Origin of the sequence: Butyricimonas muris (assembly GCF_046365375.1) — a bacterium.
Classification (GTDB): domain Bacteria; phylum Bacteroidota; class Bacteroidia; order Bacteroidales; family Marinifilaceae; genus Butyricimonas; species Butyricimonas muris.
Genome location: NZ_JBKEIT010000013.1, coordinates 1 through 57,671, shown reverse-complemented (window position 1 = coordinate 57,671; position 57,671 = coordinate 1). Strand labels below are relative to the sequence as shown.

General features: G+C 43.6%; 41 protein-coding genes (1 of these 41 running past the window's edge). 31 read left to right on the top strand and 10 right to left on the bottom strand.

Annotated elements, in window-relative coordinates; all coding sequences use genetic code 11:
- The 5 genes from ACK8P8_RS19120 to ACK8P8_RS19100 form a co-directional block, all read left to right on the top strand.
- Positions 1 to 855, top strand: partial view of a FecR domain-containing protein gene (locus ACK8P8_RS19120; RefSeq protein WP_186975861.1) — the 3' portion only. 324 nt of this gene lie to the left of the window's left edge; 855 of the gene's 1,179 nt are visible here — the last part of the coding sequence; its start codon lies off the left edge, out of view; it ends in the stop codon at positions 853 to 855.
- Between the two features lie 157 nt (positions 856 to 1,012).
- A complete protein-coding gene (locus tag ACK8P8_RS19115) occupies positions 1,013 to 4,525 on the top strand; it encodes a SusC/RagA family TonB-linked outer membrane protein (RefSeq protein ID WP_255469492.1) in 3,513 nt (1,170 codons plus the stop codon).
- Between the two features lie 34 nt (positions 4,526 to 4,559).
- Positions 4,560 to 5,981 carry a RagB/SusD family nutrient uptake outer membrane protein gene (locus ACK8P8_RS19110; RefSeq protein ID WP_186975860.1) on the top strand — a complete coding sequence of 474 codons (1,422 nt, stop codon included), beginning with the start codon at positions 4,560 to 4,562 and terminating at the stop codon, positions 5,979 to 5,981.
- A gap of 28 nt (positions 5,982 to 6,009) precedes the next feature.
- On the top strand, positions 6,010 to 6,873 hold the full coding sequence (locus tag ACK8P8_RS19105; RefSeq protein WP_186975859.1) for a hypothetical protein: 864 nt from the start codon (positions 6,010 to 6,012) through the stop codon (positions 6,871 to 6,873).
- Positions 6,874 to 6,897: 24 nt separating this feature from the next.
- Positions 6,898 to 9,522: a zinc-dependent metalloprotease gene (locus ACK8P8_RS19100; protein WP_186975858.1), complete on the top strand. Its 2,625-nt coding sequence runs from the start codon at positions 6,898 to 6,900 to the stop codon at positions 9,520 to 9,522.
- Positions 9,523 to 9,583: 61 nt separating this feature from the next.
- Here the strand turns inward: ACK8P8_RS19100 and ACK8P8_RS19095 are convergent, their stop codons facing one another.
- Positions 9,584 to 10,012, bottom strand: coding sequence for an Hsp20/alpha crystallin family protein (locus tag ACK8P8_RS19095; RefSeq protein WP_186975857.1), 429 nt, complete (start codon positions 10,010 to 10,012; stop codon positions 9,584 to 9,586).
- Positions 10,013 to 10,269: 257 nt separating this feature from the next.
- Here ACK8P8_RS19095 and ACK8P8_RS19090 point away from each other — a divergent pair, with 257 nt between their 5' ends.
- From ACK8P8_RS19090 to ACK8P8_RS19055, 8 genes are all read left to right on the top strand, one after another.
- The gene (locus ACK8P8_RS19090; RefSeq protein ID WP_186975856.1) at positions 10,270 to 11,151 is read left to right on the top strand and encodes an energy transducer TonB; all 882 of its coding nucleotides are present in this window, start codon (positions 10,270 to 10,272) and stop codon (positions 11,149 to 11,151) included.
- 125 nt (positions 11,152 to 11,276) lie between these two features.
- Positions 11,277 to 11,852: a sigma-70 family RNA polymerase sigma factor gene (locus ACK8P8_RS19085; protein ID WP_099291781.1), complete on the top strand. Its 576-nt coding sequence runs from the start codon at positions 11,277 to 11,279 to the stop codon at positions 11,850 to 11,852.
- A gap of 100 nt (positions 11,853 to 11,952) precedes the next feature.
- Entirely contained in the window at positions 11,953 to 13,110 is a 1,158-nt protein-coding gene (locus ACK8P8_RS19080) for a FecR family protein (protein WP_099291782.1), read from the top strand.
- 31 nt (positions 13,111 to 13,141) lie between these two features.
- The gene (locus tag ACK8P8_RS19075) at positions 13,142 to 16,789 is read left to right on the top strand and encodes a SusC/RagA family TonB-linked outer membrane protein (protein WP_303179958.1); all 3,648 of its coding nucleotides are present in this window, start codon (positions 13,142 to 13,144) and stop codon (positions 16,787 to 16,789) included.
- 11 nt (positions 16,790 to 16,800) lie between these two features.
- The gene (locus ACK8P8_RS19070) at positions 16,801 to 18,342 is read left to right on the top strand and encodes a RagB/SusD family nutrient uptake outer membrane protein (RefSeq protein ID WP_410026148.1); all 1,542 of its coding nucleotides are present in this window, start codon (positions 16,801 to 16,803) and stop codon (positions 18,340 to 18,342) included.
- Between the two features lie 22 nt (positions 18,343 to 18,364).
- Positions 18,365 to 19,318, top strand: a complete 954-nt coding sequence (locus tag ACK8P8_RS19065; protein ID WP_099291784.1) for a hypothetical protein — start codon at positions 18,365 to 18,367, stop codon at positions 19,316 to 19,318.
- A gap of 179 nt (positions 19,319 to 19,497) precedes the next feature.
- On the top strand, positions 19,498 to 20,412 hold the full coding sequence (locus ACK8P8_RS19060) for a DnaJ C-terminal domain-containing protein (RefSeq protein WP_186975854.1): 915 nt from the start codon (positions 19,498 to 19,500) through the stop codon (positions 20,410 to 20,412).
- A gap of 12 nt (positions 20,413 to 20,424) precedes the next feature.
- Positions 20,425 to 20,739, top strand: coding sequence for a chaperone modulator CbpM (locus ACK8P8_RS19055; protein WP_369860182.1), 315 nt, complete (start codon positions 20,425 to 20,427; stop codon positions 20,737 to 20,739).
- Positions 20,740 to 20,772: 33 nt separating this feature from the next.
- Here ACK8P8_RS19055 and ACK8P8_RS19050 read toward each other — a convergent pair whose 3' ends face one another.
- The 8 genes from ACK8P8_RS19050 to ACK8P8_RS19015 form a co-directional block, all read right to left on the bottom strand.
- A complete protein-coding gene (locus ACK8P8_RS19050; RefSeq protein ID WP_369860181.1) occupies positions 20,773 to 23,070 on the bottom strand; it encodes a Gldg family protein in 2,298 nt (765 codons plus the stop codon).
- A 45-nt stretch (positions 23,071 to 23,115) separates the two neighbouring features.
- Positions 23,116 to 24,036, bottom strand: coding sequence for an ABC transporter ATP-binding protein (locus tag ACK8P8_RS19045; protein WP_369860180.1), 921 nt, complete (start codon positions 24,034 to 24,036; stop codon positions 23,116 to 23,118).
- Positions 24,037 to 24,151: 115 nt separating this feature from the next.
- Positions 24,152 to 25,432 carry a zinc metalloprotease gene (locus ACK8P8_RS19040; RefSeq protein ID WP_369860179.1) on the bottom strand — a complete coding sequence of 427 codons (1,281 nt, stop codon included), beginning with the start codon at positions 25,430 to 25,432 and terminating at the stop codon, positions 24,152 to 24,154.
- 18 nt (positions 25,433 to 25,450) lie between these two features.
- Positions 25,451 to 26,947: a RagB/SusD family nutrient uptake outer membrane protein gene (locus tag ACK8P8_RS19035; protein ID WP_369860178.1), complete on the bottom strand. Its 1,497-nt coding sequence runs from the start codon at positions 26,945 to 26,947 to the stop codon at positions 25,451 to 25,453.
- Positions 26,948 to 26,958: 11 nt separating this feature from the next.
- Positions 26,959 to 30,603 (bottom strand): SusC/RagA family TonB-linked outer membrane protein, encoded by a 3,645-nt coding sequence (locus ACK8P8_RS19030; protein WP_410026147.1) that lies wholly within the window; start codon positions 30,601 to 30,603, stop codon positions 26,959 to 26,961.
- Between the two features lie 28 nt (positions 30,604 to 30,631).
- Positions 30,632 to 31,882, bottom strand: a complete 1,251-nt coding sequence (locus ACK8P8_RS19025) for a hypothetical protein (RefSeq protein ID WP_369860176.1) — start codon at positions 31,880 to 31,882, stop codon at positions 30,632 to 30,634.
- Between the two features lie 85 nt (positions 31,883 to 31,967).
- Positions 31,968 to 33,131 carry a FecR family protein gene (locus tag ACK8P8_RS19020; protein WP_369860175.1) on the bottom strand — a complete coding sequence of 388 codons (1,164 nt, stop codon included), beginning with the start codon at positions 33,129 to 33,131 and terminating at the stop codon, positions 31,968 to 31,970.
- A gap of 80 nt (positions 33,132 to 33,211) precedes the next feature.
- A complete protein-coding gene (locus ACK8P8_RS19015; protein WP_369860174.1) occupies positions 33,212 to 33,784 on the bottom strand; it encodes an RNA polymerase sigma factor in 573 nt (190 codons plus the stop codon).
- Between the two features lie 173 nt (positions 33,785 to 33,957).
- On the opposite strand from ACK8P8_RS19015, the gene ACK8P8_RS19010 reads away from it, so the two are divergent.
- Complete coding sequence (locus ACK8P8_RS19010; protein ID WP_410026146.1) at positions 33,958 to 35,160, top strand: energy transducer TonB; 1,203 nt, start codon at positions 33,958 to 33,960, stop codon at positions 35,158 to 35,160.
- 40 nt (positions 35,161 to 35,200) lie between these two features.
- Positions 35,201 to 36,157: an energy transducer TonB gene (locus ACK8P8_RS19005; RefSeq protein ID WP_410026145.1), complete on the top strand. Its 957-nt coding sequence runs from the start codon at positions 35,201 to 35,203 to the stop codon at positions 36,155 to 36,157.
- Here the strand turns inward: ACK8P8_RS19005 and ACK8P8_RS19000 are convergent.
- Positions 36,112 to 37,041, bottom strand: coding sequence for a DMT family transporter (locus ACK8P8_RS19000; protein ID WP_186975851.1), 930 nt, complete (start codon positions 37,039 to 37,041; stop codon positions 36,112 to 36,114). The genes ACK8P8_RS19005 and ACK8P8_RS19000 overlap by 46 nt on opposite strands.
- A gap of 63 nt (positions 37,042 to 37,104) precedes the next feature.
- Here ACK8P8_RS19000 and ACK8P8_RS18995 point away from each other — a divergent pair, with 63 nt between their 5' ends.
- From ACK8P8_RS18995 to ACK8P8_RS18925, 16 genes are all read left to right on the top strand, one after another.
- A complete protein-coding gene (locus ACK8P8_RS18995) occupies positions 37,105 to 38,319 on the top strand; it encodes a dicarboxylate/amino acid:cation symporter (protein WP_410026144.1) in 1,215 nt (404 codons plus the stop codon).
- A 1,018-nt stretch (positions 38,320 to 39,337) separates the two neighbouring features.
- Complete coding sequence (locus ACK8P8_RS18990; protein ID WP_186975849.1) at positions 39,338 to 40,135, top strand: leucine-rich repeat domain-containing protein; 798 nt, start codon at positions 39,338 to 39,340, stop codon at positions 40,133 to 40,135.
- Positions 40,136 to 40,240: 105 nt separating this feature from the next.
- Positions 40,241 to 40,375, top strand: a complete 135-nt coding sequence (locus ACK8P8_RS22270; RefSeq protein ID WP_494545989.1) for a hypothetical protein — start codon at positions 40,241 to 40,243, stop codon at positions 40,373 to 40,375.
- 56 nt (positions 40,376 to 40,431) lie between these two features.
- Positions 40,432 to 42,354, top strand: coding sequence for an AMP-dependent synthetase/ligase (locus tag ACK8P8_RS18985; RefSeq protein WP_410026143.1), 1,923 nt, complete (start codon positions 40,432 to 40,434; stop codon positions 42,352 to 42,354).
- A 74-nt stretch (positions 42,355 to 42,428) separates the two neighbouring features.
- Entirely contained in the window at positions 42,429 to 44,285 is a 1,857-nt protein-coding gene (ispG, locus tag ACK8P8_RS18980; RefSeq protein WP_186975848.1) for a (E)-4-hydroxy-3-methylbut-2-enyl-diphosphate synthase, read from the top strand.
- On the top strand, positions 44,278 to 45,627 hold the full coding sequence (locus ACK8P8_RS18975) for an MATE family efflux transporter (protein WP_099291793.1): 1,350 nt from the start codon (positions 44,278 to 44,280) through the stop codon (positions 45,625 to 45,627). Before ispG ends, ACK8P8_RS18975 begins: the two co-directional genes overlap by 8 nt.
- 78 nt (positions 45,628 to 45,705) lie before the next feature.
- On the top strand, positions 45,706 to 46,329 hold the full coding sequence (locus ACK8P8_RS18970; protein ID WP_186975847.1) for a cytidylate kinase-like family protein: 624 nt from the start codon (positions 45,706 to 45,708) through the stop codon (positions 46,327 to 46,329).
- A gap of 489 nt (positions 46,330 to 46,818) precedes the next feature.
- On the top strand, positions 46,819 to 47,400 hold the full coding sequence (locus tag ACK8P8_RS18965; RefSeq protein ID WP_186975846.1) for a sigma-70 family RNA polymerase sigma factor: 582 nt from the start codon (positions 46,819 to 46,821) through the stop codon (positions 47,398 to 47,400).
- An 18-nt stretch (positions 47,401 to 47,418) separates the two neighbouring features.
- Positions 47,419 to 48,579, top strand: coding sequence for a FecR family protein (locus tag ACK8P8_RS18960; RefSeq protein WP_186975845.1), 1,161 nt, complete (start codon positions 47,419 to 47,421; stop codon positions 48,577 to 48,579).
- Positions 48,580 to 48,642: 63 nt separating this feature from the next.
- Entirely contained in the window at positions 48,643 to 52,242 is a 3,600-nt protein-coding gene (locus ACK8P8_RS18955) for a SusC/RagA family TonB-linked outer membrane protein (RefSeq protein ID WP_099291797.1), read from the top strand.
- A 6-nt stretch (positions 52,243 to 52,248) separates the two neighbouring features.
- Complete coding sequence (locus ACK8P8_RS18950; RefSeq protein WP_186975844.1) at positions 52,249 to 53,898, top strand: RagB/SusD family nutrient uptake outer membrane protein; 1,650 nt, start codon at positions 52,249 to 52,251, stop codon at positions 53,896 to 53,898.
- Between the two features lie 15 nt (positions 53,899 to 53,913).
- Entirely contained in the window at positions 53,914 to 54,531 is a 618-nt protein-coding gene (locus ACK8P8_RS18945) for a hypothetical protein (protein ID WP_141560937.1), read from the top strand.
- A 7-nt stretch (positions 54,532 to 54,538) separates the two neighbouring features.
- Positions 54,539 to 55,051 (top strand): hypothetical protein, encoded by a 513-nt coding sequence (locus tag ACK8P8_RS18940; protein ID WP_141560938.1) that lies wholly within the window; start codon positions 54,539 to 54,541, stop codon positions 55,049 to 55,051.
- 293 nt (positions 55,052 to 55,344) lie between these two features.
- The gene (locus ACK8P8_RS18935) at positions 55,345 to 55,752 is read left to right on the top strand and encodes a LytR/AlgR family response regulator transcription factor (protein ID WP_186975843.1); all 408 of its coding nucleotides are present in this window, start codon (positions 55,345 to 55,347) and stop codon (positions 55,750 to 55,752) included.
- A gap of 311 nt (positions 55,753 to 56,063) precedes the next feature.
- Positions 56,064 to 56,492, top strand: a complete 429-nt coding sequence (locus tag ACK8P8_RS18930) for a hypothetical protein (protein ID WP_099292896.1) — start codon at positions 56,064 to 56,066, stop codon at positions 56,490 to 56,492.
- Positions 56,489 to 57,325 (top strand): IS3 family transposase, encoded by an 837-nt coding sequence (locus tag ACK8P8_RS18925; RefSeq protein WP_099291958.1) that lies wholly within the window; start codon positions 56,489 to 56,491, stop codon positions 57,323 to 57,325. Before ACK8P8_RS18930 ends, ACK8P8_RS18925 begins: the two co-directional genes overlap by 4 nt.
- Positions 57,326 to 57,671 lie beyond the last annotated feature (346 nt).

Genomic DNA, 57,671 nt, shown 5'->3' with positions numbered 1-57,671 from the left:
ATCAAGGGTGAATCAAATGTTTTCGCGAGTGTTTTACAAGTTGAATCCGGATCGGCTAAAGCGATTTTAGTGACTTCGTCGGGAAAAAGGATCGAGTTAAAGGAAGGTGAAACTCGTCAAGTGGCGGATATTTCCGGTGTAGGTGTGATACAGGATTCAACGGGAGGAGTTCGATTCGAGGATAAAGGGATGCCCGGGGAGGGGATACGAGAGAACAACACGATCGTGGTGCCTCGGAAAGGGGAGTACTTCGTGGAGTTGAGCGATGGTACGAAAGTTTGGATAAATTCGGATTCACGGTTGGAGTTTCCCAATCGCTTTTACGGGGATTCGCGGGAAGTGAGTTTGCAAGGCGAGGCTTACTTCGAGGTGGCGTCAAACCCGGATAAACCGTTTTACGTGCATCTGGGAGAAGTGAAAGTGCGTGTGCTGGGGACGGCATTTAACGTGATGGCTTACGAGAATGACGGTTTGACGGAAGTGGCGCTTTTGCACGGGAAAGTTAGTTTTGACGTGGGAAAGGAGGCTTATGCGCTTGAACCGGGAGAGGTTGCATCTTTAAACAAAGAGAACGGTAAAACTACTATTCGGGAAGGTGATGTTCGGATGATTATTGATTGGAAAACCGGTAAGTTTAATTTTGAGGATATGCCTTTGGAGGTATTGACCGTGAAATTATCTCGTTGGTATGGAGTATCTTTTGTTTTTGTGGATGAGGAGGCAAAGAAATTCCGTTTTTCCGGGGCGGTAACTAAATACAGGAGTTTGGATTACGTGTTGAATATGATATCGAAGACGACAAATGTGAAGTTCGAGGAGGAGGAAGGGAAAGTCGTGATTCGTGCGAAAAGATGAAGCTTATATAAAATGAATTATCCCGAATAGTGGTGACGCACGATCCGGGATAGGGCTTATTAATAATAATAATATACCTATTTGCAAAAGTATGAAAAAAAAGCGAACGAGGTGGTTTTTCATGCGAGGTTTTGAACCACGAAAATTATTGAAAGTAATGAAACTAAGCGTAATTTTATTATTGGCAAGCATGCATCTGGCGGTTGCCGGTGTTAAGGCTCAAGCGAAGATCACGGTTGAGGCGAAGATCGTGACTTATTTGGAGTTATTTAAACAGATCAAAGAACAGACGGGGCTTACCGTGGTGTATAGTAACAACGAGTTGGATAAGTCGCAAACCGTGGAAGCGGGATTCGTGCAGACGGATTTGAAGGTTGTGCTGGATAGAATTTTAGAAGGCACACGTTTGACTTACGAGATGATGGATGAGTTTATTGTTTTGAAACTAGCTCCGGAGGAAAAGAAAAAGTCGTTGAATATCGTGGGGCGAGTGTCAGATAAAGACAAGTTGCCTCTCCCCGGGGTAGCCGTGATGGCGAAAGATTTGAAGTTAGGAACGACGACTGATCATAACGGGTATTATTCTTTGCTTTTGCCGATGACGGATAATGTTTCTCTCGTGTTTTCGTTTATGGGAATGAAGACTGTAGAGGTGAAGTACGTGGGGCAAGATTCGATTAACGTGGTGATGGAGGAAGACATCAAGGCTTTGGACGACGTGGTGATTACCGGCTACGGGAGAACGGCGAAGGGGAATTACACGGGAGCGGCAACCACGGTGAACGTGGCGGATATTATGATGGCGGGAGCTTCTTCTATCGACCAGATGTTGCAGGGGGTGGTTCCGGGAATGCTGGTGCAGTCGGGAACCGGTATGGTGGGCTCTTCACCGAAGATACGCGTAAGGGGTACTTCTTCTTTGCTGGGGAGTCAGGAACCGGTATGGGTGGTTGACGGAGTGGTGCAACGGGATCCCCAACCGTTTAACTCGGAGGATAACACGAAGTTTTCGGTGGACGCGGATGATATTTCCCAGTTAGCGGGTAATGCAATTTCATGGTTGAATCCCAATGATATAGAAACAATCACTGTTTTGAAGGATGCTTCGGCTACCGCTATTTATGGTTCCGAGGCGGCTAATGGTGTCATCGTTATCACGACAAAAAAGGCAAAAGCGGGTAAAGTTTCGGTATCGTATAGCGGGGATTTTTCTATAGGTCAGAGACCTCGTTACGGGTTGTATGACCGGATGAATTCACAGGAGATGATGGAGTTCTCGAGGGAAATGTACGAGGATCGGGTGGTTTACCCTAACACGATTTTGGAGGTCGGGTATGCCGGATTGTTGAAATCTTATTTGGATAAAAAGATTTCGAAGGAAGATTTCGATAAGGAATACAGGAAAATGGCCGAGCGAAACACGGATTGGTTTGATTTGCTGTTCAGTAATTCGTTTAGTCATAAACATAGTTTGAGTTTGAGCGGTGGTTCTGAAAAGATTCAGAACAGGACTTCGTTGGGATACACGGACGAGAGGGGAGAAGCGAAGGGGAATAACGTGGCGTTGTTTACGGCTACCTCTAACACGACGGTGAATTTGTTTGACAATAAATTGATGGTGAATTTGTTGTTGAAGGGTACTTGGCGAAAAGCGGAAGGTTTTGCCTATGACGTGGATCCTTTCAATTATGCGTATAACACGAGCCGTGTGATCCCCATGTATAACGAGGATGGTACTTTGCATTATCATGACAAATGGGCGGAAACCGAAAGTACGGTAATTAATAGTAAATATAATTACTTGTATAATATTCAGAATGAGTTAGATAACACGGGAAGCGAGAACAACACGAAGAGTTGGGGGGCAACCTTGGACTTGAAATGGAATATTTTGCCGGGATTGGAATACCAAGGCTTGGTGTCTTATGCTTCCTCGTCGGCAGACGTGAAAAAGTATGCCACGGAGCGTTCTTTTTACGCTTCTACTCTCCGGGGGTATGATTTTGAGGCTTACGAAAATTCTGCCGAGGAGTTCGGGTATACCCGTTTGCCTTTCGGGGGATTGTTGGAAACCGGGTTGACGGATGTGACTACCATCACGGTGCGGAATGCTTTGGTGTATGATAGAATGTTCAAGGATGTGCACCGGATGACGTTGCAGTTGGGTATCGAAACTAATTCTACTAAAACGAGAGGGTCGACCGGAAAGCGTTACGGGTATTTGAGGGAGCGGGGCGAAACTTTCGTGAAGTTGCCGATGACGTATATATATTTGGGTGATCCGGTAGATAATGATTTGGCACAAGGAGAAGCTACCGTGTTGAATAAGATTGACAATAAACTGAGCGAGTATGTTTCCGCCGTGTATGCTTATGATAATCGCTACGTGTTGAATGTCAGCGCTCGTCTTGATGCATCCAATCGTTTCGGGCAGGATAAAAATAAACGTTTCGAGCCGACATGGTCGGTGGGAGCGAAGTGGAGAGTGGCTTCGGAGAATTTCGCGAGAGATTTGTGGTGGTTGAATAATTTGGATTTGATAGCTTCTTACGGTTATCAAGGTAACGCGGTGGAAACGGTTTCTCCTTATTTGATAGCGGAACAGGGAGGCGTGAATGAATATTATAATGATTACGTGTTGAACGTGAAGTCGTTGCCTTATTCTGATCTTGGATGGGAAAAAACGAAAACCTATAATTTGGGGGTAGATGCCGCATTCTTGGAAGGACGATTGAATTTCACGGTGAATTATTTCAAAAAGGTCAGTGACGTACTTTCTTCCCGTAATATCCCCCGGGAAAATGGAGTGGAGAAAGCTATCGTGGACGGGGGTGAGATGACGAATACCGGTTATGATTTCGTGATTAACGTGATTCCGGTTCGGACGAAAGATTTCACTTGGCAGTTGTCATTGAATACGGCCGTGACCAAGAATAAGGTAAATAAGAATCAACGGATTAATACCTTGAACGATTATCTGGATGGTAGTGCCGTGGTGAACGGGGAGGCTTTTTCCACGTTCTATTCTTTCAAGTATGCAGGTCTGGATGATGAGAATGGTTTCCCGAAATTTGATTACATGGATGTGGAGGACGGGGAGAGTCCGTTGGCCTATTTGGTGAAGTCCGGTAAGTTTACCCCGGATTTTTCGGGAGGTTTGAACATGATGTTCAAGTACCGGAATTGGTCGTTGTATGCTTTGTTCAACGTGCAGTGGGGAGGACATGCCCGTTTGCCGAAGTTGTATGACACGGATAGCAATTACGGGATTCCAACCCCGGAGCAGAATGTATCCCGGGATTTAGCCAAGCGTTGGCGGAAAGCGGGAGATAAAACCAATATTCCTTCTATTCCGACGAGTAAAGCCTATATCAATTTGCCGACGACAGCCACGGTAGCGAGTTCGGAAAGACGGTTGTATGATATGTATAATAATTCCGATTTGCGAGTGGCTAACACGGATTTTATTCGTTGTCGTTCTTTGTCGTTGTCTTATGATTTTGAACAGAAGTGGTTATCTCGAATCGGGGCGCAACGGTTGTTGCTTAAAGCAAGTATGACGAACCCGTTTATGTGGGTTTCCGATAGTAAATGGAACGGGTTGGATCCGGAAACGGGAGATTGGCCGACGAGAAGGGTTACTTCATTGTCTTTACAAGTGATGTTTTAAGAGGTAAGTTGAGTGTTAAATAATAAATAATGATATGATGAAGAAATTACAATTCATGATATGCTTATTGGGATTGCTGGGGCTGGGGGCTTGTTCCGATTATTTGGAGAAAGAGTCCTCGGATGAGGTAATCGTGAAGACTGTTTCCGATTATAGTGAATTGCTTTTGGGGGCAGGCTATCCGTCACCGACAAAGGCGATTTATAATACGCTCTATTTGTTGGATGACGATTTTATGCTGAATGATAATAATTTTAACGACGAAACGGATAATGCTGGTGCAGTGGGTGTTTTCCCGTTTTTTACATGGCAACCGGATATGTGGGAACGACAGGAGGTGGATAAATCTTCGTATGATGAGACTTATTCCCCGACATACGAGCGGATTATGGGAGTGAATGCCGTGCTGGACGGGATTGATGAGGCAACCGGTGATGTGGAAGAGCGTGACCGGGTGAAGGCGGAAGCCTTGGCTTTGAGAGGTTATTATTATTTTATGTTGGTAAATCTTTACGGGGAACCTTATAATTATAATAAAAAGGCATTAGGAGTACCTTTGAAGTTAACGGCTGATATGGAAACGAACGGGAAAGCCCGGAGTACGGTGGAAGAGGTGTATGGACAGATCGTGAAGGATTTGACGGAATCGTCAGCTTTGTTTGAAAAATATACCAAGCGTAGGGGAAGTTTCCGGATAAATTTGCCAACGGTTAATATTCTTTTGTCTCGTGTTTATTTACACATGGAGTTATGGAAAGAAGCTATTGCTGCTGCCACGAAGGCGATAGAACATGGTAATTTGTTAACGAATTACGTGAATTTACCGGCAAGCGCAATTTGTATTGCCAATTATAGTTATTCGGAAGTGGAGTGGGTGTATGGTAATGGAAATACACCGAGTCGATTGAATACGGTTCTTGTTTCTTCGGATTTGCGTGAAAAGTTTGATGCGAACCCGAATGATACCCGCCGGCTACTTTGGTTTGATGCGAACTGGAATGTTACTAAAAAACGACTGAGTTACCCGAGCGGTACGCCAAGAATGCCGACAAATTCGATTCGCATGTCGGAGGCTTACCTGAATCGGGCAGAAGCTTTGGTACAGGATAATCAAATCGGGTTGGCATGGGATGACTTGGAGCATTTGCGGGAGAATCGTTATCGGGATTATGATGAAGCGGAAATTACAGATGCGGTGGCATTGCTGGAAGCAATTCGTGAAGAACGTCGATTGGAACTTTGTTATGACGAGGTGCGTTGGTTTGATTTGCGGCGTTATGGAATGCCTGCTATTTCTCACCGGTATAAGGCAAGGAGTTCGGCGAATTGGCAGACTTACGTGTTGACGGAAAAAGATCCTTTGTACACGTTACCGATTCCTAATGAAGTGATGGACGAGAATCCGGGATTGCAGCAAAATGAATCGGCAAAGCAGCCTTTGAGGCAAGGGAAATGAGAAATGTAGAATCTAAAATGTTACAACGATGAAGACGAGTATATATGTATTCTTGTTTGCGCTCCTGTTTTTAGGAGCCTGCGCGGAGGACAAAGAGATTGGGGAGATTCAAATAACTGACCCGGATTACGTGTTGCCACAGGGAGGGAATGCTGCTGCGGATGAGGTCATTTTGAAGTTGTATGAAAAGTACAATACTTATTTCTTGTATAAATACACGGAAAAAGATATAGAATGGACTCAGACGGCTCTTTGGGCTTATTATGATTATGAGCCGATAGACCCCAATGATGTTGTGAATTTATTAAACTTGTTGGAAATTACTTGGTTTGATTTGTATGATGCGGAGGTTTTGAAAAGAATGATGCCTTATCGGGTATTTTTAACGGGGATGTTGAAGGAAGATATTGGCTCTTGGTGGGAAAATTGGGTAGATATTCCGGCTCGTTATCTGGAAAATCAGATAGCCATTAATAAGGTGGAGAAGGATGTGGCTGATATGTCTGCCGCGGAAAAGAGAGAATTTAAATCTTATTTGCAAGCCACGTTCTTGGAATACTGCGTGGCTTATGGTGTGATAACTATTCCTGATGAGTTTTATGCTGGAAGTGATTACACGAAATCTTATGCAAGTAGTTCGGAAGAAGCGAGAGAGTGGGGATTCGTGTACAATCCGAAAACGGATAGTGAATGGAGTTATGATACTTACCAAATCACTTCTACAGATGATGTAAACGCTTATTTGGCTTCTTTGGTATATCGCACTACCGGGGAGTGGGCTGAGGATTTGGAATACCCGTTGATTCGGGAGAAATATCAAATACTGGTCAACTGTCTGAAGGAGCAATATGGTATAGATGTTTGTAAAATCGGTAACACTGTTTATGAATAATGTTGTATGTTTAAAATGTATTGTATGAAAAAAAGTATTGTAGGTTTATTACTTTTGGTGTTTATGGCACCTTGCGTGTGTAAATCTTTTGCGGCAGAAAGGAAAAAGAAAAATGTCAAAGAAGAGACGAATGTCGCAAAGGAAACGAAATACGAGAAGTTGATGAAAAAAGCGGGACGGGAGACCGCTTCAGGGGAGTTTCTTTCTTTGCACAAGATTGGGGGAAAACTTTACGTGGAACTTCCTTTGAAATATTGCGGACGTGATTTATTGATTGCTTCCACGACATCGGAATCCAGTAATTCCAGATTGGCTATGGTCGGGTATAAAACACTTGATCCTTTGCATGTCAGATTCATAAAGATGGATAGTACGATTGTACTCCAGAACGTAAATGCCATGATGGAGGGGGATAAGGAACTGGAGATTGCCATAAAACGAAATTACATGGACACGTTTTATAAGAAGTACCCGATAGCGGCTTATAATAATGATTCTACTTCGGTTGTATTTGATATGACGGAATTGTTCGTTGGGGACGAGGAAGCTTTGAAGCCGGTTGAGAGCAATTACAGTATTCTGGGGATCTCTTCTCGGTTGAAACCGGGATTCGGTATGTTGGATAAGATCAAAGCTTTCGATGATAACGTAACGATAGCGTCGTACATGACTTATGATTATAGTATATCCTTTTTTGGGCAGAATATCGGGTCGGGAGAATTGACGACTAAAGTAATGCGTACGATATTGTTGTTGCCGGAGGAGCAAATGAAACCGAGAATCGCAGATTCCCGTGTAGGTATATTTCTTACCGGCAAACAAAATATCACTATGGCGGCAGATGGGATTGAAAGTTATGCATTGGCTAACCGTTGGAGATTGGAACCTAAGGATATGAAGGCATGGGAATGCGGGGAACTGGTGGAACCGGTGAAACCTATCGTGTGGTATATTGATGATGCTTTCCCCGAATCATGGAAGGAACCTTTGAAACAATCGGTTTTGATATGGAATCAGGCTTTCGAGAAAATCGGTTTTAAAAATGTGATGGTTGCACGTGATTTCCCGAAAGATGATCCTAATTTTGATCCCGACAACTTGAAATATTCATGTATTCGTTATGTGCCGATCTCGGTTGAGAATGCCATGGGACCTTCTTGGGTAGACCCGAGAACCGGAGAGATTATTAATGCGACCGTACTGGTTTATAATGATGTAATTAAATTGATTAATAGCTGGCGTTTTATCCAGACCGCGCAGTTAGACCCGAGAGTGCGGGGTAAGAAATTGCCGCAAGAGGTGGTGGATGAATCCTTGGCTTACGTGTTTGCCCATGAAATAGGACATACGTTGGGATTGATGCATAATATGGCTGCTTCCAGTGCTTATCCCGTGGATTCGTTACGTTCCGCATCCTTCACGAATAAATACGGTACGACACCCTCTATTATGGATTACGCTCGTTTTAATTACGTGGCGCAGCCGGGTGACGAGGGAGTACGCTTGTCACCTCCGGATATGGGTGTGTATGATGAGTATGCCATTAAATGGTTGTATTCTCCTATCCCGGGTGATAAATCAGTACGGGAGGAAGCTAAAATATTGGAAGGCTGGGTAGACGAGAAGGCTGGCGATCCTATCTACCGTTATGGGAAACAGCAAGTGTATTCTCGTTATGACCCGAGTGCCCTTGAGGAAGATTTGGGAGATGATGCTTGTAAAGCGGGAGATTACGGGATCAAGAATCTGAAATATATTTTGGAGAACTTGAATAGTTGGATAAAAGATGATGAATCGACAGCTCACAGACAGGAGTTGTATTCGGGACTTTGTAACCAGTATAACCGTTATTTGTTGAATGCCTTGACTAACGTGGGAGGTATTTATTTAACGGAGGTGAAAGACGGAACTCCGGGTGAGCGTTGGAGAGCGGTTCCTCGGGATGTACAACAAAAATCGTTGAAATGGGTTATTAAACAATTGCGTGAAAGCGATTGGTTGGATCAAAAAGATGTGACGAGCAAATTCCCGTTGGCAATCAATCAATCTCTTATGTTGAAATCTCGAGTGGGTAAAAAATTATTTCAACTTAATAAAGGCATATTATTGTCTTCTCATGTCAGCACTCAACCTTATACATTGGAGAATTACTACGATGATCTTTTTGCCGGAATCTGGGAATCGGCTATGAAAGGGCGTAAGTTGACGGCTGGTGATAAAATATTGCAGAGGTTGGCTGTGCAGGAGGCGATAGCTGCAGCCGGAAAAGTTATGGATAAAAAAGGAGGTAAATCTCTTCAAGTTGCAGATATGATTTATGCTCCTTCTGTAGATGAGATTGCTCTTTACGGATTGGATGAAACGGGTTGTATTAATGAATATTTGCCGGAATTGCGAGCTCTCGAGGAAGAACACGGGAAAGGTTATGTTGCAGCTTGCTTGCGAGAGAAATATCAGTTTGGGGATACTGGCGATTACGGTTGGCAGAAAGAGGTGAATGTAAGTGATATAGATGAATCTGCTGCTTATTGTGCCGTTATGTTGAAGAAAATAGAGAATTTGATAAAAACAAAACAGGCAATGGCAAATGTAGGGGATAAAATTCATTATCAATCCCTTTTGTTAATGATTGAAGCACAGAAAAAATAGCGTGTCAATAAAAAAAGTCGGTCAATTTTTGACCGACTTTTTTATATTGGTTACCTTAATCTTATTTTATTTCAATGGTTCTTTGTTCTTTTTTAATATCCTCGATGGAAATCTTCGGTAGATCAATGGTTAATACACCGTGTTCTACACCGGCGGCAATCTTTTCTTTGTCAACATCGTCGGGCAGAATCATCGTCTGCTGGAACTTGGAGTATGAAAACTCACGACGCAGGAAGCGTTGTTCTTTCTTCTCCTCGTTGTTTTCAATTTTCTTCTCCATGGTGATGACCAGATTATTATCTTCGTCAATGCGAACGTTAAAATCTTCTTTTGTCATACCCGGGGCGGCAACTTCTACTTTATAATCTTTTTCCGACTCGATCACGTTGATTGCGGGTGCAGTTGCGTTTGTTCTAGTCATCCACTCGTTATCAAAGAAATCATTAAAGATACTTGGTAACCAATTTTGAGTTCTTCTTACAGGCATCATAATTTCAGTCTCCTATCTTTAAGTTTAACATTCAATCTTATCTTTGGACTCCGGCTCTTTTTAGGAACCGTCGTTCGATAAGGAATAGTGCAAAGCCTGTGCCATCGTGATTTACGGACTTTTTGTCATGGATATTATGTCAAATTTTCATTTTTTGCTTCGTCATATGACAAATATTTTCAATTTCAAGTACGTTTTTGTGATAATAATTGTAGCTTTATGGCTGTTTAAATAGGTATGTACTTAATAAATACATTATGCATAGATCAAATAATAATTACAATTGGGCTAGAACAATATTTGTTGTAGCGTTGGTCGTTGGCCTTGGATGGATGTCTTCTCCGGTAATGGCACACGGCACGGAAGTGTGTTTGGCAGATGGTGATACTACCGTACATGTGGTTGCAGATGTACAGCCGGAGTTTAACGGGAATCTGAATCAATGGCTCGGGGAGAATATCATGTACCCGGAAGAGGCTCAACAGGAGCGTATCGAGGGCAAAGTGTTCGTGACTTTCACGGTAGAAAAAGACGGGGCAATATCTCATGTTACCGTCGTGCGTTCGGCTCACCCGATTCTGGATGCGGAGGCTGTGCGCGTGATCCAAAGTATGCCGAAATGGAAACCCGCCATGATGAACGGTGAAGCGGTACGTTTTTCCAAGACTTTGCCGATCACGTTTAAATTGGCAGAGGAACAATTGACTTACGAGCAATACCTGAAGAATCTGGAAGAGGAACAAGAGCTACTGAAACAAGGCAATCAATTAACGCCGGAGGAACAGGCAGCCCGCGTAGAGGCTTTCAAAAAACAGTTGGGAGATGATGCCACGCTTTACAAATTGTTGCTGGAAAAGAGTCAGGCTATCAAAGGCGAGATCGACAGTGTGGTGAAAGCTCAAACCAAAGTATTGAAGTTGAAAAAGACGGATGTAAAAGAATTGACAAAAATATACGAGAACGAGATTGACGCGAAGATCAAATTGATCGAAAGTCTGGGAACAGATGATTTTGTCAATAAATTTGTATCTTCCGAGATAAAGATGAGACAACTCGAGATGGACAAGATGTTGCAGATAAAAGATTTATTGAAAGATCGTTTTAAACTCTATTTCGAGAATTATATTTTGCAGCAATAATTATTACAAGGTATTAAATGACGGGTCGGGATGTAAATACCCCGACCCGTCATTGTTAAATTCAGTCTTAAGATAAGACATTTCAATAATTTTGTCATATATTTGACACTCCAAGATAAGACTATATGGTGATAGAGGATAGTGTCATATTAAATTCAATCCGGAATAATAAACCAGAAGGTATACATTTACTTTTTGATCGATACTATCGTCCGTTAGTTCTATACGCGGATGAATTCTTGAAGGACCAAGCTACTGCCGAGGATCTGGTTCAAGAGTTGTTTTTAAAATTATGGGAGGGTGATTATCTCTTGGAGGTATCTGAAAAGAATCTGGCGACTTATCTGTTTTCCGCGATAAGGAATAAATGTCGTACTTATTTTGAAAAGAAAGATGTTTTGCAAAAACGGGAAATGTTGGAAGATGTTGACATCCCGGTAGAGATGGTCGTGCGGATTGACGAGGAACGGATGGACATCGTGATGAAAGAAGTCAATCTTCTTCCCGAGCGCACCCGACAGATCGTGGAGTGTATCATGTTGAGGAACTTGAAATATAAAGAGGCTGCCGAGGAATTGCACATTTCTGTAAATACCGTAAAATTCTTGCTTAATAAAGGTATTGTGCGTCTGCGCGAACGTCTTGCTCATAGAAGCAGCGAAATTCTTCTATTTTTCTTGCGTCGCTTACACTTGTTTTAGTATTGGGAGATAATGCATTAGGATTTTCTAGGAAAAAAAACGGAAAAATACCTACCCATTTTTCTATTTTTTCTGTCTTCCTAGAAAAATATGTATTCGTATGCCAATACAAGAGGAAATATATGAACTGATATTCACGAAACTTAGTCAAGGGCTTGACAAGAACCGGAAGGAGTGTCTGCAGGCGTGGCTGGATGAAAGTGAACAAAACAGAAATGCTTACCGGGAAATTTGTTCTTTATGGTATAGTGGCAAATGGGCTTATAAAAGAGAACAAATACAAAAATCCGAAGGATGGGAGAAAATACTTGAAATCAAGAAAGGAAGACGGAAGAAACGTTTACTCAAAATATGGAGTGCGGGAGTTGCAGCTTCTGTTGTATTGATTATGGGAGCCTTTTTCGTGTCCCGATTTATGGATAGAGGACATGTAGAGCGAGTGACGGAATCCAGACAGGCTAATGTAACATTGATTCTGGCTTCAGGTGAACGAGTGGATGTAGGTCATAGGACAGACCGGATGATTCGGGAAGCCGGATCGGTGATTCGTTCGGATTCCGCGTTGCTGGTTTACGAGGAACATAGCATCGATACTCTTTCGGAAGAGACCGTGTATAACGAACTCGTTGTTCCGAAATGCGGGGAATATAAATTGCGTCTCTCGGATGGAAGTTTAATCGTCTTGAACTCGGAATCCAAGCTCCGGTATCCCGTGAATTTTAATGGTGATACCCGTGAAGTCTTTTTATCCGGGGAGGCTTATTTCGAGGTGGCGAAGCATCCCGGTAAGTCTTTTGTGGTTCACACGGATCATGCGGATGTTCAGGTATTGGGGACATGGTTTAATGTTTCAGCCTATCCGGATGAGGAAAACACGGAGGTTACTCTTTTGAACGGAAGCGTACAGGTGGGGCGTGAAGAGGAACAAGCCATATTATTGCCCGGACAGCAATTTTTATTGAATAACCGAACATCGGAAAAGACAATACGTGACGTGGACACGAGCGTGTATGTCGCTTGGACTCGTGGTTTATTCCGGTTTGACGCGATGCCGCTGGAACAGTTGATGTTGAAATTGAGTCGCTGGATTCCTGTTACTTACACGTTTAAAGATGAAGCGATAAAGAAAATTCGCTTTACCGGGGGATTTCGGAAATATGACGACGTGGATCATACGCTCAAGATGTTGGAAGAAATTATAAATATTTCATTCAAAAGAAAAGGGCAGGAAATAATCATAGATTGGTACCAAAACTAACATAGAACGTAAAAACTTAAAATTCAAATTTATGGAAAAAAATCAAAAGGAAGGGCCTGAACCTTTACGGTACAGGTCGTGGAAGCTTTATACTGTCATGAGATTGACTTTGTTGATGAATGTCTTCTTTGTGCTTTTCTCTTTTGGAAATGGTTTTTCTCAAAAGAGGGTTACGATAGATTTGGGTGAGACAACGATAAAGGAGGCTCTGGTCGAATTTCAACGTCAAACCAATAAGATTGTAATTTACAGCGACGAGCATTTGGCCAATGACCAACGGGTGGTACTGAATTGTAAAGATGTGGAACTGGAAGAGTGTTTGAAGTTAATCTTGAAAGGAAGCGGTATGACTTATCGTTTTGAGGATGATTATATCTTGATAGTCCCTCTTAAAGTCTCTGAACAGGATTCTACTAAAACCGTCGCTAAAGTGGTTATTTCGGGTGTCGTGAAGGATACTGAAGGACTTCCTCTTCCGGGAGTGACGGTGCTGTTGAAAGGTATGAAGTTGGGGACTTCAACAAACTCGAAAGGGGAATTTACTTTGGAAATACCAAAAGTAAAAGATAAGGAAATACGCCTTGTCTTCTCTTTTATCGGTTTGCGAACGAAAGAAGTGATCTATAAAGAGAATGAACAGAAAACTCCGTGGGTGATCGTGATGGAAGAAGATATCCGGCAGTTGGGAGAGGTGACGGTAAGTACCGGTTATCAAACCGTGAACCGGAAAGATATGGTGGGGGCGTACACGACGGTAAGGGCTTCCGATATCATGCAACCGGTATATACTTCTGTCGACCAGATGCTGCAAGGGCGGGTAGCCGGAATGATCGTGATGAATACCAGTTCCCGGGTGGGGACGAATCCTAAAATACAGATACGAGGAACCTCCACGATATTGGGAAATCAGGATCCGTTGTGGGTGGTTGACGGTATTATCCAACCGGATCCGCTTCCCTTGGACGTATCCTCTACCATGACGGAAGATTTGAAAAATGTACTCGGTAATCAGATTTCTTGGTTGAATCCTTCGGATATAGAAACGATCACCGTGTTGAAAGATGCTTCGGCTACGGCGATATACGGTTCGAAAGCCTCGAACGGGGTTATCGTTATCACGACCAAAAAGAGTAAAACCGATCGTCTGAGCGTGAATTATACGGCGAATTTTTCTTTCAAACAGAAACCCAGTTACGGGATGTTCAACATGATGAATTCCCGCGAGCGTATTGATTACTCCAAGGAAGCCTACGAGAACGGGGGACGTTTCATTGCAGAGCCTGTGGCACAGACTTCGTCGTACGAGGGATTGATGAGGCTTGTCGCGAGCAAAGAAATCACGATAGAAGAGTATGGAACTTACTTGGAGAGGCTGGAAACCGTGAATACCGACTGGTTTGATATATTGACACAAAATGGTTTTAGCCACAATCACAATCTCAGTCTGATGGGCGGATCGGAAAAAGTGACTTATAATTTGTCATTTAACTTTAGTGATGACCAAGGGCAGGAAATTGGCAACTCTGCCAAGAAAATGGGACTTCGGTTAAGAGTGGGTGCGCAATTGCTGAAAAATTTGAACGTGGACGCTTCCGTCATTTTAGCAAGGGGAGATAACCGAACTTTCGGTCCGGGAGTCAACCCGATGGAATATGCCAAATCAACAAGTCGGGCTCTGCCCGCTTATGACGAGAACGGTGCTCCCCTCTATTATTTGAGAAGTAATCCTTATGCTCCCGCGGGTAAAGACATCCTTTACAGTTATAATTTTGAAAACGAGCGAGATAATAGTTACGCCAAGGCGTTTAATATGAATACGAATGCCTCCCTCAACTTGAATTGGGATGTTACTTCATGGTTCCGTTATGAATTGGTACTTGGTTACACGGAGGTATCGAATACTTCCAAATCATTCGCGGGTGAGCAAACGTATCATATTGCTTCCAAGTACAGGGGATATGATTACGGTACGGCAGAACCCGGAAGCGATGAATTTAAATCCGCCATGCTGCCTTTCGGGGGGGAATACATGACTTCATACCTTTCGAATAAAAGTTATAACATTCAAAACAAATTTGTATTTAGCAAGACTTTCAATGAAGATCATCGGTTGAACGCGATGGCGGGAATTGAGGTACGTTCGGAGGATGCGGACGGTACGGCAAACACGGTATGGGGGTATACTCCGGACAGGGGGAATGGCTTGGTCGCACCGACCGGATTGAAGCAGTTGGTGACAGCAGAGACTCCTAAAGATTGGGGTATATTGCAGGCTTTGTATAGTGGCGGATGGAAAGAAACGGATCAGGTGAATAACTATCTTTCCTTGTTTGCCACCGTGGCTTATTCTTACAAAGATAAATATGTATTCAACGCGAATATTCGTTCCGATGCCTCGAATGCTTTTGGGCAAGACGTGAATAAACGTATGGACCCGACTTATTCTTTTGGTGTTTCTTGGCGGATGGCTGAAGAACCTTTTATAAAAAATCATATCAGTTGGTTGAACCAATTGAATTTCAGAGCGACTTACGGGGTGCAGGGAAATTCTGTAAATACGGTAAGCCCTGAAATGATTTTAGGAAGATATAGTACAGTTTTCAAGCCATTTAACGAGTACGGGGCGGGAATACGTTCTTTACCTAATCCTAACTTGAAATGGGAACGGACGAAATCTTGGAACTTGGGATTCGATTTACAATTGTTCAACGGGATTACCATGAACCTTGAATATTACGGACGCTCATCTGATGCGATTGTCGCGCAAAAGATTCCGGAAGAGTATGGAATATCTTCAATGAACATTAACGGGGGAAGAATCACGAACCACGGTGTGGAGTATTCGGTTCATTTTACTCCTTTCCAACGAAAAGATTTTGCGTGGACGATAGGGATCAATAGTTCCAAAAACTGGAATAAAGGCAGTTCTGTCAATGAAGTCAGTACACCTGATTTAAGTGAGTATTTGTCTGGCTCCTCCAGTCGTGTTTTAAAGAAAGGCTATCCGATATCTGCCATCTGGTCTTTCTCCTTTGCCGGATTGGATCCCGAAACAGGTTATCCGACGTTTAATTACATGGATTTCGAGGAAACGGATTCAAAAATGGACCCGACAGAGTATCTGGTGTATTCCGGTCAGACAGATCCTTACTTTACGGGCGGGTTGAATACCCGTTTGCGTTACAAGGACGTTTCTTTTGGCGCGGACTTCTCTGTCCTTTTAGGAGGTAAAAAACGGTTGCCAAGTTTGTACTCGGGAGAAAGAGGAAGTGTATTTATGCCGGATCCGTTTATCAACGTGGATAAAGAAATTGCTAAACGTTGGCGAGAGCCGGGTGATGAAAACAAGACCAAGGTTCCCGCGATTTACACGAGCAGCAATTTTAGTGATTATTGGGTAAAGAGACCGGATGGAGGTAGTTCGAATATGTATGAGATGTGGGATAAATCCGATTTCCGGGTAGTTAGTGCCTCTTTCCTGCGTTGTACCCAGATGTCATTGACATGGCGTGTTTCCGGGGAATGGTGTAAGAAACTTTATTTGACCAATTTGTCTATCAGTGCTTACGTGAACAATGTATTTGTGATTGCCAGCAAGAAATTCAACGGTTTCGATCCGGAATTGGGGAACAGTGTCATGCCTCGTACTTATTCTTTGGGAATTAATATTGGATTTTAAAATGGAAGTTTATGAAAAAGATGATGTTATATTTTTGGGGAATACTGCTCGTGTGTGCTTCTTGCAGTGATTTTTTAGAGCCGAGATCAAACACGCAATTTATACCGGAAGATGTTTCCGCTTTGCGGGAACTGATGATTGCGGAGGTATATACGCTGAATATTGCCATGGCCGGACCTTTGGTGCTTTTGGATGACGATGTTGACGGGGGCGAATTTATAGAGGGAAGGACAAGTGCGGTTGAAGGTCCCTTGGCTGCTTTTAGTTGGCAACCCGATATGTTTGAGATATTTGGAGCCGCGGGTATGAGTGACCAATGGTTTGCCCTGTGGAGAGACGGGTATAGCAGGATATTAGGGTGTAATGCCGTGCTTGATTATGTCGATGATGTAAATGGCCTTGAAGAGACTAGAAATGAGCTGAAAGCACAGGCTTTTACTATGCGTGCCTTTAATTATTTGTATATCGTGAATATATTCGGGGCCCCTTATTCTTATGATAAAAAAGCATTGGGCGTTCCGTTAAAACTGAATAGTAATATCGAGGAATCGTTGATGTCCCGGAATACGGTGGAAGAATGTTACGCCCGCATCGAGAAAGATTTGTTGGAGGCAGAACGACTGTATTTGACTATACCTGAGGAAAAACGATGGAGACCGGACTATAAAGCCAGTCTGCCGATGGCGCAATTGTTATTGTCCCGCGTGTACCTTGAAATGGAGAATTGGGAACAAGCTCACAAGTACGCGGAAAAGGTGATTTCCGATTACGCTTTTCGGTTGAAGGATTTGAATGAATTTGTACCCACGGAAGACGTACCTTATTATGATTTCTGTAATGTAAATTGCCCGGAGCAAATATTTTCTTATTCTCAAAATGGTTGCTTGACTGTTTTCCCGAGGGAGGGAATACCTAAAAACAGGTGGAATTATGTCGCTTCTCATGGTCTGTTGAAATGTTATTCGGAAAGTGATTTGAGAAAAGACAATTACATTATTGATGAACCCGGGTGTAAAAAAGAAGCTCCCGAAGGCATGCCTTGGGATACGTTGGTACGTCGTCCTGTCGGGAAGTATGGTGTGAATTCTAATCGGAGCGTGATTGAAAGCGCTCAATCTGTATTGAGTCTTCGGGTGGCTGAAGCGTATTTGAATTCTATGGAGGCGGCAGCATTCTTGTACAAGGCGGGAGACGCCCAAATGCAGACAAAAGCCATGGAACGTTTGGAAGATTTACGCTATATGAGATATCGTAGAAAAGACTATCGGAAATTGAGTGTTTTTTCCGATGCGGAAGCATTGATCACTTATATCCGTGAAGAGCGTCGCCGGGAACTTTGTTTCGAGGGGCATCGTTGGAATGACCTAAGAAGGTACGGGATGCCGGAAATAAAGCATCGCTGGAACTTGGATGGGAATCAATGGGTGGAATACACGCTAAAAGAAAAAGATCCTGCTTATACACTTCCTATTCCGGAATCGACACGAACGAGAAATTCATCGTTGGTGCAAAATCCTTTAGCCCCCAAGCGGGAAGGTGTAGCTGTGCGATAATGTATAATTTAAAACATCGATTATGAAAATGAGATATTTATTGTTGTTGATCACGGGACTAAGTCTTTTTTTAGGCGGTTGTTACGATGAAGACAAGGCAGTGCCGTCCGGGGATTATTCTCCCGTGCGTTTTGAATTCCCGCAGGGGAGTGAATCGTGGGATAAACTTTTTGAGCAAATGTATGATGATTTTGGTATTTGCGTGATTTATAAGGATTTTACACCGGGAGATTTGAATAAAAACTGGACGATCTCTGCCGGTGGAGATTGGACCGGACATCCGGTTCCAGATGACCATATGCCGAAATACGAGGATTTGTTAAAGAATTATTTGGTTCCTTTCTTGGGGAAAAAAGAGATCGTGGAGGCATGTTCCCCGCTCTATCTTTATTTGGCTGAAGATTTAGGGGGATCTTATGCTTCTTACGGTGATAATGTTGGAGTTAATCTGAATGGTTTGGATTTTTGGGCAATAGGTTTACTTGATACAATAAAATTTATCTTTGATATTCCTGGTATAGAGGATTTTAGGCACGGGCTTGTACATTCCGTGTATAATAAAATTGTTGAAAATAGTGTGGTGAAAAATCTTATCACTGAGCCAGTTGGCTTTCAAGCAGGAATAGATTATAAAACGGAAATTGAAAAGGAGAATCCCGAAGATCCGAATTACTATATGAATCGTGGTTTTGTTGGATATATTACTTGTATGACATCTATGTGTTGTATGTTTAATTGGAGTGATTATTGGTACGGGAATATAGAACAGATTGTCACGGCGAAAGGAGGAGATTTTATGATGTTCACCCGTGCGGCAATGCGTTGGACGAAAGAAGAGTTTGAGGAGAAATTCCCACCCGAAAAATATCCTCTGGTAAACGCACGCTACAAGATGGTCGTCGAACAATTTAAGAATTACGGGTTTGACTTGCCGGGATTTGCAAAGAAAGTAAAGGAATTACCTACACCATTCTAAGTTTCTGGAAGATTTATTTTCTCCGGTTAGAAAACAGGGGGATCGTGTGTCGGTCTTCCTGTTTTTACTTTTTGCCACTTTGTCAGTTCTCGTGTAACTATGCGTCATTTTCAGACGTATATTACAAGTTGGTACATGGTTTGTATTAACATATTACAGAATGTATAAATTATAAAAGTATGGCCTATATAGATTACTATAAGATTTTAGGAGTTGATAAAAGTGCTTCGCAGGATGCCATCAAGAAGGCTTTTAAAAAGTTGGCCAGAAAGTATCACCCGGACTTGAACCCGGATGACCCGAATGCCAAGCTACGTTTTCAAGAGATAAACGAGGCAAACGAAGTATTGGGCGATCCGGAGAAACGGAAAAAGTATGACCAATACGGGGAAAACTGGAAACATGCCGATGAGTTCGAGGCTCAAAGGCAGCGCCAGCAACAGCAAGGCGGTGGTTTCGGTAGCGGCGGTGGTGCTTACTGGTCGTCGGAAGGCGGTTTTTCCGGCATGGGGGGTGACGGGGAGTTCTCGGACTTCTTCGAATCCTTGTTCGGTTCCCGTCGTGGCGGAGGGCGTTCTGCCGGATTCCGGGGACAGGACTATAACGCGGAATTACACCTGTCATTTCAAGATGCGGCACATACCCACAAGCAGATATTAACGGTAAACGGAAAGAATATAAGGATCACCGTTCCCGCGGGAGTGGCGGACGGGCAGACCATCAAGTTGAAGGGACAAGGCGCTCCCGGCGTGAATGGCGGTCCGGCAGGAGATTTGTATATCACTTTCGTGATAGCCGAAGACCCCGTGTTCAAACGCTTGGGGAATGATCTGTACGTGACGGCACCGCTGGATCTCTACACCGCAATTCTCGGCGGAGAACAAATGGTAGACACCATGGACGGGAAAGTGAAATTGAAAGTAAAACCCGGCACGCAAAACGGGGCTAAAGTAAGGTTGAGAGGCAAAGGATACCCCGTCTACAAGGAAGACGGCAAGTTCGGCGATCTAATCGTGACTTACTCCGTGCAGATACCGACCGACTTGACGGAGAAGCAGAAAGCGTTGTTCAAGGAATTACAAGGTCTTAAATAAAACGTGTCAGTTATGCAAACAGATTTGATTATAATTAAAGAATATTGCCGGCAAAGTCATGTCGATCCGTCGTTTATCATCTCTCTGGAAGAGGATGGATTAATCGATATTCAGGTCGTTGACGGCGAACGTTATTTACCTGTTGAGCAATTGGGAGATCTGGAACGGTTTGTGCGTTGGCATGAAGACCTGTCCGTGAACATCGAGGGTATCGGTGTCATCCATGAATTGATGGGACGTATGCACGATATGCAACGTGAACTCGACCGTATGCGTCGGGAACTTCGCTTGTACCGGGCGGGATTGGAGCATTGGGAAGAGTATTAAGAGGCATAAAGCCCCTTAATACTTTTTCGCTCACTATCTGCCTCTACGTCTAAGCCAGATAAGGAGGGCGATGACAAGAAGAAGACCGGGGAGTCCCTCTACCATAGCATGTTTTGTGATTTTCATACCTCCTTTTCCAATGTAGATTTTATTATCAGGCGGAATCAGACGTCGAACGTCGATAGGTGCTTCTTCATAAGACAACCAAGAGAAAGCCCCTCTAACGAAAGAATAATTGCGGGCATTAATCCCTTTTCTCCACATTTCGATTTCTGCGTTGCTGAGACAATCCGCATCACCAATAATAATAATTCGTTGTTCCTTGTCTCCTATATTACGGGATAAGGCAACTGATGTCACGTGAGATCGCTCAACCTCTCCCGCTTGTAGATTCAAGCGGGCAGTATCTTCTACAAAATTCGTTGTTTCCAGTTCATTCCAACTGCCTGTCGGATCACTCGTGAATAAAGGTGTTACTTGATATCCTTTGTCAGGAGAATAAGTTAATCCCGTGCAGCCCGGCATTGACAGAAGGTTTTCCATTTGCAGCATTCCTTCCAGTATATATGATAAGGCGGCAGCTTCTTTCGTCGGGGTTGCGATGATTAAATCCGGTGCAAAATCTTCTGTCGGTTTGACCAGACATCCGGGCATAAATTGTACCCCGAATTGCTCGACTAGCGGGTTCATGATCGATTGTTGTTTCGGTTCCCCGGCAATGAATAGATTTCCTCCTTTTTCGATGTATGTATTTAACGTGTTCATTTCTTCGGCGGAAAAAGCTCTGCGGGGATCTGCTATAACCAATATACGTACATTTGACGGAATTCCTTGGCGTAAATCAACTTCCGTGATATCAAAACCTTGATTTATTAATGCATATCTGAACGGTTTGTCTTGCGAGAAATGTTTGTAATCCCGGTCACTTCCTCTTTTTATATCGCGTTCGCCATGACCTTTCACGAAACCAACGAGGGGTAAATCCATAATTAAATGTTTGAATGCCGCTGATATTTCGGATTCCGTCGGGAATGCCCCGTTGAAATCTTCGTATATTCGCAGGAATGTTTTTTTACCGTTTCCCCGTTCCAGTAGTCGTACAAAACGGTTGCCTTCTCCGGAAAGATCGATCATCTTTCTTATCTCTTCCGGTGTTTTTACTTTGTTCGTGTCAAAATCGACGGTTTCGGCAATTCTTTTCATCTGTTCTCTTAACGATAAACCGGGATAACGTATATCGAGAGAAGGATTGTTAATGGAGTCGTAATAATAGACATATTTCATTTTGATTTCGGGCTTAAACCGCGTATACATTCTGAACCGTCTCATGTCATCTTTAACGGCACTTGAGAGACCGTAATATACATTTCGATCCAGCATATTCACGAAGGTTGTGATCGTGAGATCTCCTTCTAGCTTGGATACGATCTCCTGACTGTTGGGGGTTAATGTTCTTGCCTTTGTTCGGGTGGCATCATAGAAACACATTAATTGAGGGCGAGAACTGAGATATCCTAGGAATATAGCGATCGAGAACACGCCGATGTATCTTCCCCATGCCACGAGCCAGTTCGTCTTTTGTCGGATGACCTGTAAACGCAAGATCGTGAGGGTAAGGAAAAGGACGACGACAATGATAAAATAAAGTACATCCTCGCTACAAATCAGACCGTTTACAAATTCATCGGCACGTCCGTCGATACACAGCCAGTAGGTTATATCGCGGACGATATCCATATCTTGCCAGACATTGCGGACAAGACTTAAACCGGCCAGTATAGCAAGGGTGCCCATGGCAGAAACAACTTGATAGGAGGTTAGGCTCGACATGAATAGCCCGATAGCGGCATAAGCGCAAGTCAGTAAATAAAGTCCCAGCAATCCGGATAAAACACAAATGATATCGAATGATTTAATCGCGAATGCGGAATACATCACAAAGACGGATAGAATCCCCATCAGCAGTAATCCGTATAGCATCATGGCTAAGTATTTCCCCAGTACAATTTGCTTGTTTGTTACCGGGGAAGAATAAAGTAATTTGATGGAGCCGCTACTCAGTTCCCGGCTCATCAATCCCATGGTTAACAAGGGGATATATAAATACAGGTATTGTTGAATTCTGGAGAATAAACCGAACATCCCCCCGAATGTAAAAAGAGTCACGTTATCGAGTTGGTATTCCAGAGATTGGCTTTTCACGGACATATCGAAAACATTCGTGAAAAGAATACTGGCTTGAAAGGTGAAGATGATTAGGATTAACCATGCAACGGGCGAATAGAACAAAGTTTGTAATTCTGTTTTCGCTATTTTGAATATCATTTTCATTGCTTGATAATTTTAATTATTCTTGGTTTAAAATCAGAGATTGTGTTATTTTTTTGATAGCTCCGCGAATACCGTGTTCATGGAACTTCTCTCGACATTAATTTCGTCAAGACGCCAGCCTTTGGCAACGCTTGTCTCGACGACTCGTTCCGCGATCTCCGATTTATCCCTAAAATACAAACGATAGTATGAACCTTCTAATGCCTCTGCGCTGGAAATACCCGGAATACTTTTTAATTCTTCCACTGAAGGACGGGCAACGAGAGAAACAAGGAGAGAGTTCGGTTCGATGTAGTTGTCAAATTCATCGATCGTACCCGAAAAGACCACGGAGCCTTGCTCTATCATGTAAATGTAGTCGCACGTGGCCTGTACTTCTGACAAGATATGCGTGGATAGTATAACCGTGCGATCTTGGGCAATCTCTTTAATCAATCCTCGTATTTCAAGAATCTGGTTCGGGTCTAACCCGTTCGTCGGTTCGTCAAAGACCACGAAATCCGGGTTGTGGATAATAGCTTGCGCTATACCCAGTCGTTGTTGGTACCCACCGGATAGATTACGAATAAGCCGTTTTTTAAAATGTGAAATACCGCAACGAATCGTGACGGAGTCCACGGCATGTTGTACTTCCTTGTCCGGCACATAACGCAAGTTGGCGCAATAAGTCAGGTACTCTTCCACGGTAAGGTCCGGGTGCAAGGGAGGGGTTTGCGGCAGAAAACCGATATGGCGTTTTGCCTCGACGGGTTGTTCCCGCATGTCAATCCCTTTAATAAATATATTACCTTCCGTTTGTTTAAGAACTCCGCACATGATGTTCATCGTGGTAGATTTCCCCGCCCCGTTTGAACCGAGCAGACCATAAATTCCGTTTTTAGTGATTTCAAAATTAATGTCTTTAATAGCCCATTGCACGCTATAACGATGGGATAAGTTTTCGACTTTTACAATAGGTTCTTCCATACAAAATGATTTTATACAATGTTTAATACAATATTAATCGAGTTCCGGAGGAAGAAACTTCACTCTTTGTCAGAGTAGTTTCTTCCTGTATATTATTGTTTTAGCGGTATTTGTTTTATTGGCCTGTAAAGGCAAAATCGGATTTCCATGCTGAACGCTCCGGGCAATTATTTAGTATCCATCGGATGCGTTGACACTGTTGCAAACTGATGGAACGATGAACGCCGACAGGATCATCCATGATATTTTCAGCGAGGAAATAACAATTCCCGACCAGTTTGTATTGTGTCATGTTATTTTGATATCCGTCGACATCATATCCGCAATATTTATGCGTGTCCGAACAATAGTCTTCCGGGTACCCGAAGAATATATAAGTTTCCCACGTGGGTAATAAACCGAAATAAAAGCCGAAACAGTTTATCAGTTCATTATCACTTTTTACAAAAGTCCGAACCATGGTTTGAAGTGATTGTATTTTATACAATATGCCGATTTCATTAGCTATTGGTTCCCGGTCTGCAGGTCGGGTTGATAATTCGAGGCCTTCCGGTTTTCCTGTCAGATCGGTTCCTTGGTAAATATATCGGGGAACGCATTGGGTGGATATCGTGGAATGGAAAGACGTGTATTCGTTGTCCCTGTCTGATATCAACCAAACGTTCAGGTATTTGTCGTAAGGCCACAATGCCTTTTCGTTCGCGATCAGCGTTTTGTATTGATCTCCGGCTTCATCACTCACCTTTTCCACGCGAATCCGATTGATTCCGGGTTCTCGCAATTTGTTCCCGGAAGGATCGTAAACCGCCGCTTTAAATCTTATTTTAGTATCGACGCCTGTGGCATTTTGACTGACAGCCCCGGAGAACGTGTTATTTATTTTGTCGATTAGTAAATTGATTCTTTCCAAGGGTATTTCTCCCCCGTATTCGATGATATCATTGTTGGACTGGATCAAATGAAACACGATGGGGATGGTGATTTCGGTGTACGTGTCCATGGCGGAAGGATCTACCACGGAGAAAGATACCGTGTTCGAGATAATATCCCGTCCTTTAATTTTCGCGTACGCGTTGATCTCCTGTCCTATGAGGGATTTGTCTGATGTTGTGTATGTTTTGGACAGAGATACTCCCGACAAGGTATAATACTCTAATTGGGAATGGTCTACTCTGCTGTCTTGTACTTCAAATCCGTCGTTCGTAATGAGAAGGGGGCAAAATTCAAGTTGTGCTTTCCCGTTTGCCAATACTTGGAAATGATTGGTACGTAATTTTATTTCTTTGATACTACTCATGTCGGTCATACCTATTTTCGCGACGTCGTATTTGTCGGGAGTGCAGGATAAAATACATCCGGCGAGTAAGCCTGCTATTGTGTATAGAATTTTTTTCATGTTTTTCAATTTGAAAGTTTAAAGACTGATCTCGTCCCAACCGGGATTCTGTACCATATTTTTGTTTACAGACATTTCCGTTTCGGGAATAGGGAAGCTGTAACGAAAATCGTCGGGTTCCAACACGTACAGGGTTCCGTTGACCACTCTTTCCACGCGGGTCCCCAGACGTTTCATATCAAGCCACCACGTATCCTGTTCATGATAGAATTCGAGTTTACGCTCTTTCAATATTTCGTCCAACAGGTCGGATTCCGTGTAAGAGCCCGGGATGTCGAGATATCGTCCTTGTTTGAATTTGTCAAGTACTTCTTTGGCTTCCGCCGTTTTCCCGAGTCTGTACAATGCTTCGGCTTTAATCAAGCTGGTTTCGGCCAGACGGAAAAACATGATGATGCCGCCTGCTCCGAGAAATGCCATCGGGTCGTTGGAAATATTGTATTTGTCGAATATGATGCTACCATCAGTCTGGGTTCTGAAAAAAGTCTTCTTTCTGACATCATCCTCTTTATATAAATTATAGAATTCTCGCGAGGGACCGATATCTGCCGGGCCATAAGATGATCCTTGGAAATAAGTATCCATGAAATTGGCGATTTGTACGTTTCTGCCGTCAACCAATCGTAAGTAAAATTCGTCATTCTTGAAGGTTTGTTGCGCGGGAGTGTCAAAGATAGCGTCATAAGTAGTTTGGTCGCGAACAAAAGAGCGTCCCTCCATAGCTTTATCCGCGTGGTCAACGGCATTCTGCCAATCGTCCTCTTCCGCGGCGGCGGACATCGCTTTGTAACAGTAAATGCTGGCAAGCATACCGTGAACAAATCTGGGTTCATACGCGCAGTTCCATTGGTTGGAAGGCGTTTGCTCCAGAAGGTCGATTACCTCCCGGCAGTCGGCAAGGATACGTTCATACACGACTGTTTGTGTTTCCCGTTTTGGCATAGCGTTTCCCGGATCGTCATATGGTTTTAAGAAGACGGGTATCCCGTAATCATTTTCTTTATAAGGAGAGTAATATTGCATGAGTTTGAAATAAGAATAGGCTCTCCAGATTAACGCTTCCCCCTTGACATAGTTTCTTAAATCTTCGCCTTCTCCGTCAGCGGTAGTGATTCCGTCAATAATCATGTTGATCGGTCCAAGGAAGGAATAATACCTGTTCCAGATATCCGCGTCACTATCCATCCATGTAAGTATTTTTACCGCGCTGGCATTGTATTCTCCTAGATTTGCGTCATAATAAGTGGTAGAGTTCTTGTTAATGGATAGTTCTCCGCTTCTGTACACGAATGCTTCTGCCGCGTGGAATTTAGGGTATAGATAGACACTTCCTAGCACCGGTTTCTGGCTGCCGTTTGTGGTTTTTAATAACCTCATGTAACTGGCCAGAAGATCGCGATAGTCTTCTATTTTGCTGACGACTTGGATATCCTGTGGTTTCAAGTCCAGAAATTTATCACAACTTTGGATAAAAAGTGAACTAATCAAAGCTATTAATAGATATATCTTTTTCATGTATTTGATTTTTAGAAGCCTACTGACAATTTAATATTATACTCTCTGGCTGTCGGGTAGGAGAATGAACCTCCGGTTGCGACATCCATTCCTTTATATTTAGTAAAGGTTAGTAAGTTATACGCGTTAAATGAAAGGGACATATTGTTCATGCCGAAACGTCGTGCCAATTCCGCGGGGAGGCGGTAACTTACGCTGATATTGGTCAAACGAATATAATCCCCCTTTTCGTATTTGTCGGACGTCGTCATTCCTGCCCAGTAATCATTGCCTGAAGACACGAAACGAGCGATATCCGTGACATCTCCTCTTGTTTTCCAGAACGTCAGGTATCGGCGTTCCCTGTTTGTCCCGGAAACGGATAAATCGCTGGAATACCCTGTTGACAAAGCATCATTATTACTACTGTTGGGTGCATTCTGGAGGTCATTGAATGACTGGATAATGTGTCCTATCTTGTAACTCCATTGAGTGGTAAATTCCAGATTCTTATATCGCAAATAGGTGTTGAAACCACCCACGTACTTCGGGTTGGAACGACCGAGGTATTGCATGGAAGAGGTGAAATGTTTCGGTAACATACCCGATTCTCTATCATAGGCGACATAGTCCGGTACGGAAGTCAAGGACGGAATTACTCCACTATTTTGGTAGTTTGCTTTTTCAAATTCTACCAGACTATCCCATCTATCCAAGAGTTGGGCGTATTCCCTTTTGCCCGCGGGCGTGAGATAATACAGGGGATTTCCCGATAGTGCATCAACACCCGCGGACTTCCACCCGTAAATAGCTCCGGTTTCCTTTCCGACAACATTGACAACGCCTCCTTTGAGTACGCTTGAACTGATAGCTTCCGCGTACGAGTTGTAATCATGTTCTGAACGGATGATGACATTCTTGTTGCGGGCAATGTTGGCAGAGATACTAAATGACAGATTCGTGGTACTTACAAGCCTTGAACTTAGATAGAATTCGATTCCGCTATTTTCAACAGTACCTCCGTTGGCTTTTACACTGGATCTTCCCGTGGAGATAGGTATCGTTAGGTTTTCCAGAATGTTTTTTGTCCGGTTATTGTAATAATCCATGGCGAAATTTATTTTACCTTTCAGAAAAGTAATATCTATCCCGAAATTTCGATCCAGCTTTTTTTCCCAGTTTACCGACGGATTGGGATACGTGAAATGAGTGGCAAATCGATTTCCCTCGTATGTGTCGCTACCTAAAGTGATAGTAGAGAACGGGTAAGCGGTACGGTCAATGTTGCCGGTGTATCCGTAGGAACCCCGAAAGGATAATTCCGTGATTATCTTGTTTTTAAAGAATTTTTCATGATGCAAATTGTATCTTAATCCCACGGACCATAATGGCGTAAAGCGATTGGCATCCCCGATCGCGTCCGCCCCGTCTGCCCGGTAATTGAAGTTAAAGACGTAACGGTCTTTGTACCCGTAGCGGAAAGAACCGAGGAACGACACCGTTCTGTCCTGCCCGATGGAGGTATTGAACATATCACCGATCTGTGCCCGTAAAGTTTCATAGGCAACGTCCGTGTCGAAATTCGGTACTCCGGTAATACGATAATCCCCGTAATACATGGGAGAGGTATAACCGAAATTGTTGAATTTCTTGGAAGTTACTTCATGAGCGACCAGAACACTGAATAGATGGTGTGTTTTTATTGTAAATGAATAGTCGATTTGGTTGCGGAGCGACCAGTTAAAGTTCTTACCGGATGATTCCGATAATTCCCCGTTGTTATACTCGGACGGGAGTACTTCTTGTCCGTACACCTGTTTTGCGAAAGTTTCTTGAGCGTAAGAGGTATAAGTTCCCGCTTCTATCGTTTTGGTCGTCGTGTTGTAGCTGGCTCCTTTCCGGATGATGGAAGATACAGCCAAACCGGGAAGGATATCATAACGGATATTGAAAGTCAGGCTGGCATCCAGTCCGTCTTCGGAAGATTTGGTTTCTTTTAATTCCCGGAGGATATTGAAAGAATCGTATTTGTAACCGGAAGCTGTTTTTTCCGTGTAATTTGCTCCGAGGAAACTTAAATCTGCGGCGTATTTCCCGTTTGCGTCGTAAGGACGTTCGTAAGGGTTAGCGAACACGGCGTATTTAAACGGATCAATGACAGAAGCGTGATCCCTTGATTTCCGGATATTGGCGTTGATATCCAAGGCAAGAATTAGATTTTTGACAGGACGATAGTCCAGTTTCATGAGTATTCCTGCGTTAGAATATTTATTTGATAGCAAAATGCCGTTTTTTTCTTGGAAATTGACAGACGCGTAATAGGTCATTTCTTCGGAACCGCCCCGTATGCTTAGATTGTGTGAATGGGATTGTGCCGTTCGGAACAACACCTTAAACCAATCCGTGTTCGTATTTCTTAGTTGATTGATTTTATCGTCATATATACCTTGCGTGATATATCCTTCCAATAATTGTTTGTAGAGATATCCTCCCCGTCCGGCATTCCCGGCGACATTTAGCCCGAAAGTTTCCATGATATCCCGTTCGTATTGTAGCTTCTCCCGCGAGTTCATGAAATCCATGTGTAGCCTTGGGGCTTCCGACAAGCTGTAATTTCCGCTATAATTGAATTGCATTTTTGAGCGGAATCCTTTTTTCGTCGTGATAACGATAACACCATTTGCGGCTTTTGCCCCGTATATGGCTGCCGCGGAAGCATCTTTCAAGATGGTGATGGACTCAATATCTTCCGGCATGATGTTGCCCACGCCGTCCTGCATAATTGTTCCCGCGTAATCTCCCGTGTTGTTTTCCGGTACCCCGCTCATGAGTGGAAGTCCATCCACGATCCAAAGAGGTTCGGTTCTGCCGGACAGATTGTTTTCTCCCCGAATAGTTATTTTGGAACGGGTTCCCGGTGCTCCCGATAAGGTCGTGCTATTCAAACCTGCAATGGCTCCTTCCAACAGCCGGTCGATAGACGTGATCCCTTGTGAGCGAAGATCTTTTGCTGTAATCACGGAGGCACTTCCTGTCATGTAATCCTTTTTTATCGTTTCCATTCCGGTAACGACGACTTCATCCAACTCGGCGATATCCTCTTCCATCACGATTGTGACAAATTGTTCCCCGTTGATCTCTCGGTGCACGGGCTTCATCCCGATGAAAGTAAAATTCAAAATACATTTTTCTTGAGGAATAGTGATTTGGAATCGTCCGTCCGAATTGGTAACCGTTCCGGCGGTTGTCCCTTGCAGAATGACTGCAACCCCCGGTAGCGGCACACCTTGTTCGTCTTTAACAATTCCGCTTATATTGTGTTTCGCCAAGTGCGACATCGCTTCTTTCTTTTTAAGTATGATAATTTTGTCCTTTATAACATAGGTTAAGTGGAAAGGTGCGAGACAAACCCTTAAAGCGGAGTCCAATGTTACATTTTTTAATTCGATAGAGATTCTTTGATTGATGTCGATTTCTTGCGCGTTGTACATGAAGTCGTATAGGGTTTGCCTTTTGATTTCTTTTAAAACTTGAGGAAGCGGAGTATTTTTAAAAGATAGATTTAATTTCTTTTCATCGGTCATCGCGTTCGCCGATAAAACCGGGAAGAGCATAATCAGGGTGAAAAGTATAATCGGTAATCTATTATACTGTTCGGTGTGATGTATTTTTTTCATAATGAACCTTGTTATGGAATGATATATGTTATCTCATCTTTTGTTCTGAAAAACTATGAGGGAATTTGATATCGATGTTGACCGCCGGATTAACGGGATAGGTAATGCCTCCGATCATCTCTGTGCTTTCCGGGGTAATATCGTTGATTCGGATGACTCCTTTCAAGCCGTTTCCGGTTTGTACAAAAATAAAGCATGGTACGTCCGCTGTGACGGGGATAGAAGTTTTTGCTTCCGAAAACGGAAAGGCGAAATCTTCTTGTCGGCTCAAGTTCTCGAAATCTTCGTTCGTGAAGTTTTCCGGTGCCGGCATATATTGTGTGTGGCAGGGAAGATCAAAACTGTAACCGAACAGGTTTTCATTTTGGAACGTGTTATGCCATAATAGAGCCCGTGCTTTGATCGGAGATTCAAAATATAAAATCTCGTTTGCTTTGTCGTAGGCGAGGGCAATGTCTATACTTTTTTTGGCACTTTCAGCTAAATCTTTATAAAGATTCGCCGAGTATATTTGTTGCGTGGAACTGGATAAAAATGAAGTTGCCCGTAAATAATCCGGTTCCCGGTGTGCTGCCCCATCCATGTCCGTGTAGTTAATTTCATCGAATAGAGCTTCCAGCTTTATGCCTTTATACTGTTTTACAGTTTCGTATTCTTTCCGGATATCAATAGATTTTAAGATTCCCGAGTACTGTCCTTCAACAATTCCCCCGAAACTGGTTGTGCATTTGAACATTATGGTGTAAATATCTCCTTCCCGGGATATATTTACTTCTCCTTGGGTCAATTCATTGGGGACACTACTTTCTTCCGTGTCGTAATTTACACTGGAATATCCCTTAAACGTGTATTCATTGCGATTTAACGAGTAAATATATTTCCCGGGAGTTAATTTGTCTTGTTCGGGCGAGGCAAACCTAAGGCAGATGCAAGCTCCGTTTCCTCGGGCATCTTTGGTAAGATCGCTAACTACGAAGCCTTTTTCATACAAGCCGATAAGAAAATTACCTGTTTGTTCTTCCTTCACTTCTGCCGTGAAGCCTGTTACCATATCAACCTGTTCTTCATTATTGATTTGATATCGGTCTTCGAAAATGTAGTCGTTCACGGCAATCACGGAGTGATTATTATCATGGTAAATGGCTCCTTGTTCCAACAGGAATGGTTCTCCGTATAATCGAATCTGATTGGAGTCGTCTGTCCCGTTATTATCCGAACAGGCGCACAACCCGAACAAAATCATTATTTTAAGGGTTAATATTAGACTGTTTTTTTTCATAAGATTTGTTTTTAAATTGCATATTTATGATAATCCCATAAAACGATCGTTTTATAAAGCGCTTAAATTCAGTATTTTGTATATATTATTTCTCGTAACTTACAATCAACGTGTTTCCGTTTATTTTGAAATGCACGCCTCCCGCGATCTCCATCGCTTCCAGTAACGTGGTTATATTATCGTATTTCCTAACATCGCCGCTGAAAATAACTGATTTCGCGGCTTCGTTACAGTAAAAAACTTCAATATTGTACCAGCGGGAAAGTTGTTTAAGAATATTCTCCACGCTCTCGTTCGTGAAAATATATTGCCCGTGTCTCCACGCCGTGTATAATTCGGTATTGACACTTGTCACTTGTATATTTTCGTTCGGTTGATAGACAGCCTTGTATCCGGGACGGAGAATGACGGAATCCTTTCCCCGGTTCATTCTCACCGAACCTTCTTCCAGTACGGTTTCCACCCGGTCTTCATCCGTGTAACTCCGCACGTTGAAGGATGTCCCCAGAACTTCGATATTTACCCCGTCTTTGGCGTTCACGCGAAAAGGATGATGCGGTTTTTTCGTTACCTCGAAATAAGCCTCGCCTTCCAGATAAACCTCTCTCGAGCCCGTGCTGAAAACGACAGGGTATTTTAATTTACTTTGAGAGTTTAACCATACTTTTGTCCCGTCTGATAACGTGAGTGTGAACTCTCCGCCTTTCGGCACGATTAATTCGTTGTAATTATTCGTGTAATTATTGCGTCGGTTCTCTGATAGCGAGTATTGTAATTCAGAACCGTTATTCCGGATGGACAACTCCTCCGTGGTCACAATTTCGTTATTTCCCTTTCCAGATAGGTTGATAATATCCCCGTTATTTAAAACTAAAGTGGCTTTTGCATTACCCGGCACGATACCGGTTTGAGGAATATCGGTATCTCCGCCGCGGAAAAGAAGGGAGGTAATCCCGATCATTAATACTGCCGCGGCAGCTACCCAGTACCACCTTGTCACGCGTGGTTTGCTCTTTCCGGTAACGTAGCGTTTCCGATATTGCTCTAAACCTTTTGAGATACTGATTTGCCTGTATCTGGATAGTTCGGAACTAAAATCTTTTTCGTGTAATCGGGTATAAATTTCCTCGTTTCGTGCATCCGTTTGCCGCCAAGAAGCTAGTTCTTGTTGCTCCGGTTGAGTTAACCCGATGGTCTTCTCTTTTAAAATCAGAGCCGCTATGTGTTGTTTGCTTGCAATGGGGTCCATAATATCTTATCCTTTATACTATAAACCCGCAACTTTTTATTCCGGTGACAAAATTGTGAACTTTTTTTTAAAGATTCGATTTATTTTTCGTTACTCCGTATCAACACGAGTAAAACAAGGTACGGGGAATCTTTTAGTAACTTGCGCAATGATTCGATAGCTCTAAGTTTGTAAGTCTTGGCGGTATTTACGGATATTTCCATTTCTTGAGCGAGTTCTTGAAGCGTTTTTCCTGCGAGTACTCCGGTGATAACTTGTTCGCACTGTTTGGGTAGTTTATTAATAGCTTCGTCCAATAGTCTACTGATTTCTTCTTCGATAATATAGTCTTGCGGTTCCTCTGTAACTTCCTCGTTAGGAAAATTATCCGAGATTATCTTTTGTCGATTTTTGAGATTGCGGGAAACGTTTAGAGCCCGGTTTCTCGTGGCGGTAAATAATAGCGAGTGAAGTGCGGCGGGAGATTTCAATTCTTCCCGGATTTGCCACGTATGGTGAAATATTTCAAGCACAATATCTTCCGCTTCCATGAGTTCCAGTTCATGGCGCATGACATAAGACACCAATGTTTTATAATATTGGCAGAATATAATCTCAAAGGATTTCTCATCTCCTTTGACGAATTGTATAAAATCTTTTTCGCTAATCACCATAAACAACTAATAAACTTAGCTTGCCACAAATCTAAATATAAAAAACAATAATCGAAAGGTATATTGATTTTCTTATTTTTATTTAATACATTTATCAACGTTAATTTAGTATATAAACTAATAAAATGAATATCATGACTACTACCCGTTGTTTGATAAATAGTTTAATATCAATGCTTTTCTGTATATATGGAGGAGCAGGTATTTCCGGTTTGAAAGCGAGTGTAATCTTTTCTGGAACAGTAGAACGGGACACGACCGTGTATCTCGTGGCGGATGAAGCTCCGCGATTCGAGGGTGAACTGGAAACATGGTTGGGTGAAAACATCCGCTACCCTCAAGAGGCGTGGGATAACGAGATTGCCGGACGGGTGATTATGGCATTCGTGATAGAGCCGGACGGGAGTATTTCGGGGGTCAAGGTGTTACGAGGTGCCCATCCCTCTTTGGACATGGAGGCAACGCGGGTTATCGGGGCAATGCCGAAATGGAGCCCGGCAAAGATTGGCGGTAAGGCGGTGCGTTTTTACATGACCTTTCCTTTGCTTTTCAAAATAGAACAACCGATGGCGGGAGTTCACTCTTACGAGGATTACGTGGCAATGTTAAATCGGGAAGCCGGGATTCCGCTGGATGAAGTGGCTGAAGAACAAGATCAGGAAATACTTCAAATTCTGATGGATAGAGAGCGTGTCCGATTCCGTACGGATGCGGAAGCCTATTTGTATTATCGAGAAGATTTACGAAAGAAAAAGAATGCGGTCACCACTCGTGCGGCAGGGTTACTTGAATGTTATAATTTCAAAAGTGCTAACATAAAAGTTCTGGCGGCAGTATTTGAACAGATTATCGGACAGGAATTAGCATTGGTTGAAGGGATTGGAAAGGAGAATTTCATAAAACGATACGCCGCTCTCTCCCCCCGTATCCGGCATCTGCGGATGCAGGAAGAGGTACGGTTGAAGGATTGCATGAACGAGCGGGAACATCGTCTGTATTTCACGCGAGAAATTAGTCCTAGAATACAGGCTCAGGAAGAAGTTGTCGGCGATTCGTGCTCGTGTGGTTGTATCTTCCATATACTCTCGCCTCTGACTGCGTACAGGGATTTGAACTACGCGTTAGCAAAAACGGTAAGATATCCTATTGTCGCGCAGGAAAGGAATATTCAAGGGAAAGTCTGGTTGAGCTATACCGTGGGAATAGACGGGAAAGTATCCGTGGTGGAAATTCTGCGTAGTGCGGACCCCGTTTTGGACAAAGAAGCGGTAAGAGCTCTCAAAAGTATCACTTTCCCGGTGCCCCCATACTGCCTTCTGCACAAGCGTAGAGTGGCACTTCGTTCGGTAGCTCCTGTTAATTTCAGACTGCAATAGAGAATCAGATAGAAGAAGTTCAATCAATAATATATTACTTATGGCGTTTGTGGTAAAAAGAGCGTGGAAAACAGGACTATTCCTGTTATTCACTTGTTGGTTCACGGGAGTATCGGTCGCGGAAGTTTCCGCTTCGGTCAAAGATTCGCTCTCGTACGAAAACTATTGCAAGATGTTGGAACGGGAAACTCGTGTCCCGGTATCCGAAATTCCGAATGACGAGGGAATGAAGTATTTGCAGGAACGAATCAAGGCAATGAAAAAAGAGTACGGGAACGACAAGCGGGCGTATGCCGCGATGGTGGAGCAACTTCGGGTACATATCAGGCAGGAGTCCTATGACCATGCAAGGAGATTAATGATTACCGCGAAGTTGACGAATACCCGTATCGACGATCTGGAAGCGGTATGCTATTATTTTAATAGTGAAAAATTGAAGTTGATGAAGGAACTTGGTCCGAAGAATTTTATTTATAATTATCTGGTGGCTTACCCGAAATTTGCTCACTTGAAAATTCTACAAGAGGCAAAAATGCGGGAATTCATGAACGAGAACGACCGTCGTCGGCATTTCTTGAAGAATGTAATGCCCTACACTTTGTCTTATGGGCAGGTAGCAGACGAGGAGATGCTGAAAGATTGTTTTTACGTACAGATGCCGGTATTTGCCCAAGGAAACGTGATGGCATGGATTTCTCAAAATGTAAAGTATCCCCCTGAGGCAATAAAAATAAATGCCCAAGGGAAGGTTTTTGTCAGTTTCGTGATTGAAACCGACGGTTCTATCACAGACGTGAAGGTGGTAAAAGGATGCAATCCCTTTTTGGAGCAAGAAGCGAAGCGGGTAGTAAGATGCTTCCCGAAATACATCCCCGCTTGGTGTCCGATCAAAAAGCGCAGTTTCCGGACAACCTACACGGCGCCGATCAGTTTTCGATTATCCTCACCCCCTCATTTGCCTGATGATCTCTCCATGTCCGCCCGCGACTTACTTTGAGTCACGAGATACACCCCGGTAAAAACCAGCACGGCAGCCACGGGCTTATCCCACGTGAGGCGGTCTTGTCCCATAAGGATTGCCAGTGTGGCGGCAACGAGGGGTTGGGCGTAATTGTACATGCTGATTGTTGTCGGGCGGATGCGTTTCAACGCGATCGGGATAAAGAGATAGGCGAGGAATGTCGCAGCGAATACCACGTAAAACACGCTTGCCAAAGCGCTGAATGTCGTGTCGGGGGAGAATAGTTTTGCTTCTACCACTTCCTGTATGCTGAACGGGAACATGAGAATCGTGGAAAAAAGAAACATCCATTTCATCAACGTCACGGGACTGTAACGTTGCGCGATAGGTTTGGATATAACCAGATACGTGGCGTAACAGATCACGCTGATAAAACAAAGTAAATTACCCGTCATCGAGCTGCCGGAACCACCCGAAATCCCTACCGCGTAAGAGTGCCAGATGATCAGCACCGCCCCGCAAGCCCCGATAAGTACTCCGCCCGCTTTTTTCGCGGTGATCGGTTCTTTCAAGATTAAGGCTGAAATCAACATCACCATCATGGGATTCATCGTCACGATCAGTCCCGCGTCGATTGGCGATGTCATGCCAAGTCCTTTAATGAAAGTGAATTGATTCATGGTTGTGCCTAAAATGGCACAAAAAAACAGAATTAATAAATCTTTTTTACTTACTTTTTCGTTTAAGACAAACAAAGAGGTGATCCAAAAAGCGAGGGCACCGAATGACATGCGTAGGAACGTGAGCCCGATGGGGTCGATCCATTCCGGCATTAAGGTTTTGGCGATCGGAATATTCAATCCGAAGAGAATGTTAGCAGAGAAGATAGCGATGTGTCCGTGCCATTTATCTTTTGTCATAGGCTGATGTATCTATATTGTCATACGAAAGTAGCTTATTTTTGTAATATAAACAGTGAGTGTATGAAAAAAATAAAAGTGGGGCTATTGCCTAAAATTATCGTGGCGATTATTCTGGGTATAGTATGCGGATTTTTCTTTCCCGATTGGTTGGTAAGGATATTTTTGACCATAAATGGTCTGTTCAGTAATTTCTTGGGATTCATCATCCCCTTGTTGATCTTGGGATTGGTTGCCCCGGGTATAGCGGATCTCGGTAAGGGTGCCGGGCGTTTGTTGTTGATCACGGCTTTGCTGGCATACGGCTTTACCCTTTTCTCCGGCTTCTTCACTTATTTTGCCTGTGAGCTGAGTTACCCGTGGTTGCTCGGTGATGCCGGAGAATTGCAACCGATAGAAGCCTCCGCGGCGGTGCCGCTGGCTCCCTATTTCACGGTGATGATGCCGCCGTTGATGGACGTGATGAGTTCTCTGGTTCTGGCATTTACTCTCGGCTTGGGAATGTCCGTGATTAACGGCGCGACCCTGAAAGGGGCAATGGAAGATTTCAAGGATATTATCAACAAAGTGATTGTCACCGTGATTATTCCCTTGTTGCCCTTGTATATCTTCGGTATATTTTTGAATATTTCCGGCTCCGGTCAGGTGTCCGGCGTGCTGGGCGTGTTCGTGAAAATTATCGTGGTCATATTCTTCCTGACCATTGTACTGTTGTTTATACAGTTCTTTATTGCCGGGTTCGTATCGAAGAAAAACCCGTTCCGCTTGTTCCGTAATATGCTTCCGGCTTACATGACGGCATTAGGAACACAATCCTCGGCTGCCACGATTCCCGTTACATTGGAACAGTCGATTAAAAACGGCGTGAACCGGGAACTGGCGGCGTTCGTGATACCGCTCTGCGCGACGATACACCTTTCGGGTAGTACGATGAAGATCGTGGCATGTGCCATGGCGATCATGCTTATGTCGAGTATGCCGATTTCTTTCGGGATGATGGCGGGCTTTATCTTTATGCTGGGTATCGCTATGGTTGCCGCTCCCGGGGTTCCGGGAGGAGCTATTATGGCAGCACTGGGATTGTTGCAGTCCATGCTCGGTTTCGATGAAACGGCACAAGGGTTGATGATTGCGTTGTATATTGCCATGGATAGCTTCGGTACGGCTTGTAACGTGACGGGTGACGGTGCTATCGCCGTGATCATGGATCGTATTAACCGGAACAGTAAGCATGTCGGCACGCGCGAAGAACTGGAAGAGGTAGCGGTAATCGAGTAATTCTCTCTATTACCTGTACGAGATAGGGTAGGAGTTAATATAATAGATAGTTTTACTAAGTATTAACGATAAATCAATTTCGATTTATTTCCTATTCAATTACTATTTTTTTACCTTTATAATAGGAGTTGAATGGGAGTTGAATAGGAGATGAATGGGAGTTGATATATAGAAAGTACAATTCTAATTCTATAATGGTACTTTTTTCAGTACTGTCCTCTCCTTGTTAATTTCGGTTAATTGGCAGGTCGTGTGAAGATAGACGCACTATTCTTTACCGTGATTTCAATGTTGGAAACAACTTCTTTATGTGGGGTATAGGGCTGTTCATGCGTATACAGGAATATAATTTAGCGCGGAGAGTTGTGAAAGAATTAAAATTTTTTCTACCTTTGTGTTATGGACTGTGCGGAGAGCCGCCGATGATGTCCTGTTTACAATGTTGAGGTTATAATTTTACATGGTTTAGGAGTAGCGACCTAGTAGGCAGAATTGCCATTAAACCGTGGAGATTGCAACACTCGCGTTGTTATATCTGTATATTCTTATGGATATATATTATAACGGCGTGGGGTTGCTTTTTTCATGATGGCGTTCGCTACTCCCATGAATTAAGCTAGCCCCTGCCGTTATCCTACGGCTCCGGGTTGACTTGTTCAGTCTGGAGTTTATTTTTTGAGGACTTCGGCTGAAATATAAATACTGGATAACCGGATGATTTTAGTATCGGGTTATTTTTCAACAAAGTAGACAAATTAGAAAAGTTTTTTTGTGCGGGTTTTAAATTGAACTTACAATGTTTGCAACCAGCTATTTAAGCCCGTGCTCGGAAAGGGGAAAGTTAGCTCCTCCCCTTTCCTTGTTTTGGAAAACGAGAGAGGGGAATAACCGGTAGGTGAATACCTTGACAAACTTAGAATACAGGAACGCGGGAGCCATACGCGACTACCACCCGCGTAAAGGGAGAAGGGTATGGCGTTTTGCCCTCTCCCGTTTTTACTAACTTAAATAACGAAGTATGGAACAACAGGAAGAAAAAATCGAGATAGTCGTCAACACGCGAAAAACTAAGGAAATAAGATTTTACGTGTACGCGGACGAGTGTACCGTGGATTGGGGTGACGGGAGCCGTGAATGTTACGCCACACCCAAGCCGGGTATTGAGGATTCGGATTACTGGCGGACACCTAAAAGACCCTATTGTGAACACTCGTACCGCGGGGTTAATCGCGTGGTCACGGTGACCGTTTCCGCCACGCGGTTATCGGAATTCATTATCGAGCATATCCCCGTGACGAGTGTCAGGATTCGGGATTGTGTCCATTTAGGTCATTTTTTTTGTATAGATTGCGGTCTGAGGCAATTGTACCTTGGCGATAGCCCGCGTTTGTATTACCTTAAATGTTCTTGTAACAATTTGCGTAAACTGGATTTGTCGGGTTGTTCCGGTTTGATGGGGTTGGAATGTGATTGCAATTACTTGACGGAATTGAATTTGTCCCGTTGTTTCAAGTTGCACACGCTCGCCTGCCGTTTCAACAGGTTGAAAAAATTGCGGGTTGCCGAGGGTGCGGAAAAAATTCATACCGTGAAGTGTTGTTACAATGATTTGTCGGCGAAAGAATTGAACCGGTTGTTCCGGGATGTCACTTGCTTGGTGGATTTCGGCTGTATAGATTACGGTTTGAATCCCGGAACTCGCGAAGCGGACAGGTATTGGCTTGACGAGCATCGTTGGCATATCACGAATTGTTACATGGAGAAGAAGACGGAAAGAATATTACGGGATGCCGGGATGGGTGGCAGGACAGAGTAATCCTATTTTGACAGTAGTATTTGTTATTTTCAAAAGTTATTGCGTAATTTGTGTAGCACTTTTTGTGCTACACAAATTACGCAATTTATAAATCATTGGTTATGAATAAAATATTCAATCAATTCGGCTCTTAAGGTGTTGATGGATAAAGAATACGTTTTTAAATCCGATAAGGGCTATCGCGTGTACGATCGTTTCATGGAATTGTGGTTGCAGACATTGCCTTATGGTAACTTATGACAACGAATGAAGCGTTTTGTTCGTAAGAATGGAAATTCTTTGTTAGCTTTGTGGGTATGATGAAAGATATGAAGACGATTATAGACTTATTCGAGAGAAGTTGTGAAATGTTTCCCGACAGACCTTATTTATGGGAGAAGAAGGACGGGGAATACAGGGCGACGACGTACACGGGGGTGAAACGGGAGGTGATGAACTTCGCCGGGGCATTGTGTATGTTGGGGTTGGAGCGTGGCGAGAGGGTGGCGTTGTTGAGCGAGGGGTGCAATAAATGGGCTTATTCGGAGCTGGGGATGTTGTATGCCGGGGGGGTGAACGTGCCGTTGTCGATTAAGTTGACGGATGGGGAGATTGTGTTCCGGATAGAACATTCACAAGCGAGGTTTCTGGTTGTTTCGTCGAATTTCCTGAACCGGGTGAAAGGGATTGAAGATCGGGTACAAGGCGTGGAGAAGATTATCGTGTTGGATTCCGCGGTGAACGAGGGGCGTTATATCGGTTTCGAGGAATTGCAGCGGAAGGGAGAGGAATGGTTGGCGGGACACCGGAACGAACTGGACGAAAGGGTGAAGGCTATCGACGAACGTGACCTCGTGAATATCTCTTACACGTCGGGGACGACTGCCGAGCCGAAAGGTATCATGCTCTCGCACCGGAATTACGTGACTAACGTGTTGCAATCGGATTCGCTTATCCGGATACCGGACTATTATAAAGTGTTGTTGTTCCTGCCGTGGGATCATAGTTTTGCCCACACGGTGGGGCTTTACTCGTTCATGTATAACGGGGCTTCGGTCGCGTCGGTGGATTACGGGCAATCGGGAATGGAGTATTTGCGCAATATTCCCGTGAACCTGCAAGAGGTGCAACCTCATATATTGTTGAGCGTTCCGGCGTTGGCAAAGAATTTCCGTAAAAATATAGAAGCGGGCATACGGGCACAAGGACGTTTCACGGAACGTTTATACCGGACGGGATTAAGGCTCGTTTATAAATACAACGGTTTCGGGGACGACCGGGGCAAGGGATGGAGATGCTTGTTGAAACCTCTGGTGAAATTGTGGGACGCGGTGTTGTTCTCGAAAATCAGGAAACAGGTGTTCGGGAGAAATTTGCGCTTCTTTGTCGGAGGCGGTGCCTTGTTGGATATCGAGTTGCAACGTTATTATGCGGCATTGGGCGTGCCGATGTTTCAAGGCTACGGGTTGTCGGAGGCATCCCCGGTGATTAGTTCCAACACGCCCGGGCGCCACCGTTTCGGTTCGTCCGGAACGCTGGTAAAACCGATGGATATCCTGATTTGCGACGAGGACGGGAAGCCGTTGCCTCACGGGCAGAAGGGGGAGTTGTGGATCCGGGGCGGAAACGTGATGGAAGGATATTGGCGCAACGAGAAAAGCACTGCCGAAACGGTTGTCGATGACTGGTTGCACACGGGTGATCTGGGATATCTGGACGAAGCGGGTTGGCTGTACGTGCTGGGGCGGTTCAAGTCATTGCTGATCGCGAATGACGGGGAGAAATATAGTCCGGAGGGTATCGAGGAAACGATAGCCGAGCAATCCGGGTACATAGATTATTGTATATTGTATAACAATCAATCGCCTTACACGGCGGGGTTGATCGTGCCGAATAAAGCCGCCTTGCGGGAATATGTCGGGAAACGGAACATGGAACCGGATTCCCCGGATTCCTATCGTTTGATGATAAAGAAGTTGCAGGAAGAATTGATGGCTTACCGGGTTGGCGGGCGCTATGCTAATTTGTTCCCGGAAAGGTGGTTGCCCGCGGTGGTGGCTATCCTGCCCGAACCGTTGACAGAGCAGAACGGGATGATAAATTCCACGATGAAAGTGGTAAGAACTCGGGTTTACGATCATTTTAAAGAAGAAATCGACTATCTTTACACCCCGGAAGGGAAGGATATGGCGAATAGGCATAACCTTCAGAATCTGAAAAGAATAATGAATAAAATTTAGAGTTTAGAATTTAAAATTTAGGATGTAGCGTGATGGGAATCTAAAATCTAAAATTTAAAATCTAAAATTAAAACATGGGTCGTCGGAAAACAAAACAAGTAAAAGTCGGTGATATTTATATCGGGTCGGAGTATCCGGTGCGCGTGCAGTCTATGTTGAACACGGACACGATGGACACGGAGGCTTGCGTGGAGCAGGCGATACGGATTATTGACGCGGGAGGTGAACTGGTGCGTATCACGGCTCCTGGGGTAAAAGAAGCGAAAAATTTAGCCAATATACACGCGGAATTGCGCCGGAGGGGGTACACTACACCGCTTTCGGCTGATATTCATTTCAACCCGGAGGCAGCGATGGAGGCGGCGAAACACGTGGAGAAGGTACGTATCAATCCCGGTAATTTCGTCGACAAGCGCGCCACGTTCCAGACGTTGGTTTACACGGACGAGGAATACGGGGAGGAGTTGCGGCGGTTGCGGGAGAAGTTCACGGCGTTTCTGGACGTGTGCCGGGAACACGGCACGGCGGTGCGAATCGGTACGAATCACGGCTCCCTGTCTGACCGGATTATGAGTCGCTACGGGAATACGCCTGCCGGAATGGTGGAGGCGACGATGGAGTACTTGCGCGTGTGTCGTGACGAAGAGTTTGATAACGTGGTGATCTCCTTGAAGTCCAGCGATTGCCGCGTGATGGTGGAGGCGGTGCGTTTGCTGGTGCGGCAGATGGAAAAAGAGGGGATGGATTACCCGTTGCACTTGGGAGTGACGGAAGCGGGAGAGGGGGAAGACGGGAGGATTCGCTCGGCAGTAGGTATCGGTACTCTCTTGAACGAGGGATTGGGCGATACTATCCGGGTTTCACTGACGGAGGAACCGGAACGGGAAATTCCCGAGGCATTAGCTTTGAGTATATTATGTGGTCGCGTTGACGTGGGTGTGGAACCTGTTAAGTTAGACGGGTGTTATTCGCGCCCGGTGCTTGTCGCGGATATATCCAAGGTGGATTGCATAGACGAAGCGGTGATGGAGAAATTGGATTTTCACGTGGCAGCGGTGAATGATCCGGTGTACGGCGATATGTTGCGAGGGGGAGTACGCGCCCCGGAGATTATTTATACCGAGGCACTGGGACCGGAATTGACAAAATTGCCGGATTCGGTGACCGTGGTCGTGCCTTTCGAGATGATAGATGTGGCGCATGTTTATAACCGTAAGGCGGCAGCGTTAATCAGTGACAAGGAGTTTCTTCGCCTTTCGCGTCCCGTGGAGGGAGATGGTATTTTCGTGGAGGTGCGTAACGGGAAGTTCATGAATGCCGATTTGGCGAGAAAATTGAAGGAGAATAAGTCGGCTGTCGTGGTGCTTACCTTGGATGTGGCTTCTGTTGCGGTGTACCGTGTTTACTTGGGGGGGCTTGAACGTTTAGGTATTGAAAACCGGGTGATTATTCGCTTGATATCGAAAGAGAAAGATGTATCGACGCTTCGTTTGTTGGCGGCGGCGAATTTGGGAGGTTTATTCTTGGATCGATTGGGATACGGGTTGTGGTTGTCTTGCACCGGGGTGCCGGATGCGTTCTATGGCGTGCAGTTGAGCCGGGATATTTTGCAATCGGCGGGAGTGCGCCGTTATAAAACGGAATTTATCAGTTGCCCGGGATGCGGACGGACATTATATAATTTGCAGGAGTCGGTGGCACGGGTGAAGGAGGCTTTCGGGCACTTGAGCCGTTTGAAAATAGCCGTGATGGGATGTATTGTCAACGGGCCCGGGGAGATGGGTGATGCCGATTACGGTTACGTGGGTGCCGGGAACGGGAAGGTGAACCTGTTCCGCGGGAAAGCGATGGTGCGCGTGGGTGTGCCGGAAGGAGAAGCTATTGAAGCGTTAAAACAATTAATTATAGAAAGCGGAGATTGGAATGACTGATGTAAAGGACAGCGCTCCACTTGTACTGGGAACGGAGAAAATCGGGAAGTTGCTGATGCAATACGCGATTCCCGCTATTATTGCCATGACGGCATCTTCGTTGTACAACATGGTGGACAGTATATTTATCGGGCATGGCGTGGGACCGTTGGCTATCGCGGGATTGGCTATCACTTTCCCGTTGATGAATCTGGCGGCGGCGTTCGGTTCGCTGGTGGGGGTGGGTGCCTCGACACTGGTGGCTATCAAGTTGGGGCAGAGAGATAAGGAGAGCGCCAATCAAGTGTTGGGCAACGTGGTTTTGATGAATGCTATTATCGGGTTGGTGTTCATGACGGTGGCTCTGGTGTTTCTTGACCCGATATTATTGTTTTTCGGGGCGAGTCCCGATACCTTGCCGTATGCCCGGGAATACATGGAGGTGATTCTGGGAGGTAATCTGGTTACCCATATTTACATGGGGCTGAATGAGGTACTGAGGGCGTCGGGCTACCCGAAGAAGGCGATGACGGCGACGCTGATGGCGGTGATAGTGAATTGCGTGTTGGACGCGTTGTTTATTCTCGTGTTCGAGTGGGGAATAAGAGGGGCGGCGTTGGCGACGATCGCGGCTCAGGTGATATCTTTGAGTTGGCAGTTGCATCACTTCTTCGATAAAAAGAGTTTCCTGCATTTCCAACGAGGCATATTCGGGTTGAAACGGCATATTGTCGGGGGAATGTTGGCTATCGGGTTATCGCCGTTCCTGATGAACCTGTGTGCCTGTTTCGTGGTTATTCTGATTAACAAGAGCCTGAAAGCTCACGGGGGAGATTTGGCTATCGGGGCTTACGGTATCGTGAACCGGGTGGTCTTTTTGTTTTTGATGATCGTGATGGGATTCAATCAAGGGATGCAGCCTATCGCGGGTTATAATTTCGGGGCTCGGCAATTTGATCGACTGAAACAGGTATTGAAATACACTGTCTTTTGCGGGGTGGCGGTGACGACTATCGGTTTTTTGGCGGGGCAGTTGTTCCCGCGGCCGATTATCTATCTTTTCACGTCGGACGCGGATTTGACTCGTATCGCGGTGGAAGGGTTGCGTATCGTGTTGATATTTTTCCCCGTGGTCGGCTTCCAGATGGTGACGTCGAGTTTCTTCCAGTCCATAGGGATGGCGAAGAAAGCGATCTTCTTGTCGTTGACCCGGCAATTGCTGTTCTTGATCCCTTCACTGTTGATTTTCCCGAATTTCTTCGGCACGGTAGGAGTCTGGATGAGTATGCCCGTGGCGGACGCCATCGCGACGGTTGTGGCGGCGTTGATGTTGAGGTGGCAATTAAAACATCTGAATGTGTAAATAAATTTGTACATAATGGACGACAGGTTTGGGAAAAAAACGGTAGTTTTGTAGAAGAAATAGCTTAAAGATAGACTTATGGAGAATTTTGTTATTACCGTCGGACGTCAGTTCGGTAGTTGCGGCAAGGAAATAGGGCACGCCTTGGCGAAGCGATTTAATATTGCTTTCTACGATAAGGAGTTGATCGCGTTGGCTTCCAAAGAGAGCGGACTTTGTCAGGAATTTTTTGAAAAGGCGGACGAGAAAAATTCGGGGAATCTCTTGCAGGCTTTTGCTGCTGGGTTTACGTTCGGGCCGTTCCAGTACAATGATTTCCTTTCGAACGATAAACTTTTTCAGATACAATCGGATGTAATCCGGAAAGTGGCGAATGAACACTCCTGTGTCATCGTGGGGCGTTGTGCCGACTATATTTTGCGGGACAACAAAAGATGTATCAACATATTTATCCATGCCGATATGGAAGAACGGGTGAAAACCGTGATGAATCGCCAGCATATTCCGGAACAGGACGCCCGCGAGCTGGTGCGCAAGATGGATAAGACACGTCCTAATTATTACAATTTTTATTCGGATAAAGAGTGGGGTGTTGCCGCATCCTATCATCTGTCGGTGGATTCTTCCCTGCTGGGGGTGGAGGGAACGGTTGATTTTATCGAACAGTTCGTGAAGAGAGCGCTGAATGAGGAAACAATTTAAGATTTATGATTTCGGATTTACGATTTAGGATTGGGAGTAATCTTAAATCGTAAATCAAAAATCATATAAACGTTTTATTTAAATATCCAAAATGCCAAGAGGGCAAGCAAGAGTATAGAGCCTAAAAATATAAAGGTGAAGCGGAAGTAATATAGCTTATCACTCTGTTCCTTGAGTGCGAATTCTTTTTCAGCTTGTTCCAATTCCTCTACCGAGAAATTTTTTGAATAGGGAGAATGTGATTTCTTTTTTTACTTCTGAATGAATATTGTAAATGTATAAAATTATTAGCAGAAATCAAATTATTATCCGGTAATATGTTAGATTATATGTTTTGAATTATACGATTTGTATAATTCAAAATAAATAATAACTATGCGCTTTCTTGATCTTTTTCTTAAATTAATTTTTTCTGAAAAAAGTTCGAATTTTCCTCACCCCTAAAACGTCTTTTTGGTGCTTTAGGGGAAAAGTGCTAATAATTGAAAAATGGCAACAGAAAGAATTCACATTGAAACATCGGAAATAGACCTGAAAGACGCCCAGATTTTCAAGGCTGTTTTCAATATGTTTTATCCTCGTGCCTACACTTTTACGTTGAAGTTGCTTCAGGACGAGGTCGTTAGTGCTGACATAACTCAAGAGGCTTTTCTGTACATGTGGGAAAAAGCATATTGTTTCCCGGATTTGCTTGCGTTTAAATCTTACTTGTATAGTTGTTTGAAAAACAAGACGCTGAATTATATCCGGGATTATAGGGTGGAGCGAGGAATGCAGGAATTGAAAGATGTTTTCGTGGATGAGGTCGACATTGACCATTTGATAATAAAGCAGGAATTGAAAGCCCGGATACTGGATGAGGTGAACAGGTTGGGAGGGGTGAAGCGGGATGTTATTTTATTACGATTGGAGGGATATAGTTATGATGAGATTTCAGAAGAATTGGGATTGAGTATAAACACGGTTAAAACTCATAAAAAGCAAGCGTATAAGGATTTAAGAATTCATTTGTCGGATTATAGCCAGTACGTTCTCATGTTGATTGTATTATTAGCAATATGTTTTTGTTAGCAAGTAAAAGGTATATCTATGAAAAAAATAAGGAAGGATATAGAGATAAGTGATTTACTTTACAGATCTCTGCGGGGAGAAATCACCGTTGACGAGAAAAAGTTGTTGGAGGCTTGGTGCTTGGAATCGAGGAACCGGGAGTTGTTTATGGAACTTCGGGAGGCGGATATTCTTTATGAGGGAATAGCGGATATGAATAACGTGGACACGGAAGCGCCTTTCAAAAAAATGAATGACAGGATAAGGCGCAGGAAACATGTGCGGATGATGAGATATTTTTCGGGGATTACTGCCGCGGTACTGGTGGTGGCGGTATTGTTTCTTTGGAGCGCAGAAGAAAAAGAACCGACAAGAGCGATTCCGCTTTCTTCTGTTTCCAAAGGGCGAATGGAACCTTTTGCGACTTTGGTGACGACCGGGGGGAAGGTTGTTTACCCGGAAGATTCTGTGAAACAATTGGCTGTAAACACGAGAGAGAGCAAATTTGTTTTTCCGGTAGAGGAAACGACCGACGAATCACAACTTGTCCAAATGCAGGAAATTGAATATAACGTGCTGACGACTTCTAAGCAAGGAAATATAAAAGTAACGCTGTATGACGGTAGCCACGTGTGGTTGAATGCCGGGAGTGAATTAAGATACCCGAATGCATTTGTCGGGAATAAACGAATCGTGTACTTGAAAGGGGAGGCATTCTTTGAAGTGGTGAAAGATGATGTCCATCCTTTTATTGTGAACACGGCTTCTGCCGTGATTAACGTGCTGGGAACAAGTTTTAACGTGAACGCTTATGATGTATCGTGCGTGACTACATTGGTGGAAGGCCATGTGCGAATGAAAAACGGGAAACGGGATAGCGTGGAACTTCGTCCGGGAGAACAGGCTTTTCTGACAAAGTACGGGGACATCAGGGTGCGTGAAGTCGATGTAAGATATTCCACGGGTTGGATGAATAACCTGTTTGCCTTTAAAGAAACACCATTGCGGGAGATCATGGATGTGCTGGGCGAGTGGTACGGCTACACGTTCCGTTTCGAGGACCCGAAAGTCGGGAATGTTTTATACACGACCATGGTAAAGAGATATCCGGATGTGGACAGCGTGTTGCGGGTATTGGAGGGAACGGGTGATTTCCGGTTTATAAAGATAAATGACATTATTATCATAAAAGGAAAATAGACAAAGAGCCTCGTATCTCTTTGCCTATCTCATACTTAAATTTCAAGTTAAAAACACAAATCTATGAAAAAAAAACCGATTCATTGCTCTTTAAAAGAGCGGATTTTTAGGAATGACAGGTTTTTAAGACAATTCCTTGCGTTATTGTCTTTGCTTGTCATAGGAAACGTGGGAATAACCGTGGCGCAAGCCGTCCCGAAGTTCACGGTGAATTTTAAGGACGCTTCGTTGACGGAAGTGCTGGATTATTTAGGGAAAAACAGCGACTATACCTTCACGTACAACAGTGAGAACGTGAAAAATGAAACCGTGAAGATTACCGAATCTTTCAAGGACGCTACATTGGAACAAGTTCTCACCAAATGTTTGGAAAAGACCCGTTTTGATTTTAATGTCGTGGAAAACCATGTCATTATAAAAAATAGGACGGTGTCAATGAATGAATTCCGTGTAAAAGGTAAGGTTGTTGATATGAAGGGACAACCTTTGCCTGGAGTGACAATTATGTTGGATGGTACTAAAGTTGGTTTTGTGTCAGATAACCAAGGGGCATTCAATGCAGTGATTCCGGTGGAGAAAGGAGTTCTTTCTTTGTCTTTTATCGGTTTTAAAACAAAAAAGGTGAATTTTGAATCTGGTAAAGAGCTGGTTGTTAAGATGGAAGAAGATGTGGCAGGGTTGGATGAAGTGACGGTTGTTGCGTATGGTGAACGTAAAAAGAGAGAGATGATCGGTTCGGTTTCCAGCGTGAAAGGGGATGAAATAAAGGAAATACCCTCTTCCAGTTTGGAGTCTCTTCTTCAAGGACGTATGGCGGGAGTAGAAATCACGAATATGTCCGGAGCTCCCGGTGGGGGTGGGGCTATTGTTGCTATTCGCGGTTATAATTCATTGATAGACCAAAATTCACTTTCGTTGGGTGATTACGGGGAACCTTTGTACGTGGTGGATGGTATTCCTATGCAGGGATTTACCTCGCCGGTAACGGGTACGAATACTCTTTCCGCTATTGACCCGGCTACCATTGAATCTATTGAAGTTTTGAAAGACGCAGCCTCTGCCGCAATCTATGGTTCTCGAGCAGGTCGAGGGGTTATTCTGATTACCACGAAAAAAGGGCGTGAAGGGGAAGCTAAATTTTCAGCGAATGTGTCCTATTCTTGGTCTCAATTGCCTTCGACTCCTGAGCAAACAGCGGGACGTGCAGTACGAGATTATGCGTTAACGGCGTTGAGAAACCAGACGAGGCCTTATCAGGATCCTGTAACCGGGATTTATAAATTTCCGCACAATTTGCAGGAAGCCTATGGCCTTTATAGTTATGGGGCAGTGTACGACGGTTTTTGGCATAAATCTTTAGTAGGAATTCAAGAAGGACAAAATCCTGTATTTAGTGTAATACAAGATAGTTTGAATCCGTTTTATAATAATGCCACAAACTGGTTTAAGTATGCGTTTCGAACCGGAAAAGTCTTAAATGCGAATATTCAAGCAAGTGGAGGAAGCGCTAGAACACAATATTTGATAGGTGCGGGAGTTTACGATGAAAAAGGGATCGGGTATGGTAGTGATTTTACCCGTGTAAATCTTTTGACGAACTTGAATGTTCAACCGGTGAGAAATTTCTTGGTAGATTCTCGGATTTCTTTGACTTATATGTCTCGACAACGAGGAGATGCAACCGGAGGAATGAAATCTGCTCAAAAGATTGAAAAGATGCCGGTGGATCCGACAAAAACATCATCATTTCTGCCGGGTGGTGGTTGGATAGAAGAAAAGTTGTTGGAAACGATCAACGAGCAATCGGAGAAGAACGAATCGTTTGATTTGAAGGCTTCGCTTGTTTTAAATTATGATATTCTTCCCGGTTTACGTTTGAGTTTGAATGGCTCGGCCAGCTTTAGTCTTGCCACATTGAATTTATTTTTACCGAGGAAATTAGATAAGTATGGATTGAACACTTCTAAATCTGAAATAGAAAGACGTCTGTCCGTGTTGAATGAAAATTTACTTAGTTATAAAAGATCATTTAATGAATCTCATAATATTGATTTGTTAGCGGGGCTTTCTTTCCAGAAAAACACGGGGAATTTTAATTTTGGACAAGGAAGAGGTGGTGCAAGTGATAAAATTCATTACATCTACGAGGGATTTCCTGAGTTACCGGCGGCTAATATGACGGTTGGCGATGGAGATAAAATACTTCAACACGCTCGGTCTGATTTCGAAGAAACTTCAATGGTGAGTTGGTTTGCGCGTGTTGCTTATAACTATAAGCAACGTTATTTGACAGAGTTTACATTCCGTCAGGATGGTTCTTCGGTTTTTGGTGATAAAAATAAATATGCGAATTTTCCTGCAGTAGCTTTAGGTTGGGCCTTTTCAGAGGAAAAATTCTTGGATTGGGCATGGTGGCTGAGTTATGGAAAATTTAGAGTATCGTATGGGAAATCGGGAGAAATATTTCCTGACGCCTATCGGGCGCATGGTTTGATGATTCCCGGAGGAGAATTTCTTGGGCGTCCGTTGATGAATATAGATGATAATGCGCTGAAGAACGGAGGGATGATTAATCGTGAGTTGAAATGGGTGAAACATGATCAATACGATTTCGGCTTAGATATGGATTTCTTCGATTATAGGTTAAAATTTAAAATAGATTATTATTATCGTTGGTCCACGGGAGTGATTGCTAATTCCAAGATCCCCAAAACGATTTATTTGTATGAAAATCGATGGGTGAATGCTAATGATATTTCCAACGAGGGACTTGAGATTGAAGTGGTCGGGGATATTATTCGTGGAGAAAACTGGAGTTGGAGAACACGTTTTAATGCTTCCCGTAACTGGAATCGTTTGAAAAAGACTTTTGATGGTAAAGACGTGGGATTAACGAACGGGATTCCTCACCATATGTTAGGTAAACCGTTATATAATTTGTGGGCATTCGTGCATGGGAAAGTCTATGAACATGAATCGGAGATTCCGACATACTATACGCCTAATGGTGAAAAATACACGATGTATTTGGCAGATAATAAATATCCTTTCGGCGTTGGAATGAAGGAAGTGGTTGATATGAACGGAGACGGAATTGCCGACTATCGGGATAAACGTAATATGGGACAAACATTGCCGAAAATATATGGTGGCTGGGCTCATGAGGTACGTTGGAAGAATTGGGATTTAAACGTGTTGTTGAATTACTCGTTCGGAAGAAAGATTGCTTGTATGTATCGTTCTGATTCAATGGACCCGAAAGAGGTTATTGGCGGTTCAAATCTTTACGTAGATCTTGATGATGTACGTTTCTGGGAAAAACCGGGAGATGCTGCGATAAAAGGGATTTATCCGCAATTATCCTATTTTGATGCGACGATGTTACAATTTAGTCTGATAGGAGGGGTTTTGTCTAGTCAGGTGGAAACGGTAAATTACGTGAAGTTGAAGCAATTAACTATTGGTTATAACGTGCCGAGAGAGTGGTGTCGAAAGATAAAATTGGATAATGTTCGGGTATTCTTTACCGGGGAGAATCTATTTACTATCACGGGTTATTCCGGTGAGGACCCAGAAGTCGTGAGTATATTTACCGGTATTGATAATTATCGGGCTTATCCGTTGGCTCGTAAGTTAACTTTAGGTTTAACTGTAAACTTTTAATAGGATATGATGAAAAAATTAATAATATTAGGATTGTGTGTGGCAAGCTTTACCGGTTGCGATAGTTTTATCGATTTGACACCGGAAAATGCAGTAACCTACACGAATGCCATGGAAACACCGGAAGAGATGGAAGCCGTACTTTCCAATGCTCAGGCTTGTTTTCAAGGGACATTTACAAAATTGAAAATACAAGAAAAAGCCGGGGCGTATTGTAATGGAGCGGTAGCGGGTTTCGGGGGACCTGCTAGTTACGTGGATGCTAAAGCGCATTTGTGGGATAACGAGATGATGAATACGGGATATTGGGGAGGACATTATGCTACTATCGGGTATGCCAATATCGTGGAATATAACGTGAAATCAAATTGGACCGAAGAGGCTAAAAACTATTTTTGGGGGCAAGCCGCTTTTTTGAAAGGGATGTGTTATTTTGACCTTGCTCGTTGTTGGGGGGAAGCTCCGGTTGTTGTAAATAATGATTATGAAGCTCCGCAAGTGGCAAAGAGTTCCAATCACGATTTGTTGGAAGAAGCAACTCGCAATGCGTTACGGGCCTTTCAGTATTTGCCAAGATATCGGGATTTGAAATATGCTGATGGAACGCAAATGGACAATCGGCAATATGGTAATAAAGAGAGTGCGGCAGCTTTATTAGCACACCTTTACGCGTGGAGAGCTGCAGTGGAAGAAGGAATTACTCCAGACAAGTCGAAAGAGTATTGGGAAGCTTCGGAGAAATACGCTTCGATGCTTGTTGATGCGAATGGAGAATTAGCAGGGTATGTCAACTTAGCTTCAACAATAGAGAATTTGCAGAAAAATACGTTGAATTCTCGTTATGGAGAAGAGGCTATTTTAGAGTTGGAATTCAACACGAAATATACACAAACTATGCCGGGAGAAGATTTTTACGTGGGTGCGAGTGCATGGGGGTATCCTTATAAGTATGGTTCTTATGAAGGAGATCGGATTGATATTAGTGTTAGCTGTAAATTAATAAACGATTTGTACGGAGAGAATACTGCGGATGAACGGAAGGTTGCTTATTTTGATGTAGAACATTATGATCCGGAGGCAACCTTTACCTGGCCGGATGAACCGGCTCGTATTGAGGTGTATGAACCTTTCCCGGGATGGGTTATGACGCAGGTTGTAGGGGGATTACCGGAGGTGGCTGTTAATCGAGCATACGTGAAAAAGTTTAATAAAGAATTTATATATACAGATGATCCGAATCAACCGGAAAAATACGTGAATATGGATTGTAATAAAATATTATGGCGTTATTCCGATATTCTTCTTTTAAGAGCTGAGGTACGAAATTTCTTGGGAAAAACGGACGAGGCAATCGCGGATTTGAATCGTATCCGGTCACGTGCAAAAGCAGATGCGTATCCGGCAGCAAATGATGCCAAGGGGTTACAATACGCTATATTCCAAGAGAGAGAAAGAGAGTTAATCTACGAGAACCATCGTTTCTTTGATATTATGCGAAATAAAGGATATTATAAAACGGAATTGCCCGCTAATTTCCGTATTTTGACAGAGCAGGAGGTGAAAGATGGTGCATTGTATTTGCCTATTGATAGGGATGCTTCGGAATATAACAAGTTAATGATGCCTAACAAGTACTGGTATAGTAAGAAATTTTAATTAAACGTTACGCTGATGAAAAGAATATATAGTATAGCAATTGTTTTGCTTGGTTTTATCGTTACATCTTGTGGAACGGATTATGGATTTATTGATACAGGGCTATCGAAAACACACGAGGAAAAAACAATGTATGAATATTTCCAGACAGATTCCTATAATTGGTCTTTAGTAAAACAGATGGTTGATAGAGCTGGCTTAAAATCGATGTTTAATGGGGAAGAATCTGATTATAAAGAGATCATGTTTCTAGGACCGGTAGATAATACGATTAGACGTTGGATGTGGGATCATGAATACCGGGAAGTGGAGGAAATTGATGCCGCATTGTGTAGAAAAGTTATATTGCGTTATGTCTTTAATAAAGTATATGAGCGTGAAGATGTTCCGGAGAAGACGTCAGAAACCGGCGATGGTGGCGTGAATCTTGTTGCGGCGGCGAATAATCCCGTGTGGTTTTATTCTGTTAAAACACCATTCCAAGACAATCCTAACGTGATGATAACCTCTTTGGAATTGGTTATGAAAGATAATGGGCAAAAAGCCTATATCGCTTCTTCCGGTATTAAAGTGAAAAACGGGATGCTACATTCTTTGGATGACTCACATAAAATAGGTACTGATATAAATTGATATGGTTATGAGAAAAATATTAGTAATTGGTTTTTTAATGACATTATTGGGAATTGCGGTTGGATGTCATGATGAAGATGTTAGTTATTTGGACGTTTCTGCTATGGAGTATCCGTTGAATTCAATGACTGTAATATCTGGGTTAACACTTGATGATACATTAACTATGAAACCGGGTAGTGCACCTTGGGATCCACCTACTTATCCTTATAAATCGAGGATAAAAAATAATGCGCCGTGGGTTTCACTGGGATTTTATGGAGGAACAGTGGAAGGGGCTCGTCCGTTACTCGTGACATTGGAAAGTGTAAAAGTAAAGGGGGAAAAAGCGAATGCAGAGGTGTTGAAAGAAGAATTGGTTATCGTGGGAGAAGGAAGATTGGAGATACCTTTGTACACGAAAATACCGCTTGGTGAATATGTCTTGTCTTTTCGAGTGGCGAATGTATCAGGGAGTGATGTTGTTGAAGACGCATTTACTGTTATCGTGACGGATGATAAAACACCTTGGTTGAATTGAATTTGGCAAAATATCAAAACGTGCGTGAGTGGTTTATAGTTACATGCGCAAAGAATAAGAAGTTTCACAGGTTGAAAATTAACAAAAATAAGAATTGAGATAATATTATCTTGATGAGAATAAAGAGGGAGTTGAACACAAATCGGCTCCCTCTTGTTTCGTATTTTTGTATTAATGGAGGGAAAAGGCGTTTCATCCCGTGTAATAAATGTCGATTTGACAATTATTCACTGTATACAAGTTAATCTCGTGCCCGTCGGTAAATATTTCATGAGGCATAAAATTAATTGTCAATGAAAACAAATTTATCGGGTGTAATCGCACCTTCACGCTTGTCACCGCTGGTGGCTGATGGCTTGTTTATTCGTCAAGACGGGTATTACAAGAAATATTTTTATGCCGATATCCTCTGTATCGAGGCATCGGGTAATTATTGTTATTTTTATTTTGAAGATAAATCCCGTGTTACAGTGGCATGTCGTTTGGGTGCCGTGGAACGGCAACTGCCGGACGCTTATCTTGTTCGTGTGCATCGGGGTTTTATATTGAACCTGCGTTATGTCGACACGTGGGCGGGCAATTCCTTGCGTGCCCGGGATAGATGGATCCCGATGGGTGATTATTACCGGGCAAACGTTTTGTCTTGTTTTAATATATTGGATACTTCCCGGGAGAACCCGAGAACGGGGGACGAGGAGTAGGTTTATTTAATATTCACCGGTCTCGTGGATAAGTTTATCGGCGGGCTCCGGTGGAAGGTTTGTCGATTTTGATGTAGTGTTTTGTTTGTCAATTTATTGATGAGATAGATTCCCGGTAAAGACAGGGAGTAATTCCGGAGAAGACAGGGAACAAAGTCCTTTTAAACTCCTTTCAAACTCGTTTCAAAAACCTTCCCGAAGGTCTTTGAAACGAGAGTGCCACGAGGGGGAAACGTGAGAGAGGGAGTATTCGTTGGGAATATGGTCTTGTATTACCCTGAAAAAAGTTTACTGTAAACCATAGTAAACCAATGTCAGAATTAGCAAAAATTATCAAACATCGTCATTTCCCCGTTCGGGTAAAATTGTCGGCAGTTCGTGATCGTTTGATCGAGGAACTAGATTACGCGGAGGTTTTAAGCAAGTATGATGTCAGTTCTTCTACCTTCCATGGATGGTTGACTAAATATAAACCCCGAGTGATGTCGGAAGCAAGTTATAAACGCTTATCTTTACCAGTGCATGATCCTAAAACTTTATTATCAATGACAGACAAGGAAGTTCAAGAACTGGAACACTTACGCGAGGAGTTAGAGAAACAAAAGGTACTTGTAGAAGCTTACGAGCTGATGCTTGAGTTAGCTAAAGACCGTCTTCACGTGGATGTAAAAAAAAACCACGAGGAGATGTTATTAGCGGGATTAGTGACCGCCAAAAAGCTCGGGAGGGCAAAGCGATGACAGCATACCTGTGCAACTCGCTAGGTTACAGCAAGCAGGCTTATTACAAGAGCCTTCGCTCGAGTAACGACGAGGAAGAACGTGAACGTTACGTTCTTTCCATTGTTGAAGAGATCCGTCGTGATTTGCCTCGTTTGGGGGTTCTGAAGTTGTGGCGGATGCTAACGGGTAACGGTTTGATGGTTGGTCGTGATTGGCTTTCCCGTTTGCTTCACCGGCATGACTTGATGGTAAAAATGAAGAAGTATCGCGTCATTACCACGGATTCCCGCGCGTGGCGTCACCAGTACCCGAACCTGGTGAAAGGCACTCGAGTCGAGCGCTCTAACCAAGTATGGGTTAGCGATATCACTTACCTGTCGACGGGCAAAGGTTTTGTTTACCTTTCCCTGGTGACGGACGCTTACTCGAGGCGGATCATGGGCTGGGATGTACACCCGACTCTGGATTCGTCTGGTCCGGTGAAAGCCTTGTACCATGCCCTAGAGACCGGAGAACACGGCTCTTTCAAGGACTTGATCCATCATTCTGACAGGGGCGGTCAATATTGTTCGGCCTTGTACACGGGGATATTGAAATTGCACGGGATACGTGTCAGCGTGACCCAGGACGGCTCTCCATACGATAACGCTATCGCCGAGAGGGTGAACGGGATTTTAAAGAGAGAATGGTTGAACGATATCCCGTTGAAGGATATTCATGACGCCAGGAAACACGTCAAGAGGGTGATTGAAATATACAACAAGAAAAGACCACACCTGGCCGTTTGTTGTCAAGTGCCGGAGCAAGCCTACAAGGACAAAATGAAAAAATTTGCCAGGGTAATGTTTTGAGCCGGGCGATTTTTCCTTCTCCCGGGGAATTCCCCGGGAGAAGGAAAAGAAAGTAAACCTTTGATAGGAAGTATCATTTATTTAAAGTAAACTTGTAACAGTAGATTACAACAATACTACATTTTTTAATTTATTGAATATCAAATCGAGTAAACCAATTTCAGGAAACTACATATTGACTATAAAACCGTGTGTGATAGATGGTGTAGAATCAAGAGATGTCCACTCGTGTGTTTCTTCAAGGCTTTGATGTCTAGTGTTTTGTAAAAAACTTTAAAAATACTGGTCAGAAAATTTGGAAAAAGGGAATTTCTTCGCTTATCTTTGCACCCGCTTTCGAGAGAGA

Coding starts and splice junctions, on each gene's coding strand:
- ACK8P8_RS18960 (WP_186975845.1), top strand. CDS start 47,419: ATGAAAAAAATAAGGAAGGATATAGAGATAAGTGATTTACTTTACAGA.
- ACK8P8_RS19005 (WP_410026145.1), top strand. CDS start 35,201: ATGGCGTTTGTGGTAAAAAGAGCGTGGAAAACAGGACTATTCCTGTTA.
- ACK8P8_RS19065 (WP_099291784.1), top strand. CDS start 18,365: ATGAAAATGAGATATTTATTGTTGTTGATCACGGGACTAAGTCTTTTT.
- ACK8P8_RS19010 (WP_410026146.1), top strand. CDS start 33,958: ATGCTTTTCTGTATATATGGAGGAGCAGGTATTTCCGGTTTGAAAGCG.
- ACK8P8_RS19070 (WP_410026148.1), top strand. CDS start 16,801: ATGAAAAAGATGATGTTATATTTTTGGGGAATACTGCTCGTGTGTGCT.
- ACK8P8_RS19095 (WP_186975857.1), bottom strand. CDS start 10,012: ATGATGCCTGTAAGAAGAACTCAAAATTGGTTACCAAGTATCTTTAAT.
- ACK8P8_RS19035 (WP_369860178.1), bottom strand. CDS start 26,947: ATGAAAAAGATATATCTATTAATAGCTTTGATTAGTTCACTTTTTATC.
- ACK8P8_RS18955 (WP_099291797.1), top strand. CDS start 48,643: ATGAAAAAAAAACCGATTCATTGCTCTTTAAAAGAGCGGATTTTTAGG.
- ACK8P8_RS19020 (WP_369860175.1), bottom strand. CDS start 33,131: ATGGACCCCATTGCAAGCAAACAACACATAGCGGCTCTGATTTTAAAA.
- ACK8P8_RS19080 (WP_099291782.1), top strand. CDS start 11,953: ATGCCAATACAAGAGGAAATATATGAACTGATATTCACGAAACTTAGT.
- ACK8P8_RS19085 (WP_099291781.1), top strand. CDS start 11,277: ATGGTGATAGAGGATAGTGTCATATTAAATTCAATCCGGAATAATAAA.
- ACK8P8_RS19045 (WP_369860180.1), bottom strand. CDS start 24,036: ATGGAAGAACCTATTGTAAAAGTCGAAAACTTATCCCATCGTTATAGC.
- ACK8P8_RS18945 (WP_141560937.1), top strand. CDS start 53,914: ATGAAAAGAATATATAGTATAGCAATTGTTTTGCTTGGTTTTATCGTT.
- ACK8P8_RS19050 (WP_369860181.1), bottom strand. CDS start 23,070: ATGAAAATGATATTCAAAATAGCGAAAACAGAATTACAAACTTTGTTC.
- ACK8P8_RS19055 (WP_369860182.1), top strand. CDS start 20,425: ATGCAAACAGATTTGATTATAATTAAAGAATATTGCCGGCAAAGTCAT.
- ACK8P8_RS18925 (WP_099291958.1), top strand. CDS start 56,489: ATGACAGCATACCTGTGCAACTCGCTAGGTTACAGCAAGCAGGCTTAT.
- ACK8P8_RS19030 (WP_410026147.1), bottom strand. CDS start 30,603: ATGAAAAAAATACATCACACCGAACAGTATAATAGATTACCGATTATA.
- ACK8P8_RS18950 (WP_186975844.1), top strand. CDS start 52,249: ATGATGAAAAAATTAATAATATTAGGATTGTGTGTGGCAAGCTTTACC.
- ACK8P8_RS18965 (WP_186975846.1), top strand. CDS start 46,819: ATGGCAACAGAAAGAATTCACATTGAAACATCGGAAATAGACCTGAAA.
- ACK8P8_RS18985 (WP_410026143.1), top strand. CDS start 40,432: ATGATGAAAGATATGAAGACGATTATAGACTTATTCGAGAGAAGTTGT.
- ACK8P8_RS19015 (WP_369860174.1), bottom strand. CDS start 33,784: ATGGTGATTAGCGAAAAAGATTTTATACAATTCGTCAAAGGAGATGAG.
- ACK8P8_RS18935 (WP_186975843.1), top strand. CDS start 55,345: ATGAAAACAAATTTATCGGGTGTAATCGCACCTTCACGCTTGTCACCG.
- ACK8P8_RS19060 (WP_186975854.1), top strand. CDS start 19,498: ATGGCCTATATAGATTACTATAAGATTTTAGGAGTTGATAAAAGTGCT.
- ACK8P8_RS19110 (WP_186975860.1), top strand. CDS start 4,560: ATGATGAAGAAATTACAATTCATGATATGCTTATTGGGATTGCTGGGG.
- ACK8P8_RS19115 (WP_255469492.1), top strand. CDS start 1,013: ATGAAACTAAGCGTAATTTTATTATTGGCAAGCATGCATCTGGCGGTT.
- ACK8P8_RS19090 (WP_186975856.1), top strand. CDS start 10,270: ATGCATAGATCAAATAATAATTACAATTGGGCTAGAACAATATTTGTT.
- ACK8P8_RS18995 (WP_410026144.1), top strand. CDS start 37,105: ATGAAAAAAATAAAAGTGGGGCTATTGCCTAAAATTATCGTGGCGATT.
- ACK8P8_RS19040 (WP_369860179.1), bottom strand. CDS start 25,432: ATGAAAAAAATTCTATACACAATAGCAGGCTTACTCGCCGGATGTATT.
- ACK8P8_RS18970 (WP_186975847.1), top strand. CDS start 45,706: ATGGAGAATTTTGTTATTACCGTCGGACGTCAGTTCGGTAGTTGCGGC.
- ACK8P8_RS19075 (WP_303179958.1), top strand. CDS start 13,142: ATGGAAAAAAATCAAAAGGAAGGGCCTGAACCTTTACGGTACAGGTCG.
- ACK8P8_RS19100 (WP_186975858.1), top strand. CDS start 6,898: ATGAAAAAAAGTATTGTAGGTTTATTACTTTTGGTGTTTATGGCACCT.
- ACK8P8_RS18940 (WP_141560938.1), top strand. CDS start 54,539: ATGAGAAAAATATTAGTAATTGGTTTTTTAATGACATTATTGGGAATT.
- ACK8P8_RS19105 (WP_186975859.1), top strand. CDS start 6,010: ATGAAGACGAGTATATATGTATTCTTGTTTGCGCTCCTGTTTTTAGGA.
- ispG (WP_186975848.1), top strand. CDS start 42,429: ATGGGTCGTCGGAAAACAAAACAAGTAAAAGTCGGTGATATTTATATC.
- ACK8P8_RS18990 (WP_186975849.1), top strand. CDS start 39,338: ATGGAACAACAGGAAGAAAAAATCGAGATAGTCGTCAACACGCGAAAA.
- ACK8P8_RS19025 (WP_369860176.1), bottom strand. CDS start 31,882: ATGAAAAAAAACAGTCTAATATTAACCCTTAAAATAATGATTTTGTTC.
- ACK8P8_RS18975 (WP_099291793.1), top strand. CDS start 44,278: ATGACTGATGTAAAGGACAGCGCTCCACTTGTACTGGGAACGGAGAAA.
- ACK8P8_RS18930 (WP_099292896.1), top strand. CDS start 56,064: ATGTCAGAATTAGCAAAAATTATCAAACATCGTCATTTCCCCGTTCGG.
- ACK8P8_RS19000 (WP_186975851.1), bottom strand. CDS start 37,041: ATGACAAAAGATAAATGGCACGGACACATCGCTATCTTCTCTGCTAAC.